The sequence below is a fragment of the Streptomyces sp. NPDC046870 genome, assembly GCF_040704595.1.
Lineage (GTDB): Bacteria > Actinomycetota > Actinomycetes > Streptomycetales > Streptomycetaceae > Streptomyces > Streptomyces argyrophylli.
This window is the reverse complement of record NZ_JBEYXM010000009.1, coordinates 168,618-225,193: the sequence shown is the minus strand read 5'-3', so window position 1 is coordinate 225,193 and position 56,576 is coordinate 168,618. Positions and strand designations below refer to the sequence as shown.

Here is a 56,576-nt window from a genome sequence, read left to right as displayed (position 1 = left end):
CCGGAGCATCGCGGACTTCTACGACCTGCACCACCGTCCGGACCTCCGGGACGTCATGACGTTCCTGGACGAGGACGGTGTCCGGCGGTCCATGACGTGGTTCCAGCACCGCTCCAAGGAGGATCTGCTGCGCAAGCGGCGTTACATGGAGACGGTGCAGCGGGAACTGGGCGGCGGTGCGATCCCTCGCACGCCGGACGTCAACAACTACGTCCTGCTGACCTACGTCGACGACCCCGAGCCCTGGAGCAGCCAGTCCGTCGGGACCGAGGGGCGGGACCTCACCGGGGGCATCCTCGACTTCTGGAACGTGATGCGGGACGGCGACCTCAACGCGACGCCGGCCTTCGTCGACCCGCAGGCGGACCGCTCGCGCGACTCCGCACAGGCCCAGTCCCCCGCGCTGCGGGTGGTCGCCACCTCGGACGAGGGCATCACCGTGCGGGGTGTGAAGGCGATCAGCACCGGCGCGGCCTTCGGGGACTGGATCCACATCGGCGTCTTCTACCGCCCCGGGATCGTGGCGGAGCAGATCATCTACGGGGCGGTGAAGCCCAACACCCCCGGCGTCACCATCATCTGCCGCGAGAGCAACGTCCGCGACGGCGAGGAGGTGGAGCACCCGCTCGCCTCACAGGGTGACGAGCTGGACAGCATCATCGTGTTCGAGGACGTGCTCATCCCCTGGGACCGGGTCTTCCACATCGGCAACCCCGAGCACGCCTCACTGTACCCGCAGCGCGTCTTCGACTGGCTGCACTACCACTCGCTGGTGCGTGCCATGGTGAAGGCCGAGCTGATGCTCGGTCTGGCCCTCCTGATCACCGAGCACATCGGCACCTATCAACTGCCGCCCGTCCAGGCCCGGATCGCCCGGTTCGCCGGCTTCCTCCAGACGCTGAAGGCGCATGTGATCGCCTCCGAGGACGAAGGGTTCTTCACTCCCGGCGGCATCTACAAGCCGAACGTCCTGATGTTCGACTTCGGGCGGGCGTACTACATCGAGCACATCACCGACCTGACCCACGAGCTCATCGACCTGTCCGGTCGTGCCGCGCTCATCTATCCCACCGAGGGGCAGTGGGAGCGGCCCGAACTGCGGCCGTGGCTGGCGGCGCTGCAGACCGGACCGGTCGGCAGGCCGCACGACCGGCTGAAGATCAGCCGCGTGATCCGCGACATGTTCCTGTCCGACTGGGGCGACCGCATCAGCACCTTCGAGAACTTCAACGGCACGCCCCTGCTGGCCATCCGGAGCCTCACGATGAAACGTGCCGAGATGTCCCCCAGCGGCAGCATGGCGGACCTCGCACGCAAGGTCTGCGGCATCGAGGGCGTGAGCAGCGACGGGCAGCCGGAGACCGCGTACCTGGCCCAGGCGGACTACGCCCGACGCCAGGACGCCTCTCGCCAGAACGCCTCGTGACAGGATGCCGGGGCCCGGGTCAGAGCATGCCCCACTCCCGAGCCCTGGCGACCGCTCCGCTCCGGTCGTGCGCGCCGAGTTTGCGGAAGATCGCCCGTACCTGTGTCTTGACGGTGTTGTGGGACACGTAGAACTCCATGGCGATCTGACGCAGTGTCAGCGGACCGCACAGGGCGCGGAGCACCCGGCGCTCCCCGAGCGACAGCTCCTGGGGGCCGGATGCCACCAGCGGCACGACGGTGTCCTCGCCGACTCGCCCGAGAAGTTTCGTCAGTGCTCCTGGTGACTGGCACCGGGCCGCTGCCCGCTCGGCCGCCGCACGGGCCTTGCGTGCGGCGGCCGTGCTGTGCCGGGCAGTGGCAAGCCGTGCCTGTGTGACGTGGTACCAGGCGTGCATCTGGGGTTCGCCGCCGGTCCCGGACGAGTCCGCCAGCGCCGCCGCCGCGTCGGCGAGGGCCCGTTCGGCCTCGTCGGCCCGTCCCTCGTCGAGGAGCAGGCCGGCCCTGCCGATGTAGGCGGGTGCCGCGACGAAGTGCCGCTCCAGCCCGGCCCTCCCGGCGGTCTCCAGGGCTTCGTCGCTCAGCGTGCGCGCCGGTTCGTGGCGTCCGGCCAGCAGGGCGCACAGCGCCCGCAGGCCCAGCGCGCGAACGAGCGTCAGGCTGTGCCCGGCGGCGTGCGCGTCACGGGTCGCCTCGCCGAGCAACGCCTCGGCCTCGTCGTACCGCGAGGTCCACAGCAGAGCGGTCCCGCGGGCCGTACAGGCCAGGGCACGCCAGGACGTCAACGGGACGGTGCCGGCGAAGACGGTTCCGGCGAGACGGTCGCCGGTCAGGATCTCCCCCTGGAGCCAGCAGGCCACGGCCTGGGCGACGGCTGCCGCATCCGACACCGTGCTGCCCTCGCCGACCGTGTCCGTTCCCGGCTCCCTGAGCCGGACCACCTCCAGCCAGCGCCGGGCCGTGTCCGGAGCATTCCCCGAGAGGGCCGCCATCGCCGCCACGACGCACAGTCTCGCGTCGGCCGCGACCGTGCGGGGCGGCAAGAGCTCCAGCCACTGCGCGACCTCCCGACCGCGCCCCGCCGAGATCGCCTGCTCCCAGTCGTGGAGTATCGATGCCACGGCGGCGGCCTCGTCACCGCCCCGCACCCAGTGCCGTACGGCCGCGGCCGTCTCGCCGTGCCGTGAGTACCACCGCGCCGCCGATCGGTGCAACGACACGACGCTTCCCGGCCCTTCGGATCCGAGGAGGTCGTGGAGCAGGGCGGACAGTGCGCGGTGACGCCGGTACGCGGAGGGATCGGCGGCTACCGGGACGAGCAGCTGGACGGTCCGTGCGAGCTCACGCAGCAGTACGCCCGCCCGGTCCCCGGCGAGGGCCCGGCACGGCCCGGCGCTCAGCTCGTCCAGCACGCTGGTGCGGAGCAGGAACCGGCGCTGTTCGGTGGTGAGCCGGTGGAGCACTTCGGTGGCCAGGTACTCGGCGACCGCTCGCCTGCCGCGGGCCAGGGCGGCCGTCGTGTCGGCGTCGTCCGACGCGCGGGCGAGGGCACGGCCCATGATGCACACTCCCGCCGCCCACCCCTCGGTGGCCTCGTACAGCGCGCTCGACGTGTCCGGGGCCGGAGCGGACTCGAGCAGACCGGTGAGGACGGCTTGCGCCTCCTCGGGGGTGAAGGCCAGGTCGTGCTGGTCGAGTTCGGCGATCGCGCCCCGGGCGCGCAGGGTCGCCACGGGGCCACCCGGAACGTGACGGGTCGACAGGACGACGCGAAAGCCCTGCGGAAGCCTTGTCAGGAAGTCCGAAAGGCTGCGGACCGCGTCGACGTCCTTGATCGATTCCACTCCGTCGAGGATCAGTGCGAGCGGCTCCCGTCCGTCCAGTCCGGTCACGAGGCCCGGCAGGATCTCCTCGGGCCACGCGTCGGGTGTCCACTCGCCGCCGAGGGGGTGGACGGGCAGTTCCGGCCGTACGTGCTGCAACGCCCGCAGGATGCCGGCCCAGAGCCGGCCCGGGGCGTTGTCGTACGCGTCCAGGCTGAGCCAGGCGCACGCGCCACGCGCTGCCGGACTCCGCGCCCACTCGGTCAGGAGCACCGTCTTTCCGGCACCGGCGGGCGCGGAGACCACCACCACGGGCTCGGTCGACGCGTCCAGCCGGCGCAGCAGCCGGGGGCGGGTCAGCAGGTGCGGGGGCTGGTCCGCGGGACGCAGCTTGAAGGCCGGCACGGAACTGGTCATGGCACCTTCGGTGGAGTCGTCGGGACGAGCGGGGCCCCCGGCGTCCGTAGCTCGCCTGCACGAGCCGGACGCCGGGGGCCGTGGTGGGCCTTCGGATCGGGCCGAGCCCGGCATGATCCGGACGAGAGGCCCTAGCGGGGGGATTCGAGCGTGCCGAAGTCTCCGCCGAAGTGGAGCAGCGGCCGCCCTTCCGCCCGGTGTTCGAAGTGGCGGACGTCGCCCACGAAGATGGTGTGGTCGCCGCCGGGCAGCGCCGCGGCGACGTCGCACACGACAGCCGCGATGGCGTCCTTCAGCACTGGCACGCCGTGGTCGTCGATGGTCTCCACACCCGCGAACTTGTCCGGCTTGGACACGGCGAAGTTCCGCGCGAGGTGCACGCTGTCCTCGCCGAGGACATTGACGGCGAAGCGACCGTGCTCCGCGATCGCAGTCCGGGTGTAGAGCTGGTTGCCGATGCACACGAGCAGTTGGAGCGGCTCCAGGGACAGCGCGGAGACGGCACTCGCCGTCATGCCGATGGGTGTGCTGCCCGAGCATGTGGTGATCACGCTGACGCCCGTGGCGAGCCGGCTCATCGTGGCCCGGAACCCGAAGACCACGTCGAGGGTTTCAGTCATCTGAGGACCTCCGTGAATGCGGGGCTGAGCTCCGCGGTGTGAGGGAGTGCTCGACGTCGGCCGTCCCCGTGGAATGACCGGCTCCCGTCGTGGTGCCGTGTGGATCAGTCCGTGACCAGGGGTTCGAGGACGAAGGTGCGGCGCAGCAGGGTGTACGGCACCTCGGTCGTTCCCCGGCGGGGCCCGGCGTCGGCCGCGTACGTGTCGTAGCGCTCGATCAGCGACTCCCTGACGCCGAACACCGGATCGGTGTCCAGGTACGGGTCGTCCGAGGGGAACAGCATGGTGGTCACGCGCTGGAATCCCGGGGCCTCGATCAGCAGGTGCACATGGGCGGGACGCATGAGCGACCTGCTGGTCGCCCTCATGAGCTCGCCGACCGGGCCGTCACCGGGGATCGGGTAGCTGGACGGGCGAATGGAACGGAAACCGAAGTGCCCCGTCCCGTCGGTGCGGAACAGCGCGCGCATGGCCGGCTCGTCCAGGCCGGGTACCTCCATGTCGTAGTGGCCGTCCGAGTCGCTGTGCCAGACGTCCACCGCCGCGTCCGCCACCGGCGCACCCTCGTGGTCCACGACCCGTCCCTCGAAGAACAGCGGGGTACCGGGCAGCCCACCGGAGATGTCGGCGGCGTCGGCCTGCTGCGGCCTGTCCTGACTGAAGTACGGGCCCAGCACGCTGTTCTGCGTGGCCCGGCTGGGGCGTCGGTTGGTCAGGGCATCGACCAGCATGGTGACGCCGAGCACGTCGGACAGCAGGATGAACTCCTGACGGGTCGGGGTGCACGTCTGCCCGGTGCGCGTCAGGAAGTCCACTCCCCGGGCCCATTCGTCCTCCGTCAGTTCGACGTCGCGGACGAAGGCGTGCAGGTGCCGCACCAGTGATTCCAGGATCTCGGCGACGCGGGCGTCCTTGGTGTCCCGCATGGTCGAGATGACGGCCTCGGTGATGGTGTCGCTGGTCAGATCACGCATGATGCGCTCCCGTCGTGGTCGGGTGGGGGGCGGCGGACTCGGTCCGGGGATGTCCGTCGCCGGGTGATGTGCACGGCTGCCGCCCTGCCCAGGCGCGGGCCAGGAGGGCGTGCACCGCCGTCCGTTCAACTGGTCGCGGGTTCCAGTAGCCGTCCCGCACGATGAGTTCGGCCGCCCGTTCGATGCCCGATTCCGGCATGCCGAGGTCCCGCAGTGCCCGGGGGGCGCCGAGCCTTCCCGCGAAGTCGAAGAGACCGCTCGCGGCGTCGGCCACCGACAGTGCCTTCGCGATACGTGTCATGGCCTCGGGTGCCGCCGGTGCGTTGTAGGCGGCCACGTGCGGCAGGACGACCGCGTGGGTTTCGGCGTGCGGAAGCCCGAACGTGCCGCCCAGCACATGGCACACCTTGTGATGCAGGGCCATGCCCACCGTGCCCAGGCACGTGCCCGCCAGCCACGCCCCGTACAGGGCGTCGGCCCGCGCCTCACCGCCGCGCGGACGTTGCGCGACGACCGGGAGGGACCGGGTGAGGGAGTCGAGCGCTTCGCCGGCCATCAGGAAGGCGAGCGGGTCCTGGTCCCGTGCGTACAGGGCCTCCACCGCGTGCGCCATCGCGTTGATGCCGCTGACCACCGATGCCGCCGCGGGAAACGTGAGCGTCAGGTCGACGTCGTACACCACGGTCCTCGGCAGCACTTCCGGCAGCCGTCGGGTCGTCTTCCGGCGCCCTTCGGTCTCTCCGAGGATCGGCGTCATCTCCGAGCCGGCGTAGGTGGTGGGCAGCGCCAGCTGTGGCAGCCCGGTCCGCAGGGCGATCGCCTTGCCGAGGCCGATGGCCGAGCCGCCGCCGACGGCGAGCACGCAGTCCGCTTGCACGGTTCCGGCGTACGCGACCGCCTTCTCCGTGACGTCGACGGGGGTATTCGGGACCGCTTCGGCGAAGGTTCCCACCGCCGCCGTACCCAGTGCGTCGTGTACCTCCGCTGCCTGGCCGGCCTGACCAGGTGTGCACAGGACGAGCACTCGACGGCATCCGAGGGCAGCGGCCTCTTCGGGGATACGGCTGCGCGTACCGCTGCCGAAGATCACCTTGGTGATCTGTCCCCGGTGCACGAATGTCTTCATGGGAATTCCCCCAGTCCCGCCGTCTGCTTGGAAACAGGACTTTCGGTGCTCGGCTGAGGGGCGGTCAACGGAATCAGCGAGGGATGACGTGCGCCGGCCGTGAAATACCTTGTTCACGGGACGGGCGCCGCGCCCGGGGCCCCGGGCTCGCGACGGATATCACCCATCTCCGTGATGCCGTGGGGTGCCCAGGAGCTGGACGGTGGATCCGTGACCTCTGTCGGGCGGGGACCCGCCTGTCGTGTGCACCCGGCCGTCGACGGCGCCCGTGTCCGCGCGATCGAGTTGGTGCGCCGACGACCCCTGCGCCGGTACCGGGCACCGGCACTTCGACCTGCGCACCCGACCGACGCCTTCGCTCGCAGTGCACTGCACGGGCGATCGATCTCGATCAGTGCGGCCCCATGGACAGGAGATCACGATGCTGACCGTGCTGTCGCCGATCCTCGCTCTGCTCGCGGCCGCGACCAACGCTCTGGGAACCGTGATGCAGCGCCGGGCCGCCACTGTCGTCCCGCGGTCCAGCGGTCTCCGCATCGGCCTGATGTGGGACCTGTTGCGCACACCGGTCTGGCTGCTCGGCATGGGCGGGGTCGTGCTGTCCGCGATGTTCCAGGGCGCCGCCCTGGCCACCGGTGCCCTGGCCGTCGTACAGCCGCTCTTCATGCTGGAGCTGCCGTTCGTGCTGCTGCTCGCGAGCGTCGTCTCCGGGCGTCCATTGCCCCGGGCCGGCTGGCTGCCCGTCGGCAGTATCGGGGCCGGCCTGTGCCTGACCCTGTTCGCGGCCGCGCCGACCGGTGGCACTCTGCCGATTTCGGCGACCCGGTGGACACCGGTGGTCTCCTGCTGCCTGCTCGCCGTCACGGTGCTGTGCGGCGTCGCGGTCAAGCTGCCCAACGGCCCGAGCCGCGCCGCGTGCATGGGTCTGGCCGCTGCCGTCGCCTACTCCCTCACCGCCGCGCTCATGAAGTCCTCGACCGTCCTTCTCGGCCGTCAGGGCATGAGCGCCTTCCTCACCGCATGGCAGACCTACGCGTTCGCCACTCTCGGCGTGTGCGCCCTGTTCCTGCTGGAGAACGCCATGCAGTCCGGACCGCTGGTCGCCTCCCAGCCGGCCCTGACCCTCGGGGACACACTGGTGAGCCTGGCTCTCGGTGTCACCCTCTACGGGGAGAGGCTCCGTGGTGGCTGGTGGCTGGCCCTCCAGGTATTCGGGCTCACGCTGGTGGCGTACGGGGTGACCCGCCTGTCACGTCAGCGCCTCGTTCCCGCAGGAATGTGAAACCCCTGATGCGCGCGACCGTGGCGTCGCACCGTGGAATCAGGTCTCAGCCAGGGTGGATGCGAATCGGGGGGACATCCCGACGGCGGAAAACACTCCGCGACAGACACGGAACGCACGCGCGTGACCGAACCCCAAGTCGGCCGCACGGCTGCGCTGCCGGCCGGTCCGATCGGGACTACCTCCGCGCCACCGTGGTCAGGGGACGAACGGCATCGCCGGGTGCTCATCGGGCCGGGCACCGCCGGGTAGCGTGCCCCCGCCGACCGGGCTTGCACGCCAGGCAGTGCGGCCGCGGCATGTCTTGACAGCGCAGGGACGGAAGGCAACGATGAGAACCATGGAAACTGATCGCGTTTCTCAAGTTTCCACTGGCGACGAGCGCCGTGCGGACGTGATCGTGGAGGCGGCCGGCCGGCTGTTCTTCGGGGCGGGTTCCGCGCGGGTGAGCATGGACGATCTCGCTCGTGAGCTAGGGATGAGCAAGAAGACGATCTATCGTCATTTCTCCGACAAGCACAGCCTGCTGGTCGCCGTGCTGGACCGCCAGTTCGCCGCCGTGGAGCGCATGTTGGAGGCGGTGGCCGAGGAGGCGGAAGGGCGGTCGTTCGGTGTGCGGGTGCAGCGGTTCCTGATCGCGGCGGGCGGTGAGCTCGGGCGGATCGGCGCGCCTCAACTCGCGACAGGGCGGGGCGACGCGATGCTGCGCCAGTACGTGGAGCAGCGTGTGGACGCGGTGGTCTACCGGCGGCTCGACGCGTTGTTCCGCGAGGGACACCAGCAGGGCTTGCTGCCGGCGCCTCCCGAGCTGCTGAGTGAGATCACCCGCGGCGCGCTGGAGCGGCTGCTCATGTCGGATCTGCCGCGTGATCTGGACTGGACCGCGGCCGATCTGCTGCGGGCGACCGTCGACACCGTGCTCCACGGGGCGATCCGCCCGGCGGACCAGGGCATCGACGACGGACAACCCCGGGCGGTCATCCCGACGGCCCGCGACGACGAGCAGGAGGTGGGCCCATGACCGGGACGGCCGGCAGGGTGGCGCTGGTGACGGGGGCCGGCAGCGGAATCGGCGCGGCCACGGCGCGACTTCTGGCCGCGCGAGGAATGCGCGTGGTGGTCAACTACCTCCGCAACACGAAGGCGGCCGAGGAGGTCGTGGCCGACATCGAGGCCACGGGCGGCCGGGCCATGGCCGTGCAGGCCGACGTGCGCGAGGAGACGGCCGTCGAGAGCATGGTCGGACAGGTCCAGGCGGCGTGGGGCGGCGTCGACGTGCTCGTGCACAACGCGCTCATCCCCTATGTGGTCAAGCCGTTCCAGGACATGACGTGGGAAGAACTGGGCGGCAAGATCGACGCCGAGATGCACGCGGCGTTCGCGGTCACCAAAGCCGTACTCCCCGCCATGACCCAACAGGGCTGGGGACGCCTCGTCTACATCGGCACCGGACTCAGCCGCGTGCCCCGGGCGGGCATGATCGCGCTGGGCGTCTCCAAGGCCGCACTCGAGCAGTTCGCCCGGTATCTCGCCCAGGAACTCGGCCCGCAGGGCATCACGGTCAACGTCGTCTCGCCCGGCCCGGTGGAGTCCCGCACCGCCGATGCCGTGCTCGACGACGCGACGAGGCGGCGGCAGGTGGCCGCCACCCCCCTGGGCCGCCTGGCACACCCGGCCGACGTCGCCCAAGCGGTCGCCTTCTACGCCGCCGAGGACAACTCCTTCATGACCGGCACCACGGCCGCGGTCAACGGCGGCATGGCCATGTACTGACACCCCGCTGACCTCCGCACGCGCGGCCGCCCCCTTGAACGATCACGAGAGACGCTCATGCACACGATCGACCTGGCCTACGTCGGACGGGGCCTGCACGAAGAACTCGCCGCCTACATCGCCGATCAGCAGGACTTCTACGCCGAGGAGGGTGTCCACGTCGCGCTGCGCGACGGCTGCACCTGGGACGTGGAACGGCTGCGCCGCTGCGCCACCATCGGGCTCGGCCGGGCGCTGCTGTCACGGCTGACCGACGGCACCCCGTGGGTCGCCCTCAGTGTCAACACCCACCGCCCGCTGTTCTGGTTCCTGGCCCGCCCCGGCCTGACCTCCCTGTCCGACCTGGCCGGCCGACGGCTGGCGGTCCACGCCCCGCACACCCCGCCCGGCGCGTTCGCCCGCATCGTGCTGCGTAAGGCCGGCCTCGATCCGGACCGCGACGTGAAGACCATCGTCCGCTCACCCGGCGACTACGGCATGGATGTGCGCCGGCTCAGCGACGGCAGCATCGACGCCGCCTACGTCGGCAGCACCATGGCGCCGGAGGCGGTGGCCGCCGAGCACGGCTGGCAGGTGCTGGCCTGGGTCGGGGACCACTTCCAGATCCCCACCGTGGGCGTGGCCGTCGACCCCACCTACATCTCACCGGACGACCCCGCCGTCCATGCCGTCGTACGAGCCCACCGGCGCGCCCTTCAGGTGATCCACGACGACCCCGACACCACGGTGCGCCACATGCGGACGTTCCTCGGCGGACAGACCGCGGAAGAAGCCCGAGCCCACTACGACGCCTTCATCGCGCCGTACTTCACCACGGACGGCCAGGCCGACCTCGCTGTCGGCGACAAGGCGATCACCGCGGTCGCCGCCGAACTCGGCGTTCCCGCCGGCGTCACCGCAGCCGAGTTCTTCCGCACCGCGCTCTAGGGATCAGGAGGTATCCGGCGAGTCTGGGCAGTCACCGAGATCCGGCAGACCGGCCCGTGCCGGACGAGGCCGGTCGTGTCTCCTCGACAGCCCGCCCCGGCACCGGCTCGGCCAGCGCGGGCGTGCCGCAAGGAACGGCCAGGTACCGCGTTGCGTGCACGCCGGCCGGCGCGTTCCATGACGCTCACCGAGTACGAAGGCCCGTGAAGTGCCGGCCGGCTGGATGCCCCCTCGTTGCGCCGCGATCGTCTCGCGCGCCGGGAAACGCTGACCCGGCGGACAAGTCCAGCACTCGGTCTCGCATGGCACCTCGTCCCGAGCGTGTTCCTTCCTCCAACGGCATGGTGTGCGTCCGGCTGGAAGGTCCGTATCCGAGGGCCTCACGGCACTTTCTCGGGCCATGGGAGGACGCAGGGAGAGCGCTGGGACGGTGGGGGCGTCGGATCCGGCGTCCCGGAATCCCGACAGGAGGCAGCGGCTTGGCACGGAAACGGACGGTCCCGGGCGTGGCGGGGGCCGGTCACGAGCAGTTGCGGGCATTCGACGACCCGGGGGCTGCGCCGGCAGGGCGGTCCGCCTTGCGCGAGCACTTCTTCGACCGGCCCGCCCTCGAGGTGGCTCCCGAACTGCTGGGGGCTCTCGTGGTCTCGCGTTCGCAGCGCGGCGTGACGGCGGTGCGCATCACCGAGGTGGAGGCGTACGAGGGGCCGGACGATCCGGCCTCGCACGCGTTCCGGGGCCCGAACCCGACCAATCGAGCGGAGTTCGGGGCCCCGGGGACCTTCTATGTGTACCGGACGCACGCGGTGCACCGGTGCCTGAACGCCGTCTGCGGACCCGGGCGGCGTCCCGCTTCGGTGCTGCTCCGCGCCGGGACCGTCGTGGAGGGAGCGGACGTCGCGCAAGAACGCCGGGGGCCCGGGGTGCGTGCGCGCGATCTGGCGCGCGGCCCGGCCAACCTCGCCCGTGCCTTGGGCATCGCCGATCTGCGTCATGACGGGCAGTCGGCGTGCGACGGGGCGGCGGAGTTGTTTCTCGCGGAGCCCTCCGGGGGCGTCTCGTCCGCGCGGGTCGGCCGAGGGCCGCGGACGGGGGTGGGCGGTCCCGCTGCTTCGTACCCCTGGCGCTTCTGGATGCTGGGCGAGTCGAGCGTCAGCGCCTATCGGGCGCACCCGGGGCCTCGCTCACGGAGGCGGGCGCAGGGCTGACCCCTCCGCCCGCCTGGGACACCACGAGTGCCGGTGCCGCTGCCCGAAGGCGGCGGCACCCGACGGCGCTTCAGCCTCGCTCCGGTAGCGGCACCGGGGTCTGCGACGAGCCGCGGCGAAGACCGAATGTGCGCCTTCGTTGTCCTTGTCCGCGGCCACACACGCCCGGCGCCTGCGAGTTGAACACCTCAGGAAACGTCCGCAGGCCGGGCCGGCCTGCCACCTCTCCTCCTGACACGGCGTCCGGGGGTACGGCGGCGGCCCGACCGAACAGAAGGCGATCAGTGATGACTCCGATCAGTCCCCTTCCCCAACCCGATCCACGCAGGTGGCGCGCGCTGGGGATCATCTGCCTCGTACAGGTGATGCTGCTCCTCGATGTGACCGTGGTCAATGTCGCGCTGCCCCCGATCCAGCACGATCTCGGTCTCACGACCACGGGCCTGGCCTGGGTGGTCAACGGCTACACCGTCACCTACGGGGGGCTGCTGATGCTCGGCGGGCGCCTGGGTGATCTGCTCGGCCGCAGACGCCTCTTCCTGACCGGTTTGGCGATCTTCGCGCTGTCGTCGGCGAGCGCCGGAGTGGCCCGGCAAGCCGGTGTCCTGATCGCCGGCCGCTTCGTCCAGGGCGTCGGTGCCGCACTCGTCAGCCCGGCGGCACTGTCCCTGGTGACGCTGCTGTTCACACAGCGGCAGGAAAGGGCACGGGCCATGGCCATCTGGAGCGGCCTGGCCGGAGTCGGTGTGGCGCTGGGCGTCGTGCTCTCGGGCGTCCTGACCACCATCGCCTCCTGGCGTTGGATCTTCTTCATCAACCTGCCCATCGCCGCATTCGCCTTTCTCGCCACCTTCAGGCTCGTCTCGGAAAGCCGGGCCACCAAGCGCGGTCGGCCTGACGTCCTCGGCGCCGTGACGGTCACCCTCGGTCTGCTCCTGGTCGTGTTCGGCCTCCTGGAGAAGGACAGCCACGCATGGCTCTCGTTCTCCGTCCTGGGCTGCGTCGGGATCGGTGTGCTCTGTTTGGTCGGTTTCGTACTGGTGGAGGCGCGCGTGGCCCAGCCTCTGGTGCCCCTGGCCTTCCTGCGCTCACGTAACCGGAGCATCGCCAACGTCGTCCGCATCTGCTACTACGTCGGTTTCGCCACCCTTTTCTTCTCACTGAGCCTGTACGTCCAGCACATACTGCGCTTTTCCGCGCTGGCGACCGGATTCGCCTTCATACCGTTCGGGTTGGTCATTCTCTTCAGCGCCACCGTATTGGCACCACGCCTCCTCCCCCGTTTCGGTCTGCGAGCCCTGAACGGAGGGGGACTTGCGGTCACCACGGTCGGCTACCTGCTTCTGGCCAGGCTGAGCGGCCACGGCACCTACGTGGCCGACGTACTGCCCGGACTGGTCCTCGTGCCGCTGGGAGGCGGCCTCGTCCTCGTCGGATCCACTGTCGCCGGAGTGGACGGCGCCACCGGTGAGGACGCGGGCATCGCCACCAGCATGAACAACGCGTCCATGCAGATCGGCAGCGCCATCGGTCTGGCTGCGCTGGTCTCACTGGGCAGCGGCCACGCCGCCGTGCTGCGGCGTGCGGGCGCCGACCAGGTGACCGCGGCCGCGCACGGCTACGCCTTCAGCTTCGCCATCGCCGCCGGCATGACGGCCTTCGGTGCGCTCCTCGGGTTCCTCGGTATCCACTCGACGCCGGCCGAGACTCCGGCGGTGCGGGCCGACGCCGGGCGGCGCATGGTCTGACGTGCCGCCGGCAGCGAAGGCGAGAGTCCTGCGGCCGCGGTGGGCCTGGCGGAACGGTGCTGCCGCCGCGCGATCGGCGGTCGTGGCGGGCCGATCCTGACGGCACCCTTCGGGCAGGATTGCCGGGCCCCTCCGTCCGGGCTGCGGCTCCGGGGACGCTGCCGGCGTCGGATCGCGCCGCGCCGGGGCGCGCGCACCGCCCGGGCGGGCAGCGCGCCCCGGCAGGGGGCGTCAGGAGGCCGGGGGCGTCACTTCTCGTCCGCGCCGGGTTCCGCGCCGATGGACGCCTGGTAGACATCCGCGTACGTGGGAGAGTCCTTGACCAGGTCGTCGCAGAACGCGGCGACGTCGGTGCCGATGAGCTCCAGGACCCCCTTGCCTTCGACGACGCCCTCCTCGAAGAAGTCGACGATCCCGGGGAGCAGGGGCCCGTCGGGCAGGCTGACCGGTCCGACCTTGAACAGGTACTTCTGCATCTCCTTGTAGACGATCTGGTAGTCCGGCGGGAGAGCCTTGACCCGGGCCATGTGCGCCCGCCACTGCTTCTTGCCCTCGATGATGTCCTGGATGCTCACGTCAGCCTCCCAGCCGGCTCAGTTTCCTCGCCACGTTCCTGTTCAGCTGCTCGCGCCAGCGGTCCCGATGGGTTCGAGCCCCCTCTCCGCCGGCCAGCGCGGTGCAGAAGCCCGGGATGTCGTCGCCGAGCACGTCATGGACGCTCTGCCCGTCCGCCGCCGCCATTTCCAGCAGCCCCAGCGCGGAGTCGAGGATCGGCATCAGATTGCGGCCGGTGAAGTTCCCGTAGGGGAAGAGGTGGGCGGTGATCTGTCCCCACGCCGCCCGGTGGTCGTCCGGCAGGGCCTCGGCCCGGGCTTCGAACGCCTTCCACTCCCTGGTGAGATCGCTGCCTGTGACCTTCTCCCAGAAGCTCATCCCCCGCCCTTTCTGAGCTTGTCGATGCGTGATGAGAGGTACTGCCATTTCGCCCAGAACTTCGCCAGTTCCTCGCGCCCGGCGTCGTTGAGCGCGTAGAACTTGCGCGGCGGACCGACCCCGGACGGGCGTTTCGACACCTGGACGAGCCCGTTCCTCTCCAGCCGCAGCAAGATGGTGTAGACCGTCCCCTCGATGACGTCGGTGAAGCCGAGCTCGTTCAGCCGGCGGGTGATGGCGTACCCGTAGGTTTCCTCGCTGCCGATGATTTCGAGCACGCAGCCTTCGAGCGTGCCCTTCAGCATCTCCGTCAGGTCGTCCATCGCGGGTGCCCCTCAGCCTGCCGGTACTGCGTGGTACCGAGTACCGCTACACGGTATCACCGAGTAGTGAAGGGCGGCTGGCGTGCGCCCGCGTGTTCAGGCAGCGGGGCCCGGCGGTCGTCGCAGGACGAGCGGTTGCGAGCCTGGGCACGTGGCGTCTGTCCGTCGACTTCGCGCTCGGGTGCGGTCGGCCTGGGGCTGTCGGGGCAGCCGGCCCACTGACCGGGCGCGGAAGCGGTGGCGTGGGCGGCGTCCCTGTGGTGACGGCGTCTTCGCGAAGCAACCGCCGCGCAGGCGTCCGCTCAGCGGGTGAAGCCTGCGCGCACGGAGAACACACGCACGACCTGGAGTGCCTGTCGCGTCACGACGCGGTGCCGTGGCGAAGGGCGTCGAGGGCCCGGTCGACCGGGCCGAGGATCGGCGCGGCCAGCTTGTTCGCGGCCTCGTTGTTGACCCACCGGTGCGGCCGGGTCGGGGCGTACGCCTGGGTGAGCTTGACCTCGGCGCCCAGCATGCGCAGCCGGGGCAGGCTGACGGCCTTGCGGAGCGCCTGGAACTCCTCGCGTTCCTCACGCGCGGCGTGCCGGGTGACCGCGCGCCTGACCTCGTTCAGGCGCCGCAGGTATCCGGTCCCGTGGGGCCCTGTGCGCCAGAGGGCGATCAGCAGTTCCTTGGCCTGCTTCTCCTCGGCGCGGCGGCGGGCCGCCAGCTCACGGCCGTGTTCCAGCGCGCGACGCGCGACGGGATGCACGTGCGCCTCCTCGGCGGCCTCGTGGACGGCGAGGAGGCGCATCAGCCGGTCGAAGTTACGGCGGCGCCACGGGCCGGGAAGGGCGGCCTGGAGGAAGCCCAGCTTGATCTGCCGGTGCTGGCGGGTGAGCACGTCCACGACGTTCTCGCCGCCGAGGGCTCCCAGCGCCCGCATGGACCAGGCGGAGAGGGTCGGTGCGGCTTTGGCCGTCGCCTTTCCCGCGAGCGACGGCGTCGTCGCCATCTTCTGTGCGGCCTGCTTCGTCAAGGTGCCCATGTCGGTCCCTCCTCACTGCTGTCTCAGCGGTCCTGGGTACCCCCGCCTGCCTCACCCACGCGCGGGGCCGACCCGATGCGGCAACCGGCGGAACCGCGACACCCGGTCGGCTGAGCCTGGTCCTGGTGTGGGTCCTCGACGGCGGGCTTCTCGTCTCGCCGCGGGAAGAAGGAATCACCGGGCGCGCTCGGCGCGCAGTCGACGCCCAGGGCGGCCAGGGGAAGTACGTGACGAAGGCGGCTGCCGATGGCCTGGTGGAAGAAACACAAGAAGACGGCGCAGGTCCGGCTGGACCTGTGCGACCTGTGCGCGGCCACCTTCACCGAGGGTGAGGCGGTGCGCGGCTACGTGCCCGACTCGTCCTCCGCGAGCCCGGACAACGACTGGTTCGACGGTCTGCGGCTCATCACGGCGTGCGGCGAGGCGCACTTCGCGATCGTGCGGGAGATCTACGGGCACCGCCCGTTCACGTACGAGGAACTGTGGGCGGCGAAGATCACCCGGGCCCTGACCTGCGGACCGCCCGTCCTCGGCCTGGAGGAACTGGGATGCCGGACCGGGCTGCAGCCCGAGGAGATCGGACGCGCCATCGCCTGGCACAACGAACACCTCGGGTCCCGCGAACGACGCGAACCGTGAGGCGAGGAGAGTCCCAAGGTGATCGGCGCCGGGCTGCCCGACCGCGTCAGCGCGGCAGCGCCGAAGCGTCGCTGAGCCGGACCGCGCACTCCAGCAGCATGGCGTGGACGAACGCCTGGGGCAGGTTGCCGCGCAGCTGGCGCTGACGCACGTCGTACTCCTCCGCAAACAGCCCGGACGGCCCGCAGGCCGCCCGGGTCCGTTCGAACCAGCGCAGCGCACCGGCCCGGTCACCGAGGTGGTCCGTGGCCAGTGCCATGGTGAACCCGCAGAACAGAAAGGCTCCCTCGGCCTCACCGAGGGGGACTCCGGGGTGGACGAAGCGGTACAGGTAGCCGTCGTCGGCCAGCTCCTCCTCGACGAAGCGGCGGGTGATCGCGTTGCTGGGGTCGTCGGCGGGAGGGCAGCCGCGGGCCAGGGGCGTCAGCAGCGCGGCCTCCGGCCCGTCGTCGTCCGCGGCCCGGCGCCAGTGGCCGTCCCCGCGCAGACAGCGGCGCCGGGTCTCGGCGTACACGGTGCCGGCCAGGTCGGCGCATCGCTGTCCGGACCCGCCCGGCAGCACCTGGGCCGCCCGGCGCAGGCCCGCGACCACACTGAGCCGGGACTGGGTCCACCACCGGTCCTCCAGCTCCCACAGGCCGGCGTCGGGCCGCGCCCAGTTGCGCTCCACCGCGTCCACGGTGACCGTCATGGCCCGCTCGGCCTCCCGGGTGAGACGGTCGTGGTGGGCCGCGGCGGCGAACAGTTGCAGCGCCTCCCCGAACACGTCGAGCTGGAACTGCTCGGCCGCATGGTTCCCGACACGGTCGTCGCCCCCCGGATACCCGCGCAGCGGAAGCTCGTGCTGGCCGGGTACGGCGCCGCCGTCGACGGTGTAGGCGGGGTGCAGGTGCTCACCGTCGGCGAGGACCCTCTCGGCGGTGAAGCGCACCGCGGTGTCGAGCAGCTCGTGCGGGCCGTGGGTGGCGACGGCGAGACCGGCGTAGCACTGGTCGCGGATCCAGGCGAAGCGGTAGTCGTAGTTGCGGCCGGTGTCCGCCCGTTCCGGCAGCGAGGTGGTGGCCGCCGCGACCATGCCGCCGGAGGTACTCGTCAGGCCGCGCAGCACGGCGTAGGCGTGCCGGGCGTCACGCGGAGCGGCCAGCGCCGAGCAGTCGGGCACGGACCGCCGCCAGGTCCGCTCCGTCCGCTCCTCGGGGTCCAGCCGGTCCGTGTGTTCCCGCGTCGACAGCTCCAGGACGAGGTCGTGCCGCTCGCCCTTGCGCAGCCGGAACTCGCCGCGCAGCCCGGACTCCGGGTGCCAGGCCGCCCGGTGCGCGCCGAGCAGGCGGAGCCGCAGGCCGTCGGCGTCCGCGTGCCACACCTCGTCCCGCAGGCGGGGATCGCGCACCCGGCGCGCGCCGAACCCGGGCCGGGGATCGAGGGCCACCCGCAGCCGGGCCTCGCCCGCCTCGACGCGCATCCGGCGCAGCAGTACCAGGCGGTCCGTAGTGGCCGGCATGGCCAGCGCGTCACGGCACTCGACCACGGCGTCGCCGGTCACCCAGCGGCTGACCCGGATCAGCGTGCCGTCCTCGTAGTAGCCACCCCAGACGTGCCAGCGGTCCACCGGTTCGACGGCGAAGTAGCCGCTGCCTCCGATGAGCGAGGAGAACACCGCCTCGCTGTGCCAGCGCGGGGCGCACAGCCAGACGATCCGTCCCGCCGGGTCCACCACGGCGCCGCGTTCGCCGTCGGCCAGGACCGCGTAGTCCCGCAGCACCCACGGTGGGCAGACGCCGTTCCCCAGCCCTGTCCGTCCGTCCGCTCTCTCGTTCATGGACCCTGGGATTTCCCCGCAATCCGGCCGGGAAACGGCCCGTACGCCGCAACGGGCGCAGCGCGGTGCGCCCGCCGCCTTCCGGAAAGGGGCACCGGTCCCGAGCGCCGGGCCCCGGACGGCGGGGGCATCCCGTCCGGCGGGCACGCGCTCCGCCGGGGCCGGGCGCGTACTCCCTCGCCGGGAAGGCGCCGGCGACGAGATCCGCGTACCCGGCCGGTCGGCAGCGGACCCGCGGCTGTGGCGAGCCCCCGCACGAGGTCACGGACGCCCAGGGTCCGTGACGACGACGTCGGCGGCACTGCTCGCTGGTGGCACGGGCGGTCACGGCACTGCGCCGCCGTGCGGCCATCGGCTCGGGGTGCGCCGGCAGCGGGTACGCGGTGGGGCCCAGCGTGGCGGAGAAGCTCGACCGGCGGAGTGGTCCTCGCATGGGACGCACGACGGCGGGGACCCATGACCATGCCCGGGAACACCGTTCAGCGCAGAGGCTCAGATGACTCCCCTCGCCCCCCTTCGTCCGCCGCTGAGCTCCGCAGCCGACGGGGCGCTCACCTCCCCGCGGATCGACGAGCTCACGGGCGGTGTCCGGCGGCAGCCGACGGCCCGGGAACGGGAGGGCGGCGGCGAGGAGCGGGACGACCTCTTCCGGGTCGCCTGTCCGGATCTGGTCGAGGCCGTCGGCGGTCAGGCACGCGCTCCGACGCAGCCGTGCGACAAGGGCCGCGGGACCGCCATGCCACCGGTGAACGCCTGCTCGTACACCCGGCCGCACGCGCAGGCGGGACCAGCGGTCGTTCATGGCCGTGGCCGCAGGTCACCGCGTACGGATCACGGAGAGACCCATCCGAAGGAGCATGTCATGACACTGGTGGCCGGCCATGTGCCGCACCGCTTGCGGGAACGGCGGGTCGAGCGGATCCACGGCTGTCCCGGTGACGCGACCAACGGGCTGCCCGGCGCCTTCGACCGGGCGAAGGGAGCGCCGGTCGAGGCGGACCAGGAGATCGCCCCGGTCCCATCGCACGTCACGCCGGCGCAGGGCAGGAAGGCCGCCGGGGCCGGCGTACGCGGTCCGGAACGGGTGGGCGTCGCGGCCAGGGGCGTCCGGAAGCCCACCGAGGGGCCCGAGCAGCTTCCGGGACGGCACTCATGAGCGGTGAGGGAACGGACCTGGACGCCGTGCGGATCGACTCGGTCGACGTGCACGCCTTCGAGGTGCCGACCGACGGCCCGGACGGAAAGGAACAGGACGGCACCCTGGAGTGGGACTCCACGACCCTGGTCCTCGTCCAGGTCCACGCCGGCGGGCGCACCGGGCTCGGTTACACCTACGGGGACGTATCGGTCGCCTCCTTCATCGATTCCCGGCTCACCGGTCTGCTGCGGGGCGAGCGCGTCTCCTCGCCCGGGGCCCTGTGGCAGCTGATGGGACGGCAGATCCGCAACGCCGGCCGCCCCGGGGTCGGCGCCATGGCCGTCTCCGCGGTGGACGTGGCCCTGTGGGACCTCAAGGCCAGGCTGCTGGACCTGCCGCTGATCCACCTCCTGCCCGCCTGCCACGACCGGGTGCCGGTCTACGGCAGCGGCGGATTCACCAACTACCCCCTGGACCGCCTCAGCGACCAGCTCACCGGATGGGTGGAGCAGGGCATCCCGCGTGTCAAGCTCAAGACCTCCAGGGACCCCGAACGCGATCCGCGGCGTCTCACGGCCGTACGCAAGGCCGTCGGCGACGGGACGGAGATCCTCACCGACGCCAACGGTGCGCTGGACCGCAAGCAGGCGCTGTACTGGGCCCAGCGCTTCCACGACGACTGGGACGTGCGCTGGTTCGAGGAACCCGTCGGCTCCGCCGACCTGGAGGGGCTGCGCATGCTGGTCGAGCGGGGTCCCGCGCGGCTGGAGATCGCGGCGGTGAATACGCCTACACCGCACGGGACTTCGTCAACCTGGTCCAGGGCCCCGCCGTGGACTGCCTCCAGGCCGACGTCACCCGCTGCGGCGGGATCACCGGCGTCCTGGAGACGGCCGGCCTGGCCTCGGCCCACCAGCTGGACCTGTCCGCGCACTGCGCGCCGGCGGTGTCGGCCCACGCGTTCTGCGCGGTGCGCCGGTCGCGGCACCTGGAGTACTTCCACGACCACGTGCGGCTGGAGCGCCTGCTGTTCCACGGCACGCTGTCCCCCGAGGGCGGCGCCCTGCGCCCCGACACCTCCCGGCCCGGCCTCGGCCTGGAGGTCAAGTGGCCCGACGCCGAGCGCCACCGCGTGTACGGAAGCCGGAACCCCTGACCAGGCTCGCGAAGGAGAGCCGGGAACCGGGGGCGAAGCCGAACCGCCGGACGACGACCCGGGAGATCCCGGCCAGGACGCACACGTGGGGCCCCCAGGGCCGCGGTGGCCGCCGACACCGCCGGAACGGCGCAGGCACCCCACGGCTCAGCGGTCCCTCTTCCATCGGCCGGGCCGGGACCCGCTCCCCCGGCGTCGGGCCGCTCCCGTGACGGCCGGTCCGGACGGGCCGGAGGCGACCGGATACAGTGCCCGGAGGGCAGCATGGTCAGGGAGGGGAAGCGTGACCGACACCAGCGAAACCCGGTCCGCCGAGGGTGCGGCGCGAGCGACTCGGCCGAGCCTGCTGTACCGCCTGATGCGCTACGTCCCCCTGATCGCCCCCGTCCTGCTGTGGGCCGTGCCCTGCTGGGTGCTGCTGTACACCGGCCAGCACTGGCCGCTGCCCGTCACGCTGGTCGGCACCGCCCTGTTCGTCCTCGGCCTCGCCGGTATGCCGCTTGCGATGGTGCGCGGCCACGGCCGGCGCCAGCAGGACCGGGCGGCGATCGTCGGTGACACCCTGCTGGGCAGCAGCTGGGTGCTGTTCACGTGGTCCGTTCTGCTCGGCGTCCTCCTGCGGCTCGCCCTGACCGTGGCCGGCGTCGGCGAGAGCCAGGACCGCGCCCGCGTCGTCACGTGGGCCGTCCTCGGCGTGACCGCCGTACTGCTCGGCTGGGGGTACGCCGAGGCCCGCCGCGTGCCACGCGTGCGCCGACTCGACGTGCGACTCCCGCGACTGGGTGCCGGGCTGGACGGCCTGCGCGTCGTCCTCATCACCGACACCCACTACGGCCCCCTCGATCGCGCCCGCTGGTCGGCACGGGTGTGCGAGACCGTGAACTCCCTGGAAGCCGACCTTGTCTGCCACACCGGCGACATCGCGGACGGCACGGCCGAACGCCGCCGCGCCCAGGCCACCCCGCTCGGCACCGTGCGGGCCGCCCACGCCCGGGTCTACGTCACCGGCAACCACGAGTACTACAGCGAGGCCCAGGGCTGGGTCGACCTGATGGGCGAGCTGGGCTGGGAGCCGCTGCGCAACCGCCACCTGCTGCTGGAGCGCGGCGGCGACACCCTCGTGGTCGCCGGCGTGGACGACGTCACCGCCGAGTCCTCCGGCCTGGCAGGCCACCGCGCCCATCTCGCCGGAGCCCTGGACGGCGCCGACCCCGGCCTGCCCGTCCTGCTCCTGGCACACCAGCCGAAGTTCGTCGACCGGGCGGCGGCCGCAGGCATCGACCTCCAGCTCTCCGGCCACACCCACGGCGGACAGATCTGGCCGTTCCACCACCTCGTCCGCCTCGACCAGCCCGCCCTCGCCGGCCTCAGCCACCACGGCGCCCGCACCCTGCTCTACACCAGCCGCGGCACCGGCTTCTGGGGTCCGCCGTTCCGCGTCTTCGCCCCCAGCGAGATCACCCTGCTGGTGCTCCGCGGCCCGCACCCGCCCACCTCGCCGTAGCACGGGCCCGGCCGACACCCCCCGGGCGAGGGGCGGCCGCCGTCACAGCTCACAGCCATGTCCCGTCGCGCATGACTCTTGCCCGGTGCCGGCGGCCGGCTCATCTTCACCTTCGAGGCCGACGTTCACCACCTGCCAGGGCAACACCTCCACCCGCCCCCCGGAAACGACCGCCCCTCCCGGACCCAGGCCGACACGCGAGCGCATACGGGCCGTCGCCCAAGGTCACCGGCCGCGCTCTGCCAGCCATTCGTCGAAGGTCGTGGGCGCGATGCGGGCGTCGTCGCCGGGCAGGAGCACGTCACCGGCCATCTCCGGGCCCAGCACCGACGACCACGTCGGCACGAGCGTGACCGCGTGGCCGCGCGCGTCGTTGGTCCGCCGGGCCATGTCCACCAGGTCCTGCGTCTCCGGGCCGGCGACATCGCGGTAGCGCCCCTGGGGCGGGCCGGCGGCGATCTCGGCGAGGATGCCGGCGACGTCCGCCGGAGCGACCGGCTGGACGAGGAGCGGGGGGATCGTGGCGGTGCCGTCCCGCTCGGTCCATTGCGTCACGGTCGCGGCGAAGTCGTGGAACTGGGTGGCCGGAACGATCGTCCACGGCACCGGGCCCTCGGTGACCAGGCGTTCCTGCTCACGCTTGCCGGCGTAGTGCGCGTTGCCCTCGACGCGGTCGACACCGACGATCGTGAGGAGCACGTGGTGCCGGACCCCGGCGCGTGCCTCGGCGGCCAGCAGGTTCCGGGTCGTGGTACCGAAGTACGTCACCGCCCGCTCCCGGTCGGCGGTCTCGAAGCTGGTGGTGTCCACGACGGCCGCCACGCCGGTCAGGGCGGCGTCCAGGCCGTGCCCGGTCATCAGGTCCACGCCCAGGGAGCGGCTGATGCGTACCACGTCGTGTCCGGCCCGCTCCAGCGCGGTGACGGTGCGGGCTCCGATGTTCCCGGTCGCCCCGGCGACAGCGATGCGCATGACCGGTTCTCCCTGTCACCCGGCTGTCACTCGGCCCAGGGCTGGAACCCGGTGTCCAGGACGCCTCCGAGAGCGGCGCGGAGCCGGGCGGCCTCGCCCTGCCCGTAGCTCTCCTCGAACCGCGACTGCACGGTTCGCCAGTACGGCAGGGCGGCCTTCATCCGGGCGAGGCCGTCCTCGGTGAGGGTGACGACGCGCACCCTGCGGTCCGTCGGCGAGGGTTCGACCGTGACGAGGCCCTCGCGTGCGAGTGGCTTGAGATTGGTGGCCAGGGTGGTGCGGTCCATGGCGATCATCTCGGCCAGGCTCGTGATGGTGACCTTCTCCTGGGTGCTCAGCTTCTGCAGGATGCTGAACTGGGTCGCCCGCAGACCCGTCGGTGCGAGCGCCTTGTCGTAGGTGGCACCGAGGTACCGGGCCGCCTTGCGCAGGGCCAGGTTGTTGCACAGTTCGACGGTGTCTGTCTCGGGGCGGGTCATGATCTCCTCCGGATACCTGCATCCGCGTATGAGTATATGCTCCTAACAGTCCTTTCGCCAGAGAGAAGGTGTCGAGCCGATGACCACAAGGGATCTCGTCCTGATCACGGGCGCGGGCGACGTGGGCCGCGGGGTCGTCGAGAGGCTGCGGGCGCAGGACGTCCCGGTGCGCGTCATGGTGCGCCGGGACGACGACCGTGCCGCGCGCCTGCGGACCCTCGGCGCGGACACCGTCCTCGGTGACCTCACACGCCCGGAGACGGTCGCCGCCGCCTTGCAGGGCGTGGGCACCCTGTACTTCGCCATGCCCGTGTCACCCGACCACCTTCTCGCGGCGACCGTCGTGGCGAGCGTCGCGCGCGAGTACGGCGGCCTCGGCGCTCTCGTCGGCATGTCGCAGATGACCGTCTCGCAGATGACCGCCACCAGTACCGCCGAGTCCCACCAGCAGCGGCTGCACTGGCTGGCCGAGCAGGTGCTGAACTGGTCCGGCCTGCCCGTCGTCCACATCCGGCCGACCGCGTTCCTGGACAACCCGCTGTTCACCACGCTGGCGGCGCGGACCATCCGGGAGAACGGCACGATCGCGCTGCCGTTCGGAGCGGGGCGCACCTCGCCGATCGCGGTGGACGACGTCGCCAGGACGGTCGCGACCGTGCTGCGGGATCCGCTGCCCCACGTGGGGAACGTCTACGAGCTGACCGGGCCGCGCACCGTCGACATGACGGAGATGGCCGAGGCCTTCTCCGAGGCGCTGGGGCGGCCGGTGTCGTACGTGGACGTGCCGCTCGACCGGTGGCGGGAGGAGGTGCTCTCGGTGATCGGCCTGCCGCCGCACGTGGAGCAGCACATCCTCACCATGTGCCGCCTGCACCGGCAGAACCGCTACGACCGGGCCTCCGGCGACGTCGAGCGTCTGACCGGCGCCCCCGCGCGGACGATCGAGGAGTTCGTGGCGGCCCGCAGGGACTTCTACCTCGGCTGACGGCCGCCTCGGGACGCATTCTCGACGGGAGCACAGGCCACCAGCACGGTGAGGGAACCCGCGTCGGCGACGGGTTCAGGCGGGCGGTTCCGTGCCGGCCTGCTGGCTGACCATGTAGCGCGCGTACCAGTCGGGCCAGTCCGGGTCCTCCGTGCCGGTGCGGGACTCGTGCTCGTCATGTGCCGCCGCGGCCCGCCGCAGGGCGCTCGCCAGGTCGTCGGCCGAGGAGAACGAGGTGACCGCAGGATCCAGCCGCCCCGGGAGCCGGGTGGTGACCTCCTGGAGGAACCAGCCGTTGCCGTCCGGGTCGCTGAAGGTCAGGTAGGAGCCGTAACTGCCGCGTTCCGGGTCGGGGCCGGACACCCGGGCCTCGGTGCCGGCGTGGTGGAAGATCCCGCCGACGTCGTGGAACACCTCACTCGGGTCGGCCCCGCGCCGCGTCAGCTCCTCATGGGCGGCCTCGATGTCGTCGACGACCAGGTACAGGCCCTGGGCCGAGCCCGGGGGCCGGTCGGTGACCGATGAACCGAAGATGACCGACGCCGGGGAACCGGGAGGGGTCACCTGCACCACCCGGAAGTTCTCTTCGGGTGCGAAGTCCGCGTCGAGCCGCCAGCCGAGTCCGGTGTAGAAGTCCTTGGCGCGGTCGACGTCGGCCACCGGCACCACGACGATCTCCAGTTTCATGTCCATGACTTGTGCTTCCCTCTCGAGTGTCAGTGGGTCACGAGTTGCTGGCCGCCGTCGATGTCGTACGTCGCGCCGGTCACGGCGCCGTTGGTCATGAGGTGCAGTGCGAGGGCGGCGACGTCCGCCGGTCCGACCACCCGGCCGATGGGCAGCGTCCTCCTCAGCTCCTCGCGACGCGCCTCGAGCCGGTCACCGAGGAGGGAGGCCGACAGGGGGGTGTCCACGAAACCGGCAGCGATCAGGTTGACCCGGACGGGGGCGACCTCCAGTGCCAGGCTGGCGGTCAGCGCGGGCAGCGCGGCGGTGAGGGCGCCCGTCACGGCCATCCCGGCGGCGGGCCGGCGGCCACCGGTGCCGCCGATGAACAACAGCGTCCCCCCGGCCCTGACCTTCTCCCGGCTCGCCCGTGCCACCGCGAGCAGCATCGCGATGCGACCGCCGAAGTCCCGCCCCGCGTCGGTCAGGTCGAGTTCGGCGAGGGGGGTGTACGACGGGCTGCCCGCCGTGACCATCACGTGGTCGACCTGTCCGGGCAGCTCACCGAGGAACCGCTCCAGCCGGGTGGTGTCCCGGGCGTCGAACGCGGCGGTGCTCCGCGGGTCCAGTTCGTCCGCCGCCCGTCGCAGACGTTCGGCGTCACGCGCCACGAGCACCAGTTCGCCGCCGGCCGCACGCGCCTGGCGCGCGGTCTCCAGGCCGATGCCGGCGCTGCCTCCCACCACCACGACCGTCTGCCCGGCCAGTCCTCCGGGCGTCCCTGCCGCTCCTTCTCCGGTCACGCTCACCGCGGGTCACCGCCGTTTCCGCCTGGTTCCCGTACGCCCTCGCGCCCGGAGCCCCCGCCGGTCCCGCCGTCCAGGACGGCGACGAACTCGTCCGTGGTGAGGACGGCGTGGGCGTACAGGGGCGCGTTGATGTCGAACGTCGCCGTCATCTCCTCCCAGCTGAAGGCGGCGATGGCGTCACGGACGAGGGTCACGTGGTAGCCCAGCTCCTGGCCGAAGCGTGCGGTGGTGTCCACGCAGGTGTTGGCCCGCATACCGATGAGCAGCAGGTTCCGGATGTCGTGCTGCTTGAGCAGCAGGTCCAGGTCCGTGTTCGCGAAACCGCTCGACGCCCAGTGCCGCAGCGTGACGAACTCGCCCTCGCGCGGCCGGAAGTCGGGGTGCCACTCGGCTCCCCAGCTGCCCGCGGCGAAGATCTGGTGCTGCACGATGCGCTGCTGGGCCGGGGACAGGTGGTCCCACGTGACGTAGTCCTCCGGCGTCGTCTGGTGGTGGGGCACGATGAAGACGCGGAAGCCCCGGCGGCGGGCCGTGTCGAGCATGGTGCGCATGTGACCGAGCAGGCCGACGCCCTCCGCCACTTCCTTCCCCCGCGGCCACAGCTTGCCGCCCTCGGACAGGAAGTCGTTGTACGGGTCGATGATCAGCAGGGCGGTTCGGTCCGGGGGGTACTGCGCTGCAGAGGTGTCAGAAGTCATGGAGGGTTCCCATCCGGCCGCGCGCGGGCAGACGCCGAGCCGGCTGCCGCGGGCCACGGCTCGGAATGCCCAGTCTGTCACTCGTCCCGCCGAACGGCATCCGCGCCGACGGGCCCGTCAGCCTGGCCGGAGGCGGGATCGACCGCGGAGAGGTGGCCGGCCGCCCGCGCACCCTCCGTCACCGTGAGCGGGCTCCCCCGGCGACGCCCCCGTGCCCTAGTTTGGCGCGGGGAGCCTCACCCGAGCCGGAGGAGCGACATGACCGACGTCCTGAGCCGACGGGCACTGAACCGGGCCACCCTGGCCCGGCAGTTGCTCCTGGAGCGGGCGCACACGTCCGTCGCCGAGGCCGTGGAACGCCTGCTCGCCCTCCAGGCGCAGCAGCCGGGTTCGCCGTTCCTCGCCCTGTGGAACCGGCTGGCCGGATTCGGCGCCGACGACCTGCGCACGGCCCTTCAGGAGCGGGAGGTGGTCCGGGCGACCTATGTCCGGGCCACCTTGCACCTGCTCAGCGCCCGCGACTACCTGGCCTTCCGCGCCCTGGTGGAGCCCTCCCTGGCGGCCGCGGCGGCCGGCGTCACCAAGCGGATCGCCGGACCGGAGATCGACCAGGAGCGCCTGGTGGCCGCCGCCCGTGGCGTCCTCGACGCCGGGCCGCTGGACTTCGCGGCGATCCGGGAGCGGATGCGGCGGGAGTTCCCCGACGCCGACGAGCGGGCGCTCGGGTACCGGGTGCGCATGCACCTGCCCCTGGTCATGGTGCCGACGGCACACCGGTGGGCGTTCCCCGCCTCCAGCGCGGTGACCACGGCCGGGTCCTGGCTCGGCGCGGAGCCGGCCGAGGAGAGCTCCGCGGAGGACTTCGTCCGCCGCTACCTGGCCGCCTACGGCCCGGCCGGCCCCGCCGACCTGCGCGAGTTCGCCTGACTGAAGGCGGCGGACGTGTTCGAGCGGCTCGCCCCGGAGCTGCGCACGTTCACCACCGAGGACGGCCAGGTGGTCCACGACCTCCCCGACGCGCCGCGCCCCGGCCCGGACACGCCGGCGCCGGTCCGCCTGCTGCCGGAGTTCGACAGTGTGGTCCTCGCCCACAAGGACCGCAGCCGGATCGTCCCCACCGAGTACCGGCCCCGGCTGATCACCAGGAACCTGCGGGTGCCGGCGTCCTTCCTGTGGGACGGGTTCGTCGCCGGGACCTGGGCGACGACCCGGCGCAGCACGGCGGTGACCCTGACCCTCACCCCGTTCGGGCGTCTGCCCGCGAAGGCCGTGAAGGAGCTGAGGGCCGAGGCCGAGCGGGTCCTGGAGTTCACCGACCCCGGCGTCGCCGGGCGGGACGTGGTCGTGGCGCCGGCCGGATGAGCCCGGCGGCGGGTCTCAGGACCGTACGCGCAGGCCGTGGTGGCGGTCGGGGTTGACGACCGTGGACAGGCCGTTGAGCAGCAGGCGCGTGCCGCCGCGGAGGTGGGCGGCGTCCTGGGTGCCGTCGCCGGTCGGCACGAGCCAGGTGTACTGCTCGGTCCAGGTCAGGCGGGAGCCGGCGGGTTCGTCGGCGAGTTCGACGGTGACCAGGGAGATCCAGCGGCGGCTGCCGTCGACCTCGGCCTCGTAGACGTGGACGATCCGGGTGTCCGGCACGATGTCCAGGAACCGGGAGCGGTAGGCGAGGTGTTCCTCGGTGTCCAGGGAGACGAAGACGTTGCGGGCGGTCTCCGCGCCGCCGACCCGGAAGTCCAGTTCGTGCCGGGCGGTGGCGGAGCCGCCGGGCAGGCGGAACCAGCGGCGCCGCAGGGACGCGTCGGCGAAGCCGCGGAAGACCTCGGACCGGGGTACCGTGAAGTCCAAGTCCAAGGAGAACGAGCCGTGTTGGGCACTCATCCGACGAACCTAACACGCGCGGCGGCCGGGACGGGCGACGGCACCTCCAGGCCGTCTTCAGCGCATCCGGCCCGTCGCGCGGCCCGCCAGCAGGTCGCGGAGTTCGCGGGCGTTGCGGCGGCTGACGGCGAGCACCCGGTCGCCGATCCGGACGCTCACGTTGCCCCCGTCCAGGCGGAGTTCCTCGATCCGGCCGAGGGCGACGAGCCGGCTGCGGTGGATCCGGACGAAGCCGCGCGAGCGCCACTGCTCCTCCAGCGTGGACAGCGGTATCCGCACCAGGTGGCTGCCCCGGCCGGTGTGCAGCCGCGCGTAGTCGCCCTGCGCCTCGACGTGGGTGATGTCGGCGAGGGGCACGAACCGGGTCACCCCGCCCAGTTCCACGGGCACCTGGTCGCCGACGGCGGGTGCCGCGGGCGCGGGCGGCACCGGGGCGGCCGGGCGGGGGCCCTGTCCCGCCCGGACCAGCTCGGCGACCCGTCGTACGGCCTCGGCGAAGCGCTCCTTGCGCAGCGGCTTGAGCAGGTAGTCCACCGCCTTCAGGTCGAAGGCGCGCACGGCGAAGTCCTCGTGGGCGGTGACGAAGACGACGAGCGGCGGAGCGGCGAACCCGCCCAGCAGCCGGGCGAGTTCGAGGCCGCTGAGGCCGGGCATGTCGATGTCGAGGAAGACGACGTCGAAGCCCTCCGTGCCGTCCGGGCCCTCCGTCATGGTCCGGCTCAGCCGGCGCAGCGCCTCGGTGGCCTCCAGGGCGGGCACGGCGGTGCCGACCCGCGGGTCCTCCCCCAGCAGGTAGAGCAGTTCTTCGAGCGCGGGTTCCTCGTCGTCCACGGCCAGGACGCGCAAGGGCGCGTCGGTCACCCTCATGTGCGGCGGCTCCTCTCGTCCTCGACCGCCCTCCCATGGTGGTCCCGCCGAGGGGCGCCGTCGAGATCGCGGACGGTGGTGTGTCCCGGCCGTGACCGGGCCATGATCCCCTTGTCCGCGTATCGACCGTCATGAGGAGGCCCGGTGGCACGGCTGCGACCCGAGGAGTGGGACGCGCACTACGCGCGCGGCGGCCGGTTCCGGCCGCCGGGCCCCGCCGAGCGCCGGCTGCTCGCCGAGCACGCACCGGCGCCGGCGGGCGGACGCTGCCTGGACGTCGGCTGCGGGCTCGGTGAACTCGCCCGCCACCTGGCCGCGTCCGGGTACCGGGTGGACGCCGTGGACCGGTCCGCCGTCGCGCTCGCCGGGGCCCGGGATGCCGGCGGGACCGGGGTGACGTACCGGCAGCTGGACGTCGAACGGGACAGTCTGGACCGACTCCCGCACGACGCGTACGACTTGATCACCGTCCGGCTCGTCTGGGCGTTCGTCCGCGACCGCACCCGGGTGCTCGGCCGGCTGCGGGAGCGGCTGCGTCCCGGCGGCGCGCTGTGCGTGATCACCCCGGTGGTGGGCGCCGTACCGGAGAGCGAGCGGGGCGTGGCGCTGGACGAGGAGGAGCTCGGGCTGCTGTGCGCGGGCTGGGAGTCCGCCGGGCGGTACGACGCCGACGGCCTGGCCCTGCTCGTCCTGCGCGGCCCCTCCCCCGCCGCTCTGGTCTGCGCCGGCAAGGGCCGGCCCACCGCACACGCGCTGACCGGGGCCGGTGTCGTCGTCACGGACGCGGCGGGGCGGGTGCTGCTGGGCTGGTCGGTGCGGGGCGTGTGGGAACTGCCCGGCGGCAAGAACGAGCCGGGCGAGGACTTCGCCACGGCGGCCGTGCGGGAGCTGGAGGAGGAGACGTCCCTGAAGGCCGACCCCGCCGGGGCGCGGGTGCGGGCGGTCCTGATGGACTCCGTGGACGGCATGCCCCGGGTGACGGCCGCCGTCCGGGTCACGGCGTTCACCGGCGAGCCGGTCGTCACCGAGCCGCGGCTGATCCGCCGCTGGGAGTGGCACGAGCCGGCCGACCTCCCCGGCCTCACCCGCCCGCTCTTCACACCGAGCGCGCACGTCCTGGACACGGTGTGGCCGGGGCTGCTGCCCGGGCTGCCGCCGGTGCACCGCTATCCGGTCGCGGAGGGCTGAGCCACACCCGGCGGCGCGAGCGCGGGCCCGCACGCTGAGCCCACGCCCGGCGGCACCGGCGCGGGCCTGCCGCCAGGCGGCGGTTCCCGGGAGCCGGAAGCCGAGCCCACGCCCCCGGGGCACTGGCGCGGGATCGCGGCCGGGCGGCGGTCCCCGGATGCCGGAAGCCGAGTCCACGCCCCGCGCGCATGCCCCGGCTTCGTGCGGCCGGGCGTCGGGGCCGCGGCTCAGTCCGGTAGGACCAGGCGGGCCGTTTCGCCCGGTCCCACCGGTACCACGCGGTCGTGCAGGCGGAGGTCGATGGGTGAGCGGCCGGAGTCCGGTACGGCGATCTCCAGCAGGCCGCTGCGCAGGCGCAGGCGGACGCCCCAGTGGCCGCGGTAGCGGATGCCGAAGCCGTAGGAGGACAGCTCGGGCAGCGGCACCGGGTCGAGGCCCAGGCCGCCGGAGCGGGTCTCCAGGCCGGTCAGTCCGCGTTGGACGAGGTCGAGCGTGCCGGCCATCGCCCCGAGGTGGATGCCCTCGCCGGTGGTGCCGCCCTGGAGGTCGGCGATGTCGCCGCGCAGCGCCTCCTGGACGAAGCTCCAGGCGTCGGAGCGGCGGGCGCGGGCCAGGATCCAGCCGTGCACCAGGCCGCTGAGGGTGGAGCCGTGGCTGGTGCGGTGCAGGTAGTGGTCGACGGTCGCGAGCCAGATGTGCTCGTCCAGGTGGTACCCCAACTGCTGGAACAGGCGGCGCAGTTCGAGCGGGGAGAACAGGTAGCCCAGCATCAGCACGTCGGCCTGCTTGGACGCCTTGTAGCGGTTGACGGTGTCGCCCTCCGCCTCCAGGATGCGGTCCAGGCGCCGGATGTCGTCGTACCGTCCGCGGTAGCCCGCCCAGTCCAGTTCGGCGAGGTCGCCGTAGCCGTCGAACTGGCTGATCACCCCGTCGTGGAAGGGGATGTGCAGGCGGCGGGAGACCTCCGTCCACCGGTCGGGTTCGTCCTCGCCGAGGCCGGTCAGCTCGGTGAGTTCCCGGCGGCGCGGCTCGGGCAGGACGCGCAGCAGTTCCAGGGCGCGGGTGAGCACCCAGGCGGCGGTGACGTTGGTGTACGCGTTGTCGTCCAGGCCGGGCCTGGCCGCGCCGGGGTAGGCGTCGTGGTACTCGTCGGGGCCGACCACGCCCCGGATGCGGTACCGGCCGAGGTGGTCGTCCCAGGTCGCCGACTGCCCCCAGAAGCGGGCGATCTGGAGGAGCACCTCGGCGCCCTCGCCGTGCAGGAACTCGATGTCGCCGGTGGCCTCGCAGTACTGCCAGACGTTGTAGGCCACGGCCGAGCCGACGTGGTGCTGGAGCCGGGAGTGGTCCGGCAGCCAGTGGCCGGATCGCGGGTTGAGGTGCAGCTGCTGGGTCTCCTCGCGGCCGTCGCTGCCGCTCTGCCAGGGGTAGAGCGCGCCGCCCCGGCCGAGGTCCCGGGCCGCGTGGCAGGCGGCGTCCAGGCGGCGGTGGCGGTAGCGGAGCAGGGCGCGGGAGACCTCGGGGAGGTGGAGGTTCAGGTAGGGCAGGACGAAGAGTTCGTCCCAGAAGACGTGCCCACGGTAGGCCTCGCCGTGCAGGCCGCGGGCGGGGACGCCGACGTCCAGGTCGGCGGTGTGCGGCGAGAGGGTCTGCAGGACGTGGAACAGGTGCAGGCGCAGGATGCTGCCCGCCTCGCCGGGCACGTCGAGCGCGGTGCGCCGCCACAGCTGTTCCCAGGTGGCGTGGTGGGTCTCGCGCAGTTCGTCGAAGCCGGGGGCTGCGTCGGCCCGGTCCACGGCCGCGCGCAGCGGGTCGCTGATGGCCGGGTCGCGGGAGGTGTGCAGGGCGACGGTCTTGTCGACGGTGGCGGTCCGGCCGGGCGGCAGGGACAACCGGAGCCGCTGGACGGCGCGGTGGGCCTCGTTGGCGTGGGTGACCGGCACCCCCGCGGTCAGCCGGGCGGCCAGTCCGACGCTGATGTCGGAGGTCCGGGTGCGGCAGCGCAGCCAGACCGTGCCGGGTGCGCTGGTGCCGACCTCGATGTGGCTGAGGTGCCGGCCGTCCAGGTCCCGGTAGCGGGCGACGCCGGAGTTGGTGACGCGCCCGTCGAGCGCGGCCTCGACGTCCAGCTCGACGGTGTGGCCCTCGGCGGTGAACTCGGTGCGCAGGGCCGCGAGATGGGGGTCGGCCAGGTGGACCAGGCGTACCTGGCGGACGAGGAGGGTGGCGTCGGGGCCGACCGGGTAGCGGGTACGGCGTTCCAGCAGGCCGGGGTCGAGGTGGAGCACCTGGCGGTGCTCGGTGACGGGCACGGTGTCCGGGGTGAACCAGTCCCCGCCCGCGGGCCGGAAGCGCAACGGCAGCCAGTTGGGCAGGTTGACCATGTCCTCGTTCTCGACGCGGCGCCCGGCGACCTCGGAGGTGAGCCGGTTGTAGCAGCCGGCCGCGTAGGTGCCCGGGTAGTGCACGTCGTCCGCGGCGCACTCGGGCAGTGCCCCGCGGGTGGCGAAGTAGCCGTTGCCGAGGGTGCACAGCGACTCCCGCAGGCGCTCCTCCGCCGGCCGGTAGCCGTCGTACTCCCAGACGTACTCCCAGACGTACTCCCTGGGGTACTCCCAAGGGTGCTCCCACGCGGGTCCCGTCACCGTCACCCCTCGGACAGCAGGCCGGCGAGGATCCGGTCGGGAGTGAGGGGGAGGGTGCGGAAGCGGATGCCGGTGGCGTGGTGGACGGCGTTACCGAGGGCGGCGGCGGTGCCGACGATGCCGATCTCGCCGATGCCCTTGCTGCCCATGGGGTTGAGGTGGGTGTCGTGTTCGTCGATCCAGTCGGCCTCGATGGCGGGGACGTCGGCGTGGACGGGCACGTGGTAGGAGGCGAGGTCGGACTCGGGGAAGTCGCCGAACGCCGGGTCCAGGGTGCTGTGCTCGGTGAGGGCCATGCCGAGGCCCATGGCCATGGCGCCGGTGAACTGGGAGCGTGCGGTGCGGGCGTTGAGGATCCGCCCGGCGGCGAAGACGCCGAGCAGCCGGCGCACCCGGATCTCGCCGGTGACGGTGTCGACGGCGACCTCGGCGAAGTGCGCGCCGAACGCGTGCCGCGCGTAGGGGCTCTCGGCGTCGGCCGTCCCGGTGGTGTCGGCGCGGACGACGTGGCGCTCGCCGGACGGCGGGGCGGGCTCCGCGGCGAGCCGGGTGCACGCCTCGTGCACGGCCCAGCCCCAGGAGGCGGTGCCCATGGAGCCCCCGGCCAGCGGGGCCGGCGGCAGATCGCTGTGGCCGACCTCGGTGCGCACCCGCTCAAGGGGCACGCCGAGGGCGTCGGCGGCGATCTGGGCGAGGACGGTACGGGCTCCGGTGCCGATGTCGGCCGCGTTGATCCGGATGACGAAGGTGCCGTCGGCCCGGGCCTCGGCGGTGGCGGTGGACGGGGCGATCTGCACGGGGTAGGTGGCGGCGGCCACGCCGGTGCCGATCAGCAGCGGGCCCTCGCGGCGGATACCGGGGCGCGGGTCGCGGCCGGCCCAGCCGAAGCGGCGGGCGCCCTCGCGCAGGCACTCCACCACGTGCCGGCTGCTGAACGGCTTGCCGCTGCCCGGTTCCCGTTCCGGTTCGTTGCGCACGCGCAGCTCCACCGGGTCCATGCCGAGGGCGTCGGCGAGTTCGTCCATGGCGGACTCCAGGGCGTACATGCCGGGTGACTCGCCGGGGGCCCGCATCCAGGACGGGCTGGGCACGTCCAGCGGCACCACGTGGTGGGCGCTGCGCAGGCTGGGGGTGGCGTACATGACGCGGGAGACCACCCCGGCGTATTCCACGAACTCCTTCACGCGCGAGGTGTGGGTGGTGACGTCGTGCAGCAGGGCGGTGAGCCGGCCGTCCGGGTGCGCGCCGAGCCGCAGCCGCTGCACGGTCGGGGCGCGGTGGCCGACGGTGGTGGGCAGGTACCGGCGGGGGTAGGCCACGGTGACGGGCCGGCCGGTGTGCCGGGCGGCGAGCGCGGCGAGGACGACGTCCGGGCGCGGGGTCCCCTTGGAGCCGAAGCCGCCGCCGACGTGCTCGGCGACGACGGTGATCCGCTCCTCGGGCAGCCGGAACAGCTGGGCGAGGACGGACCGCACGGCCGTGCCGCCCTGGCTGGAGGTGTACGCGGTGAGCCGGTCGCCGTCCCAGTGGGCGGTGCTGGCGTGCGGTTCCATCGGGTGGTTGTGCAGCGGCGGCACCCGGTAGGTGGCGTCGACGCGCACCTCGGCCGCGGCGTAGGCGGCCTCGGGGTCGCCGTGTTCGAGCCGCCCGGGCTGGCCGCCCGCGTCCTCGGGTTCGTAGGCGTCCGGGTGGCCCTCGGCGGGGCCGGTGTCGTGGGGTGCGGTGGTGTAGGTGACGCGGACGGCGCGGGCGGCGGCGCGGGCGGTCTCCAGGGTCTCGGCGACGGCCAGGGCCACGCACCAGCCCCGGTGCGGCACGTCCGGGTTCTGCAGTACGGCGAGCGTGCCGTCCTCGGGCTCGGCGAGCCGGGGCGCGTCGAAGGGGGTGAGGACGGCGAGGACGCCGGGCAGGGCGAGGGCGGCCGAGGTGTCGACGGCGGTGACCCGGCCGCGGGTGACCGCGGCGGGCACGGGCCAGGCGTGGACGCGGCCGGGCAGGGTGTACTCGGCGGCGTAGCGGGCGGCGCCGGTGACTTTCTGCCGCCCTTCCCGGCGCTCGGCGGGGGCGCCCAGGGCGGTGCCGGTCGTGCCGGTCATGGGTCCTCCGGTCTGGTGAGGGTCAGGCCACTGCCGGGGCCGGGGCGAGACGGTTCAGGACGTCCAGGGCGAGGTTGCGGGCGAGGGACACCTTGTAGGCGTTGTCCCGCAGCGGTTCGGCGTGCGCGAGTTCGAGGGCCACGGCCCCTTCGAAGGCGGCCGGGGTGGCGGGGGCGCCCAGCAGCGCCAGCTCGGTGTGCCGGGCCCGCCAGGGCCGGTGGGCGAGCCCGCCGAAGGCGACGCCCACCTGGTCGACGACGCCGTCCGCGACCCTCAGCATGACGGCCACGGAGGCGAGCGCGAAGGCGTACGACGCCCGGTCCCGGGCCTTGCGGTAGGCGGACGGGGCGCCGGCGGTGGCGGCCGGGAGCAGCACGCCGGTGATGAGCTCGCCGGGGCGGATCCAGGTGTCCCGCTCGGGGTGCTCCCCGGGCAGCCGGTGGAAGTCGGCCACCGGCAGCCGCCGGGTGCCGTCGGTGCCGTACAGCTCGACCTGGGCGTCGAGGGCGGCGAGGGCGACGGCCATGTCGGAGGGGTGGGTGGCGATGCAGTGCGGGGAGTGGCCGAGGACGGCGTGGTCGCGGTGGACGCCGTCCCGGGCGCCGCAGCCGCTGCCCGGCTCCCGTTTGTTGCAGGGTTTGTCCAGGTCCTGGAAGTAGGGGCAGCGGGTGCGCTGGAGCAGGTTGCCGCCGGTGGTGGCGGCGTTGCGCAGCTGTGCGGAGGCGCCGGCGAGGAGCGCCTGGGACAGGGCGGGCCAGCGCTCGCGGACGCGCGGGTCGGCGGCGAGGTCGCTGTTGCGGACGGTGGCGCCGACCCGCAGGGAGCCGTCGGGCAGCTCCTGGACCTGGTCCAGCGGCAGCCGGCCGATGTCGATGAGGAGGGCGGGCCGCTCCACGCCGAGTTTCAGCAGGTCGACCAGGTTGGTGCCGCCGGCCAGATAGCGGGCGCCGGGCTGGGCGGCGTAGGCCTCGACGGCCTCCTGGACGCTGCCGGGCCTGAGGTATCCGAAGCCGTTCACTCAGATCACGTCCTCGATCGCCTCGACGATGCGGGGATAGGCGCCGCAGCGGCACAGGTTGCCGCTCATCCGTTCGCGGATCTCGGGCCGGTCCAGCGGTACGGGCCCCTCGGTGGGGGCCGCCGGATCGGTGACGTGGGAGGGGTGGCCGGCCGCGGCCTCGGCGAGCATGCCCACGGCGGAGCAGAGCTGGCCGGGGGTGCAGTAGCCGCACTGGAAGGCGTCGCGGTCCAGGAAGGCCCGCTGGAGCGGGTGCGGCTCCTCGCCGTCGCCGCCCAGGCCCTCGACGGTGGTGATCTCGCTGCCGTCGAGGGTGACGGCGAGGAGCAGACAGCTGTTCTGGCGGCGTCCGTCGACCAGCACGGTGCAGGCACCGCACTGGCCGTGGTCGCAGCCCTTCTTGGAGCCGGTGAGGTCCAGGTCCTCGCGCAGCAGGTCCAGCAGCACGCGCCGGTGGTCGACGCGCAGGGTGTGGGGTTTGCCGTTGACCCGCAGGGTGACCTCGGAGTGGTGGGATGCGCTGGTCATGGCGGGGGTGACCTCCCGGACGGACGGTGGAGCCGTGCACACCGCGTATCCAGGACACGCGGGGCTCACACGTCCGGGAGGTCATCCCCTTGGCTCACGGGTAGCGGACGAGGTTCGCGACGTTGGTCGTCGCGTTGGACGGTCCTCCGGTGTTGTTGATGACGTGACTGATGGTGCCGGTGCCGCCGAGGGAGACGGTCACCATGCTGGTGAAGCGGACGTTCGGGTTGTCCGGCGCCTCGATGGCGCGGGCGGCCGTCACGCTGGGGTTGACGTTGAAGTAGCAGTAGCTTCCGAGGCCGTACGCCTGGTGGCTGGTGACCGAGTCGGCGACCTTGTAGGCGGCGTAGCCCTGCGTGGAGCCGTTCATCCAGGCGGCCTGGTTCGGCGGGTCGTACGGCATCTCGTTCTGGAAGAAGTAGGTGCGGCCGCCGTTGCCGTTCCAGACGGTCTGGTACTTCTGGAAGTGTTCCACGAACAGCCCGTACATGGTGACGTCGTCCCCGTTGACCACCAGGCCGGTGTCGGAGGTGTTGCTGGTCCAGCCGACGCCGCTGCCGTGGTCGGCGCGCCAGATCCACATGTGGTCGCCGATGACGTTGTCGCTGTTGACGACGAGGCCGGTCGCGGCCTTGCCGACGCCCGCGCCGCCGACGCGGAAGTACACGTCGTGCAGGGAGGTCGGGTCGGCCGCGTGGGAGGCGGCGGAGCCGGCCGGCCCGACCTCGACCAGGCTCTTGGAGCTGGTGGTGCCGGCGTCGAAGAGCAGGCCCGCGATCTTCACACCGTCGACGTCGGCGACGGACATCGCGGTGACGCCGTTGTCCGGGACGAAGGTGGCCAGGCCGAGGCCGAGGACGACCGTGTCCGGGCGGGTCACCTTCAGGGTCTGGTCGAGGTGGTAGACGCCGGGCGTGACCAGCAGGTTCTGGCCGGCCGCCAGGGCGGCGTTGATCTGTGCGGCGGTGGCGCCGGGCTTGACGACGTAGAACTGGCTGAGCGGCAGCGAGCTGCCGGCCGGACTGCCGCCGGCCCAGCTCGTCGCGGTGGAGTCGGTGCGCACGGACGGCACGAACACCTGGTAGTTCCCGGAGCCGTCGACGTACAGGAACGGCTTCTCCCGGATGACCGGGCTCTGCGCGACGGTGGTGTACGGCGGGTTCGGGAAGCTGGTGGCCGGGACGCCCTGGCTGCCGACGAACACCATGTTCCAGTTGGACCCGGTCCAGCTGCCGAGCTGGGAGTTGCGGGTCAGCCACTGCTGCTGCGAACCGGAGTTGACCTGTCCGTCCACCTTGCTGTCGGCGAGGTAGCCGCCGGAGGACCAGCCGCCGTCGTCCAGGGCGAGGTTGCCGCGCAGGTGCATCCGGCGGTAGGCCGCCGCCTGCGAGACCGCCCAGCGGTCGCCGCCGCCGGTGGGGTTGACGGACAGGTTCTCGGCGCCGCGCCAGAAGTTCTGGGTGGCGTTGCCCTGGAACCAGTCGGCCTCGGCGTGCACCGCGCCGTTGACCGTCACCGCGTCAGGGGTCAGGCCGAGGCCGAGCACCTGGGTGTAGAAGCCGACGTTGACGTTGGCGTTGTAGGCGCCGGGCTTGAAGAGGACGGCGTAGCGCTGGGAGCCGAACTGGTTGGTCTCCTGCTGCTTGAAGATGGTGTCCAGCTTGCCCTGGATGGTCGAGGAGGACATCGACGGGTCGAACACGACGACGCCCGGGCCGAGGTCCGGATTGCTCGCCGACTGGGTCACGGGGACCACCTGGAAGCGCTGGGCGGCGGTGCCGTTGCAGGTGTACTGCACGAACTGCACGCTGTCGGCGAGTGAGGCGCCGGGGTCGTCCAGGCACTTGCCGCTGTTGCGGTTGACGAAGTGGAAGGCGCCGCCGCCGTCGTCCACGGGGAGCCACTGCTGGTTGGTGCCGCCGCCGTAACTCCACAGGTGGACCGGCGCGTTGTCGGCCGTGGAGACGTCGGCGACGTCGGCCACCTGGTTGGTGTCGTTGCGGTTGTTGATGCGGACGTAGCCGCCGCCGGCATCGGTGAAGCTCCACTGCTGGGCCGTGGTGCCGTTGCAGGCGTACTGCTGCACGGCGGTGCCGTTGGCGGTGGCGGCGGCCTTGGCGTCCAGACACCTGCCGCTCGCGGCGTTCATGACCGTGGCGAAGCCCGTGGGCAGGGCGGCGGCCCCGGCGGTGGCGGCGGGCGCGGGTGCCGCCGTGAGCAGAGCGGCGGCGAGGGACATGGCGGCGAGCGTGCCCGCCGCCGGGAGGGGTCTGGCCATGTGCGCGGGTGGCCTTTCGGGTGGGGGGACCGCAGACCCAACAGCCGGGGGACATTCGGCCGTTGGGACCTGCGGGGCTTTGTTTAAGGCGTGAAACTAAAGGTACGGACCACTGGCGGTCAAGAGGGGTAACGGGAAACCCGACCGGACACCGGAACACCGCCCGGCGCCGGCGGGGGGCGAGCGCACGGGGGAGGAAGCGGAGGCGCCGGGTGCGACGGACCGGGCGGGACGGAGGCCGTGGACCGGGGCGCGTTGGTGGCCCAGGGCCGGGTCACGGGCGGGCGGGGTGACGCCGGAGATCGGGGGCCGGGCGGCACCGGGGGCGAGGGCAATTAGGGGTCAGGCGGCACCGGGGCGAGGACCGCGTGACGCCGGGGGCCGAGCCGCGTCGTCGGAGGCCGAGGACGAACGACCCGGCCGTGCGGGGGCTGGCCGAGGGGGTCTGCCTGCCCGTCGTGCTCCCCGCGGTACGGCATCTGACCGGCAGGGGAGCCGCCGGCCGGCGGGGCGATGTCCGGGACGAAGGGATCGGGGACGCCGGCGACGCGCCGCTCGCCGAGGGATGGCGTGGCGACGCGGAGGCGCGGGTGCCGCGGTCGGGTGAAGCCCGCCGGTCAGGGTACGGGCGCCCCCGCCCGGTGCGGGTCGCCGTCGCGCCGTCGCGGCGAGCGGTGCGCCCCGGACGGCCCCGGCGCACCCTCACCCCACCGTCGGCACCCGCTCCTCCCCCGCCCCCGCCTCCGGCGCCACCGTCTGCGCCGCCTCGCCGCGCCCCGCGAACTGCGTGCGGTGCAGCTCGGCGTACCGGCCCCGCGCTGCCAGCAGTTCGTCGTGTGTGCCGCGTTCCACGATGCGGCCCGACTCCACGACCAGGATCTGGTCGGCGGCGCGGACCGTGGACAGGCGGTGGGCGATGACCACGGCGGTGCGGCCCTCCAGGGCCTCGGTGAGCGCCTCCTGGACGGCCGCCTCGGAGGTGTTGTCCAGGTGGGCGGTGGCCTCGTCCAGGATGACCACCCGCTGGCGGGCGAGCAGCAGCCGGGCGATCGTCATGCGCTGGCGTTCGCCGCCGGAGAGCCGGTAGCCCCGCTCGCCGACGACGGTGTCCAGGCCGTCGGGCAGGGACCGGACGACGTCGGCGAGGCGGGCGCGGCCGAGGGCGTCCCACAGTTCCTCGTCAGCCGCGTCGGGGCGGGCCAGCAGCAGGTTGGCGCGGACGGTGTCGTGGAAGAGGTGGCCGTCCTGGGTGACCATGCCGAGGGTGGCCCGCAGCGAGGCGGAGGTGAGGTCGCGGACGTCGACGCCGCCGATGCGGACCGCGCCCGCGTCGACGTCGTACAGGCGCGGCAGGAGCTGGGCGATGGTCGACTTGCCGGCGCCGGAGGAGCCGACGAGGGCGACGGTCTGGCCGGGCTCGGCGCGGAAGGAGATGCCGCGCAGCACCTCGGTGCCGCCGCGGGTGTCGAGCGCGGCGACCTCCTCCAGCGAGGCGAGGGAGACCTGGTCGGCGGACGGGTAGGAGAAGCGGACGTCGTCGAACTCGACGGCGACCGGGCCGTCGGGGACCTCGCGTGCGTCCGGCTTCTCGGTGATGAGCGGCTTGAGGTCGAGCACCTCGAAGACCCGCTCGAAGCTGACGATCGCGCTCATCACCTCGACCCGGGCCCCGGCGAGCGCGGTCAGCGGGGCGTACAGCCGGGTCAGCAGCAACGCGAGGGAGACGACCGCGCCGGGCTCCAGGGTGCCGCGCAGCGCGAACCAGCCGCCGAGGCCGTAGACGAGGGCCAGGGCGAGGGCGGAGACCAGGGTGAGGGAGGTGATGAAGACGGACTGGGCCGTCGCCGTGCGCACGCCGATGTCCCGGACCTGGGCGGCCCGCGCCGAGAACTCCGCCGACTCCTCCTCCGGGCGCCCGAACAGCTTGACCAGGGTGGCGCCGGGGGCGGAGAACCGCTCGGTCATCCGGGTGCCCATGGCCGCGTTCAGCGCCGCTGCCTCGCGCTGCATGCGGGCCATCCGGCTGCCCATGCGGCGGGCGGGCAGCACGAACACCGGCAGCAGGACCAGCGCGAGCAGGGTGATCTGCCAGGACAGGGTGAGCATCACGGCGAGCGTGAGCAGCAGGGTGACCAGGTTGCTGACGACACCGGAGAGGGTGTTGGCGAAGGCGCGCTGGGCGCCGATCACGTCGTTGTTGAGACGGCTGACCAGCGCGCCCGTACGCGTACGTGTGAAGAACGCGACGGGCATGCGCTGCACATGATCGAACACAGCCGTTCTGAGGTCGAGGATGAGTCCCTCCCCGAGCGTCGACGACAGGCGGCGGCCGAGGATGCCGAGCCCCGCCTCCGCGAGCGCGACGAGCGCGATGAGCAGGGACAGCCGGACCACCGTGCCGGAGTCGTGCCCCGCCACGATCGCGTCGACGACGCGGCCGGCGAGCACGGGTGTCGCGACGGCGAGCAGGGCGGTCACCACCCCGAGCAGCACGAACCGGGCGATGCCGGCGCGGTGCGGGCGGGCGAAGGCGGCGATGCGGCGCAGGGTGGCGCGGGCGAAGGGGCGACGCTCGGACTGCGCGTTCATCACGCTGTGCAGCTGCGTCCAGGCGGTGGTCTCCATGCTCATGGAAGAGACCGTAGAACCTCAAGGTTCGTTGAGGTCAATGTCCGCGACGGTTCACCCGCCGTTGGGACGCCCCGGAGACCCTGTGGCGGTGTGACTGCCGTCCCGCTCCCCCGTCGGCGCCCGCCCCGGCGCCTCCCCCTGCGCCAGGTGCTGTGCCTGGTGCCGCTCGGGCTCGTCGCCGTGGCCGCCGTACGGCACCGCTCGGTCCTCGCCGAGGGCTTCGGCCAGCTGCGCACCGCCTCCTGGCCGTGGCTGCTCGTGGCGGCCACGGCGACCTGCCTGACCTGGGTCGCCGCCGCCGTCACCCGGCAGGGCGCGGTGCTCCAGCCGCTGCCGAGGGGGCGGCTGCTGGCCACCCAGTTCGCGGCGGCCGCCGCCAACCACCTGCTGCCGACCGGGCTCGGCGCGGGCGCCGTCAACCTGCGGTTCATGACCGTGTGCGGGGTGCCGCCGGCGCGTTCCTCGGCCGCGCTCGCCCTGTATCTGCTGGCGGAGTGCGTGGGCCGGCTCGGGCTGCTGGCCGCGCTGCTGATCGCGTTCCCGGACGCGCTGCGGCTCGGTCCCCTGCTGCCCGACGGCTCGGCGCTGCCGCTGCTGACAGGCGTGCTGGCGTTGCCGGTCGTGGCGGTGGCCGGGGCGGCGCTCGTACGGCCGCTGCGCAGGCGTGTGTCCGCGTTCGCGCGGGACGCCCTGAACGAGGCCCGGTCGGTGCACACCCGGCCGGCCCGCGCCCTGGCGCTGTGGGGCGGCTCGCTGGCCTTCCCCGCACTCCAGGCGGCCGGACTCGCGGCCGTCGGGCAGGCGCTGCGGTTGCCGGTGCCGCCCGCGCACATGGTGCTGGCCTACCTCGCGGCGACGGTCGCGGTGGCGCTGGTGCCCACACCCGGCGGGCTGGGGTCCGTGGAGGCGGCCCTGGTCGTGGCCCTGGTCGCGGTGGGCGGCCCGGCGGCGGTGGCGACGGCGGTGGTGCTGGCGTACCGGATCATCACCGTGTGGCTGCCGCTGGTGCCGGGGGCGCTGACCCTGGGCGCGCTGGTGCGGCTGAAGGTCATCTGAGGCAGAGTGGCCCCCCGAGCCGCCCCGCCCCAGAAGGAGACCCGCCGTGCCGGTGCGTACGGAACGCGAGGAGTACGTCACCACGGTCGTCCTGTCCCGGCCTGAGGCACGCAACGCGGTGGACGGTCCGACGGCCGCCGAACTGGCCGACGCCTTCCGGGCGTTCGAGGCGGACGACGGCGCCCGGGTGGCGGTGCTGTGGGGTGAGGGCGGCACCTTCTGCGCGGGCGCGGACCTGAAGGCGATCGGCACGGAGCGCGGCAACCGGGTGGCGCGGGACGGCGACGGGCCGATGGGACCGACGCGGATGCGGCTGTCCAAGCCGGTGATCGCGGCGGTGGCCGGGCACGCGGTCGCGGGCGGCCTGGAACTCGCCCTGTGGTGCGATCTGCGGGTCGCCGAGGAGGACGCGGTGTTCGGGGTGTTCTGCCGCCGCTGGGGCGTGCCTCTGATCGACGGCGGCACGGTACGGCTGCCCCGGCTGATCGGCACCGGCCGGGCCCTGGACATGATCCTCACCGGCCGCCCGGTGCCGGCCCGCGAGGCATACGGGATGGGTCTGGTGAACCGGCTGGTGCCCGCCGGGCACGCGCGCGCCGAGGCGGAGGCGCTGGCGGCGGAGATCGCCCGCTTCCCGCAGGCCTGCCTGCGCGGTGACCGGGCGTCGGTCCTGGACCAGGAGGGGCAGGACGAGGAGACGGCGCTGCGCGGCGAACTCCGTGGGGGCATGGGGGTGCTGGCCGAGGGCGTGGAGGGCGCCGCCCGGTTCGCGTCGGGTGCCGGACGGCACGGGTCGTTCACGGACTCGTGAACCGCTGCCCCCGCGGCGGCCCCGCGCTCAGCCGGCGCTCACGCGTACCTCCCCGCCGTCGGGGTCGACCCGGTGGTGCCAGCGGGTGCCGAGGGTCAGGGTGCGGTCGGGCAGGGCGGTGGGGAGGCGCTCGTGGTGCAGGAGGCGGCCGTCCTGGCGGACGTACAGCACCGGCCGGTGCAGCGGGACGCCGGTGCGCAGGACGTGGGGAGCGGACGGGGCGGCCGGGGTGACGCGGTTCGGGGCGATCCAGCGCAGCGGCGGTGCGACGGCCACGGGGACGCCGGGGGCCGGCCAGGGCGCGCCCGCCAGGAAGTCGAGCACCGCGCCGGCCGCCCGGGCGCCCTCGCGGGCCGCCGTGCCGGCGGGCTCCACGGCGTGCAGGACGTTGCCGGCGGCGAAGACACCGGGGCGGGAGGTGTGCAGGGAGCCGGCGACGGCGGGGCCGCGGGTGCCGGGGTCCAGGGTGAGGCCGCCGCGCCGGGCCAGTTCGTGGTCGGGGACGAAATCGCCGGTGAAGACCACGGTGTCACAGGGGAGGACGGTCGTACGGCCGTCCCGGTGGCGGACGCCGACGCCGGACAGGCGGCCGTGGCCGAGGAGTCCGGTGACGGTGGTGTCGGTCAGCAGCGGGACGCCGTGGCGCAGCAGGGCCGCCCGGGCGCGGACGCGGCCGGTCTGGGCGCGCGGGTGTTCCGTGACGAGGGCGACGACCTCGGCGCCGCCCGCGCGGACGGTGTCCGCCGCCGCGTAGGAGACGTCCGCCGCGCCGACGACGACCGCGCGGGTGCCGATGTGCTGCCCGAACAGGTGCACCGCCTGCTGGAGTTCGCCGGTGGTGTACACGCCGGCGGGGCGGGTGCCGGGCACCAGCCGGGCGGAACGCGGGCGTTCGCGGGCGCCGGTGGCGAGGACGACCGCCCGTGCCGTGACGGTCTCCGGGCCGCCGGGGCCGACGGCGGTGAGCACGGGTCCCGTCGGCGCCCAGTCCAGCGCCGTCACACCGGTCCGGACGGTGGCGCCCGCGCGCTCGGCGGCCTGTGTGAGCAGGCGGGCGTACCCGGGGCCGGTCAGCGGGTGCGTCCAGGTGCCGAAGCCGCCGTGGGCGCAGTGCCGGGGCACTCCGCCGGGCCGCGCCTCCCGTTCCAGCACCTCCACGTGTCCGGCGCCGGCGGCGGCCAGCCGCGCGGCGGCGGCGAGCCCGGCGGGGCCGGCACCGACGACGAGGACGTCCACGTGCCGCGGGGCCGTCATGGTCTCGTCCCCCGCTCGAACAGCTCCCGTACCGCCGCGCCGCAGTAGAAGCCCTGGCAGCGGCCGGACCGGGCGCGGGTGCGGCGGCGCAGGCCCTCCAGGCTGCGGGGCGGGACCGTACTGGCGAGGGCGTCGCGGATCTCCCCGCGGGAGACGCGCTCGCAGTGGCAGACGAGGGTGCCGTACTCGGGGTCGGCGGCGATGAGGCCGGGGCGCTGGTAGGGGCGTGGGAAGGCCTCGCCGAGGTTGGGCATGGTCACCGGGTCCGGCTCCCGGACCGGGCCGAGGCCGAGGCCGCCGTCGGCCAGCAGTCCCACGACGTGGGCGGCGATGGCCAGGGAGGCGGTCAGGCCGGTGGAGCGGATGCCGCCGACGGTGACGTACGCCTGCGCGGGGTGCGCGGTGATGCGGTAGTCCTCGTGCCCGGTGGCCGCCCGCAGCCCGGCGTAGACGGCGGTGACCTCCTCCTCCAGCAGGGCGGGCAGGATGCGCCGGCCCTGCTCCCGCAGCGCGGCCGTCCCGTCGGCGGTGGAACCGGTGGCCTCTTTGTCGCTCAGGTCCTCGGCGGTGGGGCCGAGCAGGACGTTGCCGTGGACGGTGGGGGCGACCAGGACGCCCTTGCCGAGGGCGGTCGGCACGGGGAGGAGGATGTGCCGCACGAGGGGGCGGGCGAGCTTGTCGTAGACGAGGAGCTGGCCGCGGCGCGGGGTGACGGTGAAGTCCTCGTGGCCGAGCGCGCGGTCCAGGGTGTCGGCGTGCAGTCCGGCCGCGTTCACCAGGTGACGGGCGCGCAGGGTGCCCCGGCTGGTGGTCAGCAGGTGCCCGTCCGGTGAAGTCACCTCGCGGACGGCGGTGTTGAGGTGCAGGTCGACGCCGGCGCGGACCGCCTGGGTGGCGTAGGCGAGGGTCGTCGTCCAGGGGCAGATGATGCTCTCGCCGGGGACGTGCAGGGCGCCGAGCGCGCCGGGGCCGAGGCGGGGCTCGCGGGCGTACAGCTCCTCGGGGCCCAGCAGGGCGGTGTCGTGGTACGCGTTGCGCTCGGCCTTCTCCGCCAGCCGGGGCAGCGCGGCGAGCTGTTCCTCGTCCCAGGCGACCAGCAGCGCGCCGACCCGTTCGACGGGGATGCCGCTCTCGGCGGCGTAGGCGCCGAGGAGTGCGTACCCCTCGCGGACCAGGCGGGCCTCCAGGGTGCCGGGGGCCGCGTCGAAACCGGTGTGCAGGATCGCGGTGTTGGCCTTGGAGGTGCCCTGGCCGACGTCGTCCTGGGCCTCGACCAGGGCGACGCGCAGCCGGGGCCGGCGGGCGAGCTCGCGGGCGATGGCGCAGCCGACGACACCGGCACCGACGATGGCCACGTCGTAGGGCGTCGTGGGCAGCGGCCCGGCCGCGGTGACGGTCACGCGCCGAGGAGGGCCGCGACGGCGGCGCGGAAGCCGGCGCGGCGTTCGGCGGCCTGGTCGGCCGGGATGCGGGGCTCGTACACGGCGGCGGGTCTCCGGTCGGGCAGGGCGTCCGCGACGCTCAGGCCGGGCTCCGCGCCGAGGCGGGCGAGGGCGGCGGCGCCGAGCGCGGTGGCGTCGGCCAGGCCGGACACCTCCACGGGGCGTTGCAGCAGGTCGGCCTGGGTCTGCATGAGGAGCGCGGAGCGCGTGAGGCCGCCGTCGACGCGGAGCGAGGTCAGGGGCGCGCCCAGGTCGCCGGCGGCTGCCTCGGCGAGTTCGGCGACCTGGGCGGCGATGCCCTCGCACAGGGCGCGCACCAGGTGGCCGGCGGTGGTGTCGAGGCCGAGGCCGGTGAGGGAGCCGCGCAGGTCGCCGCGCCACCAGGGGGCGGCGAGTCCGGCGAGGGCCGGGACGAAGGTGACCCCACCGCTGTCGGGGACGGTGCCGCCGACCGGGTCGAGGTCGGCGGCACCGGAGAGGACACCGAGGTCGGTGAGCCAGCGGACGGCGGAGGCGGCGGTGTACACCTGGCCGTCCAGGCAGTAGCCGGTGTGTCCGGCGAGCCGCCAGGCCACGCAGCTGACCAGCCCGGAGTCGCCGCGCCGGGGGCGGTCGCCGGTGTGGGCGAGCAGGAACGCGCCGGTGCCGTAGGTGCACTTGGCGGCGCCGGGCCCGGTGACGCGCTGGGCGAGCAGGGCGGCCTGCTGGTCGACGATGAGTCCGGTGAGCGGGATCTCCGGGCCGAACGCGCGGGTGGTGCCGACCCGCTGGGCCGCGTCGGTCACCTCGGGGAGGCGTTCGCCGGCCAGGCCGTAGAGGTCGAGGGCGCGCGGGGACCACTCGGCGCGGTCGAGGTCGAGCAGCTGGGTGCGGCCGGCGGTGGCGGCGTCGGTGGCGAAGGCGCCGGTGAGGCGGTGGACGAGCCAGGCGTCGGAGGTGGTGACGACGCCGTCGCGGGTGAGGTGGCGGCGGATCCAGGCCATCTTCGGCGCGGCGAAGTACGGATCGAGGGGCAGTCCGGTCAGCTGCCTCAGCTCATCGGCGTGATCGAGGAGTCCGGCGCACACGGTCTCGGCCCGGCGGTCCTGCCACACCAGGGCGTCGGTCAGCGGGCGGCCGGTGTCCGGGTCCCAGGCGAGGACGGTCTCGCCCTGGTTGGCGAGGCCGAGCGCGACGACGTCCTCGCCGGCCTCGGCGAGCGCGCGCCGGCCCGCCTCCACCACCGAGTCGTACAGCCGGGCCGGGTCCACCTCGACCAGGCCGCCGGGCAGGTGGCGGGGGCGCACCTCGGCGAAACCGGTGCCGAGGACACCGCGTTCGGGGCAGACCACGAGCGCCTTGGTGCCGGACGTGCCCTGGTCGACGGCGAGCACCGGTCCGGTCATCGCGCCCCCTCCGCCGCGGCCTGGAAGATCACCGCGTCAGCCTGCCGCCGTCGCGGGTCCGGAGTCAAGGTCTGCCCTCGGTGCCCAACTCGCCCTGTGGCTTGTTGACTTGGCAACAATGGTACGGCGGAACACGCGCCTCTATAGTGACCGCCGACCACTCGATACATCTTCATCACCGCCCAGGGGAGGGCTGTTGCAACGTCACCCCGCCACCACGCCCGTGCGCCCGTGGCCGGGGGCCGGCGGCTGATGGCCAGAGACGGAGCCCGCCCCTCCTACGACCCCGCCGGCCCCGACCACGCGCTGCGCGCCGCGCTCCAGGAGCTGCGCACCGGCCGCTGGATGGCCATGCGCGCCCTGCTCGCGGAGACCACGCGGTGGTGGCAGTGGACCCAGCGCACCCAGGTGCTGGCGGCTGCCGCGGCCGGCACCGACGTGGTGCGGGCCTGGCTCACCGAGGAGCCGGACAGCGCGCACGCGGTGGTGATGCACGCCCGCGTCGGCGTCGAGCGCGCGCTGCGGGCCCGCCGGGAACGGCACCGCCGTACCCATGAGCTGTGGATCGAGGCGTGGGACGCCGCCCAGTCCGCGACCGTGGCCGCCCCGCGGGACCCGGTGCCCTGGGTGTGTCTGCTGGCACTGGCCCAGCTCGACCCGGAGCAGCGCTGGGAGGAGCACCGGGCCGCCGCGCCGGAGCCGATGCTGCCGCCGGGCCCCTGGGGGCTGCTGGCCGAGGCCGGAAAGCGTGACCCGTTCAACCGCGAGGCCCATCACCGGATGCTCCAGTTCCTGTACGCGCGCGGCGGTTCGGGCCGGCTCGCGGAGGCCGCCGGGTACGCGCAGTGGGCCGCCGGACAGGCCCCGCCCGGCTCGGCGCTGCACCTGCTGCCGCTGTACGTCCGGGTCGAGCGCTACCGCCGGGACAGCGGGCACGACGCGGCGCTGGACCTGCACTGGGTGGTGGAGGAGGCGACCCGGGAGGCGCGGCGCGCGCTGCACTCGTGGTTCGAGCGGACGGAGCCCGCCGAGCGCGGGCTGCCCGACCTCAACCACCTGGCCCACGCGCTGTGGGGCTCCCTGCAGTTTTCCCAGGCGGCACGGGTGTTCGACGCGATCGGCCCCTACTTCACCCCGCCGCCCTGGATGTACCGCACCCCGGACCGGGACCGCGCCGTGGAGGTCTTCGTACAGGCCCGGGACCGCTGCCGGGCCGCCGCGCAGGGCTCCCGGCCCGAACAGCGCCCCTGACCACCGCGTCCGCACACCGCCCCGGAACGACCCCGTTGCACGTGCCCGTCCGACAACCGTTGATCCAGGAGGTCCCCGCGTGTCCCCCACCCCCGGCCCCTCGTCCGCCCCCTCCCCCGGTCTGCCGCAGCAGGACGAGGAGCAGCGGCTGCGGGAACTCGGCTACCGGCCGGTGCTGGCCCGCCGCATGGGCGGTTTCGGCAACTTCGCGATCAGCTTCTCGGTCATCTCGATCCTGTCCGGCTGCATGACCCTGTACGGGTTCGGCCTGAACACCGGCGGCCCCGCCGTGATGCTCTGGGGCTGGGCGGGCGTCGGCCTGTTCGTGCTGTGCGTCGGGCTCGCGCTCGCCGAGGTCACCAGCGCCTACCCGACCTCCGGCGCCCTCTACTACATGGCCGACCGGCTCGGCGGCCGGCGCTGGGGCTGGTACACCGGCTGGCTGAACCTGCTCGGCCTGCTCGGCGCGATCGCCGGCATCGACTACGGCGCCGCCCTGTTCACCGGCGCGTTCGCCAACCTCCAGTGGGGCTTCGAGCCCACGCCCGGCAGGACCATGCTGATCTTCTGCGCGATCCTGCTGCTGCACGCGGTGCTGAACCTGTTCGGCGTGCGCCTGGTCAGCCTGCTCAACTCGGTCAGCGTGTGGTGGCACCTGGCGGGCGTGGCGCTGATCGTCGGCGCACTGGTGATCGTCCCGGACCACCACCAATCGGCCTCCTTCGTGTTCACCGAGTTCGTCAACGAGACCGGCTGGCACAACCCGCTGTACGTGGCGGCTATCGGCCTGCTCCTCGCGCAGTACACCTTCTCCGGCTACGACGCCTCCGCCCACCTCTCCGAGGAGACCTCGCACGCCTCGGTGGCCGCCTCCCGCGGCATCGTCCGCGCCATCTGGGTGTCCTGGCTGGCCGGTTTCGTGCTGCTCGCGGGCCTCACCTTCGCCATCCAGGACTACGACGCCACGCGCACCACCGGCACCGGCGTACCGCCCGCCCAGATCATGCTGGACGGCCTCGGCACCGACGGGGCCAGCGCCCTGCTCCTCGTGGTCATCGTCGCCCAGCTGTTCTGCGGCAACGCCGAGGTCGCCGCGGCCAGCCGGATGGTGTTCGCGTTCAGCCGGGACGGCGCGCTGCCCGGCTCGCACCTGTGGCGCAAGGTCAGCGGGCGCACCCAGACACCGGTCGCGGCCGTCTGGCTGTCCGTCGTCGTGGCCTGTGTCCTCGCCCTGCCGTCGCTGTACTCGGCGACGGCGTACAACGCGGTGACCGCCATCAACGTCATCGGCATCACCCCGGCCTACGCCATCCCCGTGTTCCTGCGACTGCGGGCGGGCGACCGTTTCCAGCCGGGTCCGTGGCAACTGGGCCGCTGGAGCAGGCCGGTCGGCTGGATCGCGGTCGTGTGGGTGGCGTGCGTGACGGTCCTGTTCTGCCTGCCGCAGTCGTCGCCGGTCACGGTCGACACGATGAACTACGCCTCCGTCGCCCTCGCGGTGGTCCTCGTGCTGGCCAGCGTCTGGTGGTACGTCGCCCGCCGGTCGTACGGCACCCCCGCCACCGCCGCGTACGGCAGCGACCGCGACCAGGCGGACCTCGCGGAGGGCATCGTCTGAGCCGGCCGCCCGAAGCGCGCCGGTCCCGGTTCGGACCGGTGTGCCGGATGCGGCAGGATGAACGAGCGCGCCGGTCACCGGAGTTCCTCCGGCCGGCGCGGTCGCACATCCCGGACTTCGAGCAGGTGACAACGTGACGAGACTTCACAGACGGTGCTCCGCAGCGGTTCCGCGCCCCGGAGGTGACCGGTGAACCGCGCGCTGACCCTGGACGACCTCGTCCTCGCCGGCATCGCCGTGGCGGCGGGCCTGGTGCTCGCCTTCATGTCGCGCACCCTGCTGCGCTGGCTGGCCAAGCACGCCAAGCGGACCCGCTGGAGCGGCGACGACGTCATCGTGGACGCGCTGCGCTCGGTCGTGCCCTGGGCGGCGATCGCGGGCGGCGCGGCGGCGGCAGCGGCCGTACTGCCGCTCACCCGGACCGTCCAGCACCATGTGAACCAGGCGCTCGAGGTCTGGCTGATCGTCGTGGTGACCTTCTCCGCGGCCCGCGTGATCGCCGGCCTGGTCAGTTCGGTGACGCAGTCGCGCTCCGGGGTCGCGGGCTCGGCGACGATCTTCGTCAACATCACCCGCGTGCTGGTGCTGGCGATCGGCTTCCTGGTCGTCCTGCAGACCCTGGGCATCTCCATAGCGCCCCTGCTCACCGCCCTCGGCGTCGGCGGTCTGGCGGTCGCCCTGGCGCTCCAGGACACGCTCGCCAACCTCTTCGCGGGCATCCACATCCTCGCCTCCAAGACCGTCCAGCCGGGCGACTACATCCGGCTCGGCAGCGGCGAGGAGGGCTATGTCGTGGACATCAACTGGCGCCAGACGACGGTCCGCCAGCTCTCCAACAACCTGGTGGTCATCCCCAACGGCCAGCTCGCCAAGGCCAACATGACCAACTTCACGCGGCCCGAGCAGGAGCTGACCGTGCTGGTGCAGGCGGGGGTGAGCTACGACTCCGACCTGGAGCACGTCGAGCGGGTGACCGCCGAGGTGGTCACGGAGGTCATGACGGAGGTCACGGGCGCCGTGCCGGAGCACGAGCCCGCCATCCGCTTCCACACCTTCGGCGACTCCCGGATCGGGTTCACGGTGATCCTCGGCGTCGGCGAGTTCAGCGACCAGTACCGGATCAAGCACGAGTTCATCAAGCGCCTGCACCGCCGTTACCGCGAGGAGGGCATCCGCATCCCGGCCCCCACCCGCACGGTCTCGCTCCAGCAGGGCACGGCGGTGATCCCGCAGCAGCGCAGCGGGCAGGGCGCGGTGCCGGGGCCGCAGACCACGGAGTAGCCCGGCCGCGAAGTCCTGGCCGGCACGTACGCTGGAAGCAGTATGACGACGCCGGCACCGGACCCCCGCACGCTCGACCGGCGGCTGGACGCGCTCGCGCGCCAGCCGTTCCGGGCGAAGTTCCACCTGCGCGGGCGGGACCGGGCGACCGCCGCCCTGAAGGGACCGGCGACCCTGCGGTGGCACGCGTACGACCTGATCGCCAAGCGGCTGGCGCCCGCCGAGCCGTACAAGGACGGCCGGCAGACGCCGTACCGCGGTCACCCGGTGTTCGTCGCCCAGCACGCGACCGCCACCTGCTGCCGGAGCTGCCTGCAGCGCTGGCACGGCGTCCCGAAGGGGCGCGCGCTGACCCGTACCGAACACGCGTACGTGGTGGAGGTGATCAGCCGGTGGATCGCGCGCGAGATGACGGACGGCGGTATTTCCGGCCAGGACCCCTGTCGAGCCGACCCCGGGCACGAGATATCTTGATGTCGAGCAATGTTGCAGACGTGGAGCGGAGCACCCGGTGACTGACTCGACCATCATCTACACCTACACAGACGAGGCCCCGGCCCTGGCGACGCATTCGTTCCTGCCGGTGATCCAGGCGTACGCCTCGCAGGCCGGTGTGCCCGTGGAGACGCGTGACATCTCGCTGGCCGGGCGCATCATCGCCGTCTTCCCCGAGTACCTGAACGAGGACCAGCGCATCCCCGACGCGCTGACCGAGCTGGGCGAGCTGGCCAAGACCCCGGCGGCCAACATCATCAAGCTGCCGAACATCTCGGCGTCCATCCCGCAGCTGAAGGCCGCCGTCGCCGAGCTCCAGGGCAAGGGCTACGCGCTGCCGGACTACCCGGACGACCCGAAGACCGACGAGGAGCGCGAGATCCGCGCCCGCTACGACAAGGTCAAGGGCTCCGCCGTCAACCCGGTGCTGCGCGAGGGCAACTCCGACCGCCGCGCCCCGGCCTCGGTGAAGAACTACGCCAAGACCCACCCGCACCGCATGGGCGCCTGGACCCCCGAGTCCCAGACCAACGTGGCGACCATGGGCGAGAACGACTTCCGCTCCACCGAGAAGTCCGTCGTCGTCTCCGAGGACGGCGCCCTGAAGATCGAGCTGGTCGGCGAGGACGGCACCACCACCGTGCTGAAGGAGTCCGTGCCGGTCCTCGCGGGCGAGGTCGTCGACGCGTCCGTCATGCGCGTCGCCGAGCTGAACTCGTTCCTGGCCGCGCAGGTCGCCCGCGCCAAGCAGGAGGGCGTCCTGTTCTCCGTGCACCTGAAGGCCACGATGATGAAGGTCTCCGACCCGATCATCTTCGGTCACGTGGTGCGCGCCTTCTTCCCGAAGACGTTCGCGAAGTACGGCGAGACCCTCAAGGCGGCCGGCCTCACCCCGAACGACGGCCTCGGCGGCATCCTGAAGGGCCTGGAGAACCTGCCCGAGGGCGCCGAGATCAAGGCCTCCTTCGAGGCCGAGATCGCCGAGGGCCCGGAGCTGGCCATGGTCGACTCGGACAAGGGCATCACCAACCTGCACGTGCCCTCCGACGTCATCATCGACGCCTCCATGCCGGCCATGATCCGCACCTCCGGCCACATGTGGGGCCCGGACGGCCAGGAGCACGACGCCCTCGCCGTCATCCCGGACTCCTCCTACGCCGGTGTCTACCAGGCCGTCATCGAGGACTGCCGGGCCAACGGCGCCTACGACCCGTCGACCATGGGCTCGGTCCCGAACGTCGGCCTGATGGCGCAGAAGGCCGAGGAGTACGGCTCCCACGACAAGACCTTCGAGATCCCGGCCGCCGGCACCGTCCGCCTGACCGACCAGGCCGGCAACGTGCTCATCGAGCAGCCGGTCGCGCAGGGCGACATCTTCCGCGCCTGCCAGACCAAGGACGACCCGATCCGCGACTGGGTCAAGCTGGCCGTCACCCGCGCCCGCGCCACCGGCGACCCGGCCGTGTTCTGGCTGGACGAGACGCGCGCCCACGACGCGCAGCTGATCGCCAAGGTCAAGCAGTACCTGCCGGAGCACGACACCGAGGGCCTGGACATCCGCATCCTGTCCCCGGTCGAGGCCACCAAGCTGTCGGTGGAGCGCATCCGCCGCGGCGAGAACACCATCTCGGTGACCGGCAACGTGCTGCGTGACTACCTGACCGACCTCTTCCCCATCCTGGAGCTGGGCACCAGCGCCAAGATGCTCTCGGTCGTCCCGCTGATGGCGGGCGGCGGCCTGTTCGAGACGGGCGCCGGCGGCTCCGCGCCGAAGCACGTCCAGCAGCTCGTCAAGGAGAACTACCTGCGCTGGGACTCCCTCGGCGAGTTCTTCGCCCTGGTGCCGTCCTTCGAGCAGTACGCGGCGGCCACCGGCAACACCCGCGCCAAGGTCCTCGCCGACACTCTCGACCGCGCCACGGCGACCTTCCTCAACGAGGACAAGTCCCCGACCCGGCGCGTCGGCGGCATCGACAACCGCGGCAGCCACTTCTACCTGTCCCTGTACTGGGCGCAGGAGCTGGCGAAGCAGACCGAGGACGCCGACCTCGCGAAGGCCTTCGCGCCGCTCGCCGAGACCCTCGCCGCGAACGAGCAGAAGATCGTCGAGGAGCTGAACGCGGTCCAGGGCTCCCCGGTCGACATCGGCGGCTACTACCAGGTCGACAAGGCCAAGGCGGACGCGGTCATGCGCCCGTCGGCCACCTGGAACGAGGCGCTGGCGTCGCTCGCCTAGTGCCGTCGGAGGTGCCGTGTTCCTCCGCCCCGGCCGGGTCTCCCGGCCGGGTCTCCCGGCCGGGGCGGAGGCGTGCGGGGGCGGGGTCGTTGTCAGTGCCGTGTGGCACCTTGATCGTGCACGTCCCCGCCACGACCTCAGGAGCAGCCGGTGTCCCGGACCACCCCCTCGTTCGACCTCCTCCCCGGTGCCGCCGACTCACCGGTGCTGCTGCACGTGCCGCACTCGGCGCGCGCGGTACCGCGGGACGTGCGCGCCGGGATCGTGCTGGACGACGCCGCTCTGGAGCGGGAACTGGACCACATCACGGACGCGCACACCGCCGAGATCGCCGAGCGGGCCGCCGCGCTCGCCGGGCTCCGGCCCTGGCGGTTCGTGAACCGGCTGTCGCGGCTGGTGGTGGACCCGGAGCGGTTCCCGGACGAGCGGGAGGAGATGCTCGCCGTCGGCATGGGCGCCGTGTACACGCGGACCACCCACCGAGGTGAGCTGCGGCCCGCGGACACCGACCCGGAGCCGCTGCTCGCCCGCTACTTCCGGCCGTACGCCGCGGCCATGACGGAGGCCGTGGCCGGCCGGCTGGCCGCGACCGGGCGCGCGGTGATCATCGACGTGCACTCGTATCCGGCCCGGCCGCTCCCGTACGAGCTGCACGGCAGCGGGCCGCGCCCGCCGGTGTGCCTGGGCACGGACGCCTTCCACACTCCGCCGGAGCTGACCGAGGCCGCCCGCAAGGCGTTCGCCGGCTGCGGCGAGACGGGCCTGGACAGCCCGTTCGCCGGGACGTACGTGCCGCTGGAGTTCTACGGCACGGACGCCCGGGTCGGCGCGCTGATGGTGGAGATCCGGCGGGACACGTACATGACGGAGCCCGGCGGCCCGGCCGGCCCGGGCCTGGACCACCTCGCCACGGCGCTGGCGGCACTCGTCGACGCGGTGTAGCCGTCCGGCCGGTGCGGCGCCGGTGCCGGCGGAGGACGCCGGCAGCGGCAGAGCGGCGGCCACCCCCGACCGGTCTGCTGAACGAGCATGCCCCCCCCGCTCGACCCCCGGCGGGGCACCCGGCTCGCCTCCCGAGACGCACCCCCCGCAGCCCGGCCGGCCCGGCAGCCCCCGCCCAGGCCCTCACCGGCACGCCTCCAGCCGGGCGCACGGCTCGCGACGCACCCCCACAGCCCGGCCCCACCCCGGCAGCCGTCTGCCCTCACCCGCACGCAGCCCGGCACCCCCGCTCGACCCCCAGCCGGGCACACGGCTCACCTCCCACCACGCACCCCGCCAGCCCCCGCCCAGTCCCTCCCCGCACACAGCCCGGCACCCGGCTCGGCCGGCCCGGTACATCCCCACCCGGCCCCCGGGACGGCGGTCCGGGTCCCCGTCGCGTCAGGTCCGGCACGGCCACCGTTTCTCCGGCCGGGCCGGTTCGTTCAGGTGCGGAGCCACTCCGTGACGATCACCTCCGCGCCGGTGCGCAGGCGCAGGGCGAAGGGGCCGGACGGCGGGGTGGGGCTGGTGAACCGGCCGAGGGGGTCCGCGGTGAGCGGGGCGCGGGCGGTCTGCGGGCCGCCGAGCACCTCGATCCGCGCCGGCTGCGGTGGCAGCAGCTGGCCGATCAGCCCCTCCTCGGTGACCTCGACGTCGACGGTCACCTCGCCCGCGCGGAACGTGAGCATGCGCGGCGCGTCGGTGACCCCCCTGATAGGCAGCGCGTCCACGAGGGAGTCGAAGGTCAGCTCGGCGAGCCGGGCGTCCAGGTCGTGCAGCGCGAACGCCTCCAGGGCCGCCTGCAGCAGCTCGGCCGGGACCGGGTCCAGGACGGCGGCCGCCTGGCGCAGCTCCTCCTCCAGCAGCCCGTCCGCGAACTCCTCCGGCTCCTCGGGCATCCCGTCGTCGCCGTTCACACCGCACCCCGCGTGTCCATCCGGGCCCGCAGCCGGCGCAGACAGCGCTGGCGGAGCGGGCCGATGCTGCCGACCGCGATGCCGAGGGCGGCCGAGATCTCCCCGTAGCTGGGCGGCGGCGAGGCCATCAGCACGCGCAGCAACTGCCGGCAGCGCTCGCCCAGTCCGTCCAGCTCCTGCCACAGGCGGCGGACCCGCTCGGCCCGGTCGGCCGCCTCCTCCACATCGATCAGCGTCTCTTCCGGC

47 protein-coding genes and 2 pseudogenes (2 of these 49 cut by a window edge) are annotated in these 56,576 nt (G+C 73.2%); 22 read left to right on the top strand and 27 right to left on the bottom strand.

Annotated features, from left to right (window positions below):
- Positions 1-1,426: the 3' portion of a 4-hydroxyphenylacetate 3-hydroxylase N-terminal domain-containing protein gene (locus AB0946_RS21715; protein ID WP_366762267.1), read on the top strand. Its footprint begins 110 nt before the window's first position; 1,426 of the gene's 1,536 nt are visible here — the last part of the coding sequence; the start codon falls outside the window, past its left edge; the stop codon is at positions 1,424-1,426.
- A 19-nt stretch (positions 1,427-1,445) separates the two neighbouring features.
- Here the strand turns inward: AB0946_RS21715 and AB0946_RS21710 are convergent, their stop codons facing one another.
- From AB0946_RS21710 to AB0946_RS21695, 4 genes are all read right to left on the bottom strand, one after another.
- Positions 1,446-3,665 carry a LuxR C-terminal-related transcriptional regulator gene (locus AB0946_RS21710; protein ID WP_366762266.1) on the bottom strand — a complete coding sequence of 740 codons (2,220 nt, stop codon included), beginning with the start codon at positions 3,663-3,665 and terminating at the stop codon, positions 1,446-1,448.
- 131 nt (positions 3,666-3,796) lie between these two features.
- Entirely contained in the window at positions 3,797-4,285 is a 489-nt protein-coding gene (locus AB0946_RS21705; RefSeq protein ID WP_366762265.1) for a flavin reductase family protein, read from the bottom strand.
- A 104-nt stretch (positions 4,286-4,389) separates the two neighbouring features.
- A complete protein-coding gene (locus AB0946_RS21700; protein ID WP_366762264.1) occupies positions 4,390-5,259 on the bottom strand; it encodes a dioxygenase in 870 nt (289 codons plus the stop codon).
- A complete protein-coding gene (locus AB0946_RS21695) occupies positions 5,252-6,385 on the bottom strand; it encodes a maleylacetate reductase (RefSeq protein ID WP_366762263.1) in 1,134 nt (377 codons plus the stop codon). The genes AB0946_RS21700 and AB0946_RS21695 overlap by 8 nt, the downstream gene beginning before the upstream one ends.
- Before the next feature lie 421 nt (positions 6,386-6,806).
- On the opposite strand from AB0946_RS21695, the gene AB0946_RS21690 reads away from it, so the two are divergent.
- The 6 genes from AB0946_RS21690 to AB0946_RS21665 all read left to right on the top strand — a co-directional run bounded on the left by AB0946_RS21690 (position 6,807) and on the right by AB0946_RS21665 (position 13,323).
- Positions 6,807-7,667: a DMT family transporter gene (locus AB0946_RS21690; protein ID WP_366762262.1), complete on the top strand. Its 861-nt coding sequence runs from the start codon at positions 6,807-6,809 to the stop codon at positions 7,665-7,667.
- 340 nt (positions 7,668-8,007) lie between these two features.
- Positions 8,008-8,688: a TetR/AcrR family transcriptional regulator gene (locus AB0946_RS21685; protein WP_366762261.1), complete on the top strand. Its 681-nt coding sequence runs from the start codon at positions 8,008-8,010 to the stop codon at positions 8,686-8,688.
- Positions 8,685-9,440, top strand: coding sequence for an SDR family oxidoreductase (locus AB0946_RS21680; RefSeq protein ID WP_366762260.1), 756 nt, complete (start codon positions 8,685-8,687; stop codon positions 9,438-9,440). The genes AB0946_RS21685 and AB0946_RS21680 overlap by 4 nt, the downstream gene beginning before the upstream one ends.
- 57 nt (positions 9,441-9,497) lie before the next feature.
- A complete protein-coding gene (locus AB0946_RS21675) occupies positions 9,498-10,367 on the top strand; it encodes an ABC transporter substrate-binding protein (protein ID WP_366762259.1) in 870 nt (289 codons plus the stop codon).
- Positions 10,368-10,846: 479 nt separating this feature from the next.
- A complete protein-coding gene (locus AB0946_RS21670) occupies positions 10,847-11,575 on the top strand; it encodes a DNA-3-methyladenine glycosylase (RefSeq protein ID WP_366762258.1) in 729 nt (242 codons plus the stop codon).
- Between the two features lie 287 nt (positions 11,576-11,862).
- On the top strand, positions 11,863-13,323 hold the full coding sequence (locus AB0946_RS21665) for an MFS transporter (protein WP_366762257.1): 1,461 nt from the start codon (positions 11,863-11,865) through the stop codon (positions 13,321-13,323).
- Between the two features lie 248 nt (positions 13,324-13,571).
- Here AB0946_RS21665 and AB0946_RS21660 read toward each other — a convergent pair whose 3' ends face one another.
- The 4 genes from AB0946_RS21660 to AB0946_RS21645 all read right to left on the bottom strand — a co-directional run bounded on the left by AB0946_RS21660 (position 13,572) and on the right by AB0946_RS21645 (position 15,606).
- Entirely contained in the window at positions 13,572-13,898 is a 327-nt protein-coding gene (locus AB0946_RS21660) for a DUF1048 domain-containing protein (protein ID WP_366762256.1), read from the bottom strand.
- A gap of 1 nt (position 13,899) precedes the next feature.
- Positions 13,900-14,256, bottom strand: coding sequence for a DUF1048 domain-containing protein (locus AB0946_RS21655; RefSeq protein ID WP_366762255.1), 357 nt, complete (start codon positions 14,254-14,256; stop codon positions 13,900-13,902).
- Complete coding sequence (locus AB0946_RS21650) at positions 14,253-14,579, bottom strand: PadR family transcriptional regulator (RefSeq protein WP_366762254.1); 327 nt, start codon at positions 14,577-14,579, stop codon at positions 14,253-14,255. Before AB0946_RS21650 ends, AB0946_RS21655 begins: the two co-directional genes overlap by 4 nt.
- 361 nt (positions 14,580-14,940) lie before the next feature.
- Positions 14,941-15,606 carry a hemerythrin domain-containing protein gene (locus tag AB0946_RS21645; RefSeq protein WP_366762253.1) on the bottom strand — a complete coding sequence of 222 codons (666 nt, stop codon included), beginning with the start codon at positions 15,604-15,606 and terminating at the stop codon, positions 14,941-14,943.
- 246 nt (positions 15,607-15,852) lie between these two features.
- Between AB0946_RS21645 and AB0946_RS21640 the strand changes: the two genes are divergently transcribed.
- On the top strand, positions 15,853-16,245 hold the full coding sequence (locus AB0946_RS21640; protein WP_366762252.1) for a hypothetical protein: 393 nt from the start codon (positions 15,853-15,855) through the stop codon (positions 16,243-16,245).
- Between the two features lie 46 nt (positions 16,246-16,291).
- Here the strand turns inward: AB0946_RS21640 and AB0946_RS21635 are convergent, their stop codons facing one another.
- Positions 16,292-18,064, bottom strand: a complete 1,773-nt coding sequence (locus AB0946_RS21635; protein ID WP_366762251.1) for a glycoside hydrolase family 15 protein — start codon at positions 18,062-18,064, stop codon at positions 16,292-16,294.
- Between the two features lie 862 nt (positions 18,065-18,926).
- On the opposite strand from AB0946_RS21635, the gene AB0946_RS21630 reads away from it, so the two are divergent.
- From AB0946_RS21630 to AB0946_RS21620, 3 genes and pseudogenes are all read left to right on the top strand, one after another.
- The gene (locus tag AB0946_RS21630) at positions 18,927-19,220 is read left to right on the top strand and encodes a hypothetical protein (protein ID WP_366762250.1); all 294 of its coding nucleotides are present in this window, start codon (positions 18,927-18,929) and stop codon (positions 19,218-19,220) included.
- Positions 19,217-20,358: pseudogene (locus tag AB0946_RS21625) on the top strand (enolase C-terminal domain-like protein). Before AB0946_RS21630 ends, AB0946_RS21625 begins: the two are co-directional and overlap by 4 nt.
- A gap of 283 nt (positions 20,359-20,641) precedes the next feature.
- On the top strand, positions 20,642-21,862 hold the full coding sequence (locus AB0946_RS21620) for a metallophosphoesterase (protein WP_366762249.1): 1,221 nt from the start codon (positions 20,642-20,644) through the stop codon (positions 21,860-21,862).
- 225 nt (positions 21,863-22,087) lie between these two features.
- Here the strand turns inward: AB0946_RS21620 and AB0946_RS21615 are convergent, their stop codons facing one another.
- On the bottom strand, positions 22,088-22,834 hold the full coding sequence (locus tag AB0946_RS21615; RefSeq protein WP_366762248.1) for an SDR family oxidoreductase: 747 nt from the start codon (positions 22,832-22,834) through the stop codon (positions 22,088-22,090).
- Between the two features lie 26 nt (positions 22,835-22,860).
- Complete coding sequence (locus tag AB0946_RS21610) at positions 22,861-23,313, bottom strand: MarR family winged helix-turn-helix transcriptional regulator (protein ID WP_366762247.1); 453 nt, start codon at positions 23,311-23,313, stop codon at positions 22,861-22,863.
- Positions 23,314-23,392: 79 nt separating this feature from the next.
- On the opposite strand from AB0946_RS21610, the gene AB0946_RS21605 reads away from it, so the two are divergent.
- Positions 23,393-24,298: an NmrA family NAD(P)-binding protein gene (locus tag AB0946_RS21605; protein WP_366762246.1), complete on the top strand. Its 906-nt coding sequence runs from the start codon at positions 23,393-23,395 to the stop codon at positions 24,296-24,298.
- A 75-nt stretch (positions 24,299-24,373) separates the two neighbouring features.
- On the opposite strand, the gene AB0946_RS21600 is transcribed toward AB0946_RS21605, so the two are convergent.
- The 3 genes from AB0946_RS21600 to AB0946_RS21590 are packed head-to-tail and all read right to left on the bottom strand — an operon-like array spanning position 24,374 to position 26,471.
- Entirely contained in the window at positions 24,374-24,991 is a 618-nt protein-coding gene (locus AB0946_RS21600) for a VOC family protein (RefSeq protein ID WP_366762245.1), read from the bottom strand.
- A gap of 23 nt (positions 24,992-25,014) precedes the next feature.
- A complete protein-coding gene (locus AB0946_RS21595; protein WP_366762244.1) occupies positions 25,015-25,773 on the bottom strand; it encodes an SDR family oxidoreductase in 759 nt (252 codons plus the stop codon).
- On the bottom strand, positions 25,770-26,471 hold the full coding sequence (locus tag AB0946_RS21590) for an isochorismatase family cysteine hydrolase (protein ID WP_366762243.1): 702 nt from the start codon (positions 26,469-26,471) through the stop codon (positions 25,770-25,772). The genes AB0946_RS21595 and AB0946_RS21590 overlap by 4 nt, the downstream gene beginning before the upstream one ends.
- 258 nt (positions 26,472-26,729) lie before the next feature.
- Here AB0946_RS21590 and AB0946_RS21585 point away from each other — a divergent pair.
- A pseudogene (locus AB0946_RS21585) lies at positions 26,730-27,833 on the top strand (winged helix DNA-binding domain-containing protein).
- Positions 27,834-27,848: 15 nt separating this feature from the next.
- Here AB0946_RS21585 and AB0946_RS21580 read toward each other — a convergent pair.
- A complete protein-coding gene (locus tag AB0946_RS21580) occupies positions 27,849-28,349 on the bottom strand; it encodes an SRPBCC domain-containing protein (RefSeq protein WP_366762242.1) in 501 nt (166 codons plus the stop codon).
- Positions 28,350-28,406: 57 nt separating this feature from the next.
- Positions 28,407-29,216 (bottom strand): response regulator transcription factor, encoded by an 810-nt coding sequence (locus AB0946_RS21575; RefSeq protein WP_366762241.1) that lies wholly within the window; start codon positions 29,214-29,216, stop codon positions 28,407-28,409.
- Between the two features lie 144 nt (positions 29,217-29,360).
- Between AB0946_RS21575 and AB0946_RS21570 the strand changes: the two genes are divergently transcribed.
- Positions 29,361-30,404, top strand: a complete 1,044-nt coding sequence (locus AB0946_RS21570; protein ID WP_366762240.1) for an NUDIX domain-containing protein — start codon at positions 29,361-29,363, stop codon at positions 30,402-30,404.
- Positions 30,405-30,631: 227 nt separating this feature from the next.
- Here AB0946_RS21570 and AB0946_RS21565 read toward each other — a convergent pair whose 3' ends face one another.
- The 6 genes from AB0946_RS21565 to AB0946_RS21540 form a co-directional block, all read right to left on the bottom strand.
- A complete protein-coding gene (locus AB0946_RS21565) occupies positions 30,632-33,055 on the bottom strand; it encodes a glycosyl hydrolase family 65 protein (protein WP_366762239.1) in 2,424 nt (807 codons plus the stop codon).
- The gene (locus AB0946_RS21560) at positions 33,052-35,145 is read right to left on the bottom strand and encodes a xanthine dehydrogenase family protein molybdopterin-binding subunit (protein ID WP_366762238.1); all 2,094 of its coding nucleotides are present in this window, start codon (positions 35,143-35,145) and stop codon (positions 33,052-33,054) included. Before AB0946_RS21560 ends, AB0946_RS21565 begins: the two co-directional genes overlap by 4 nt.
- Positions 35,146-35,167: 22 nt before the next feature.
- On the bottom strand, positions 35,168-36,163 hold the full coding sequence (locus AB0946_RS21555) for a xanthine dehydrogenase family protein subunit M (RefSeq protein WP_366762237.1): 996 nt from the start codon (positions 36,161-36,163) through the stop codon (positions 35,168-35,170).
- Positions 36,164-36,691 (bottom strand): 2Fe-2S iron-sulfur cluster-binding protein, encoded by a 528-nt coding sequence (locus tag AB0946_RS21550; RefSeq protein WP_366762236.1) that lies wholly within the window; start codon positions 36,689-36,691, stop codon positions 36,164-36,166.
- 94 nt (positions 36,692-36,785) lie between these two features.
- Positions 36,786-38,969 (bottom strand): RICIN domain-containing protein, encoded by a 2,184-nt coding sequence (locus AB0946_RS21545; RefSeq protein WP_366762235.1) that lies wholly within the window; start codon positions 38,967-38,969, stop codon positions 36,786-36,788.
- A gap of 702 nt (positions 38,970-39,671) precedes the next feature.
- On the bottom strand, positions 39,672-41,594 hold the full coding sequence (locus AB0946_RS21540; RefSeq protein ID WP_366762330.1) for an ABC transporter ATP-binding protein: 1,923 nt from the start codon (positions 41,592-41,594) through the stop codon (positions 39,672-39,674).
- Between the two features lie 96 nt (positions 41,595-41,690).
- On the opposite strand from AB0946_RS21540, the gene AB0946_RS21535 reads away from it, so the two are divergent.
- Positions 41,691-42,656 carry a lysylphosphatidylglycerol synthase transmembrane domain-containing protein gene (locus AB0946_RS21535; protein WP_366762234.1) on the top strand — a complete coding sequence of 322 codons (966 nt, stop codon included), beginning with the start codon at positions 41,691-41,693 and terminating at the stop codon, positions 42,654-42,656.
- Positions 42,657-42,702: 46 nt separating this feature from the next.
- The gene (locus AB0946_RS21530; protein ID WP_366762233.1) at positions 42,703-43,467 is read left to right on the top strand and encodes a crotonase/enoyl-CoA hydratase family protein; all 765 of its coding nucleotides are present in this window, start codon (positions 42,703-42,705) and stop codon (positions 43,465-43,467) included.
- Between the two features lie 27 nt (positions 43,468-43,494).
- Here AB0946_RS21530 and AB0946_RS21525 read toward each other — a convergent pair whose 3' ends face one another.
- The 3 genes from AB0946_RS21525 to AB0946_RS21515 are packed head-to-tail and all read right to left on the bottom strand — an operon-like array spanning position 43,495 to position 47,548.
- Positions 43,495-44,721, bottom strand: coding sequence for an FAD-dependent oxidoreductase (locus AB0946_RS21525; RefSeq protein WP_366762232.1), 1,227 nt, complete (start codon positions 44,719-44,721; stop codon positions 43,495-43,497).
- Positions 44,718-46,121 (bottom strand): FAD-dependent oxidoreductase, encoded by a 1,404-nt coding sequence (locus tag AB0946_RS21520; protein ID WP_366762231.1) that lies wholly within the window; start codon positions 46,119-46,121, stop codon positions 44,718-44,720. Before AB0946_RS21520 ends, AB0946_RS21525 begins: the two co-directional genes overlap by 4 nt.
- Positions 46,118-47,548 carry an FGGY family carbohydrate kinase gene (locus AB0946_RS21515; RefSeq protein ID WP_366762230.1) on the bottom strand — a complete coding sequence of 477 codons (1,431 nt, stop codon included), beginning with the start codon at positions 47,546-47,548 and terminating at the stop codon, positions 46,118-46,120. The genes AB0946_RS21520 and AB0946_RS21515 overlap by 4 nt, the downstream gene beginning before the upstream one ends.
- 252 nt (positions 47,549-47,800) lie before the next feature.
- Here AB0946_RS21515 and AB0946_RS21510 point away from each other — a divergent pair, with 252 nt between their 5' ends.
- The 6 genes from AB0946_RS21510 (at position 47,801) to AB0946_RS21485 (ending at position 55,371) form a co-directional block, all read left to right on the top strand.
- Positions 47,801-48,799, top strand: coding sequence for a hypothetical protein (locus AB0946_RS21510; protein WP_366762229.1), 999 nt, complete (start codon positions 47,801-47,803; stop codon positions 48,797-48,799).
- A 79-nt stretch (positions 48,800-48,878) separates the two neighbouring features.
- Entirely contained in the window at positions 48,879-50,417 is a 1,539-nt protein-coding gene (locus tag AB0946_RS21505) for an amino acid permease (RefSeq protein ID WP_366762228.1), read from the top strand.
- Positions 50,418-50,606: 189 nt separating this feature from the next.
- On the top strand, positions 50,607-51,698 hold the full coding sequence (locus tag AB0946_RS21500; RefSeq protein WP_366762227.1) for a mechanosensitive ion channel family protein: 1,092 nt from the start codon (positions 50,607-50,609) through the stop codon (positions 51,696-51,698).
- Between the two features lie 42 nt (positions 51,699-51,740).
- Positions 51,741-52,172 carry a DUF4186 domain-containing protein gene (locus AB0946_RS21495; RefSeq protein ID WP_366762226.1) on the top strand — a complete coding sequence of 144 codons (432 nt, stop codon included), beginning with the start codon at positions 51,741-51,743 and terminating at the stop codon, positions 52,170-52,172.
- 37 nt (positions 52,173-52,209) lie between these two features.
- On the top strand, positions 52,210-54,429 hold the full coding sequence (locus AB0946_RS21490; protein WP_366762225.1) for an NADP-dependent isocitrate dehydrogenase: 2,220 nt from the start codon (positions 52,210-52,212) through the stop codon (positions 54,427-54,429).
- Between the two features lie 150 nt (positions 54,430-54,579).
- Entirely contained in the window at positions 54,580-55,371 is a 792-nt protein-coding gene (locus AB0946_RS21485) for an N-formylglutamate amidohydrolase (RefSeq protein ID WP_366762224.1), read from the top strand.
- Positions 55,372-55,856: 485 nt separating this feature from the next.
- Here AB0946_RS21485 and AB0946_RS21480 read toward each other — a convergent pair whose 3' ends face one another.
- Positions 55,857-56,312 carry a hypothetical protein gene (locus tag AB0946_RS21480; RefSeq protein ID WP_366762329.1) on the bottom strand — a complete coding sequence of 152 codons (456 nt, stop codon included), beginning with the start codon at positions 56,310-56,312 and terminating at the stop codon, positions 55,857-55,859.
- A gap of 14 nt (positions 56,313-56,326) precedes the next feature.
- Positions 56,327-56,576 carry the 3' end of a sigma-70 family RNA polymerase sigma factor gene (locus AB0946_RS21475; protein WP_366762223.1) on the bottom strand. Its footprint extends 389 nt past the window's final position, so only the last 250 of its 639 coding nucleotides appear in the window; its start codon lies off the right edge, out of view; its stop codon occupies positions 56,327-56,329.

Excerpts from the sequence above, each read along its gene's own strand:
- AB0946_RS21710 (WP_366762266.1), bottom strand. The coding sequence starts at position 3,665 with ATGACCAGTTCCGTGCCGGCCTTCAAGCTGCGTCCCGCGGACCAGCCC.
- AB0946_RS21705 (WP_366762265.1), bottom strand. The coding sequence starts at position 4,285 with ATGACTGAAACCCTCGACGTGGTCTTCGGGTTCCGGGCCACGATGAGC.
- AB0946_RS21700 (WP_366762264.1), bottom strand. The coding sequence starts at position 5,259 with ATGCGTGATCTGACCAGCGACACCATCACCGAGGCCGTCATCTCGACC.
- AB0946_RS21695 (WP_366762263.1), bottom strand. The coding sequence starts at position 6,385 with ATGAAGACATTCGTGCACCGGGGACAGATCACCAAGGTGATCTTCGGC.
- AB0946_RS21690 (WP_366762262.1), top strand. The coding sequence starts at position 6,807 with ATGCTGACCGTGCTGTCGCCGATCCTCGCTCTGCTCGCGGCCGCGACC.
- AB0946_RS21685 (WP_366762261.1), top strand. The coding sequence starts at position 8,008 with ATGGAAACTGATCGCGTTTCTCAAGTTTCCACTGGCGACGAGCGCCGT.
- AB0946_RS21680 (WP_366762260.1), top strand. The coding sequence starts at position 8,685 with ATGACCGGGACGGCCGGCAGGGTGGCGCTGGTGACGGGGGCCGGCAGC.
- AB0946_RS21675 (WP_366762259.1), top strand. The coding sequence starts at position 9,498 with ATGCACACGATCGACCTGGCCTACGTCGGACGGGGCCTGCACGAAGAA.
- AB0946_RS21665 (WP_366762257.1), top strand. The coding sequence starts at position 11,863 with ATGACTCCGATCAGTCCCCTTCCCCAACCCGATCCACGCAGGTGGCGC.
- AB0946_RS21655 (WP_366762255.1), bottom strand. The coding sequence starts at position 14,256 with ATGAGCTTCTGGGAGAAGGTCACAGGCAGCGATCTCACCAGGGAGTGG.
- AB0946_RS21650 (WP_366762254.1), bottom strand. The coding sequence starts at position 14,579 with ATGGACGACCTGACGGAGATGCTGAAGGGCACGCTCGAAGGCTGCGTG.
- AB0946_RS21645 (WP_366762253.1), bottom strand. The coding sequence starts at position 15,606 with ATGGGCACCTTGACGAAGCAGGCCGCACAGAAGATGGCGACGACGCCG.
- AB0946_RS21640 (WP_366762252.1), top strand. The coding sequence starts at position 15,853 with ATGGCCTGGTGGAAGAAACACAAGAAGACGGCGCAGGTCCGGCTGGAC.
- AB0946_RS21635 (WP_366762251.1), bottom strand. The coding sequence starts at position 18,064 with ATGAACGAGAGAGCGGACGGACGGACAGGGCTGGGGAACGGCGTCTGC.
- AB0946_RS21630 (WP_366762250.1), top strand. The coding sequence starts at position 18,927 with ATGACACTGGTGGCCGGCCATGTGCCGCACCGCTTGCGGGAACGGCGG.
- AB0946_RS21615 (WP_366762248.1), bottom strand. The coding sequence starts at position 22,834 with ATGCGCATCGCTGTCGCCGGGGCGACCGGGAACATCGGAGCCCGCACC.
- AB0946_RS21610 (WP_366762247.1), bottom strand. The coding sequence starts at position 23,313 with ATGACCCGCCCCGAGACAGACACCGTCGAACTGTGCAACAACCTGGCC.
- AB0946_RS21605 (WP_366762246.1), top strand. The coding sequence starts at position 23,393 with ATGACCACAAGGGATCTCGTCCTGATCACGGGCGCGGGCGACGTGGGC.
- AB0946_RS21600 (WP_366762245.1), bottom strand. The coding sequence starts at position 24,991 with ATGGACATGAAACTGGAGATCGTCGTGGTGCCGGTGGCCGACGTCGAC.
- AB0946_RS21590 (WP_366762243.1), bottom strand. The coding sequence starts at position 26,471 with ATGACTTCTGACACCTCTGCAGCGCAGTACCCCCCGGACCGAACCGCC.
- AB0946_RS21580 (WP_366762242.1), bottom strand. The coding sequence starts at position 28,349 with ATGAGTGCCCAACACGGCTCGTTCTCCTTGGACTTGGACTTCACGGTA.
- AB0946_RS21575 (WP_366762241.1), bottom strand. The coding sequence starts at position 29,216 with ATGAGGGTGACCGACGCGCCCTTGCGCGTCCTGGCCGTGGACGACGAG.
- AB0946_RS21560 (WP_366762238.1), bottom strand. The coding sequence starts at position 35,145 with ATGACCGGCACGACCGGCACCGCCCTGGGCGCCCCCGCCGAGCGCCGG.
- AB0946_RS21550 (WP_366762236.1), bottom strand. The coding sequence starts at position 36,691 with ATGACCAGCGCATCCCACCACTCCGAGGTCACCCTGCGGGTCAACGGC.
- AB0946_RS21545 (WP_366762235.1), bottom strand. The coding sequence starts at position 38,969 with ATGGCCAGACCCCTCCCGGCGGCGGGCACGCTCGCCGCCATGTCCCTC.
- AB0946_RS21540 (WP_366762330.1), bottom strand. The coding sequence starts at position 41,594 with ATGGAGACCACCGCCTGGACGCAGCTGCACAGCGTGATGAACGCGCAG.
- AB0946_RS21525 (WP_366762232.1), bottom strand. The coding sequence starts at position 44,721 with ATGACGGCCCCGCGGCACGTGGACGTCCTCGTCGTCGGTGCCGGCCCC.
- AB0946_RS21515 (WP_366762230.1), bottom strand. The coding sequence starts at position 47,548 with ATGACCGGACCGGTGCTCGCCGTCGACCAGGGCACGTCCGGCACCAAG.
- AB0946_RS21510 (WP_366762229.1), top strand. The coding sequence starts at position 47,801 with ATGGCCAGAGACGGAGCCCGCCCCTCCTACGACCCCGCCGGCCCCGAC.
- AB0946_RS21495 (WP_366762226.1), top strand. The coding sequence starts at position 51,741 with ATGACGACGCCGGCACCGGACCCCCGCACGCTCGACCGGCGGCTGGAC.
- AB0946_RS21480 (WP_366762329.1), bottom strand. The coding sequence starts at position 56,312 with ATGCCCGAGGAGCCGGAGGAGTTCGCGGACGGGCTGCTGGAGGAGGAG.